This window comes from Bradyrhizobium betae, assembly GCF_004123905.1.
In the GTDB taxonomy this organism is placed as follows: domain Bacteria; phylum Pseudomonadota; class Alphaproteobacteria; order Rhizobiales; family Xanthobacteraceae; genus Bradyrhizobium; species Bradyrhizobium betae_A.
In genome coordinates this window covers 1-55,552 of the sequence record NZ_MZXW01000048.1, presented here as the reverse complement: position 1 = coordinate 55,552, position 55,552 = coordinate 1, and the positions used below count along the sequence as shown (strand labels likewise).

Annotated in this window: 54 protein-coding genes, 1 tRNA gene and 1 riboswitch; of the genes, 33 read left to right on the top strand and 22 right to left on the bottom strand. The window is 65.1% G+C overall.

The window, feature by feature from the left end:
• Positions 1-349: 349 nt before the first annotated feature.
• The gene (gene apaG / locus B5V03_RS32595; protein ID WP_164988451.1) at positions 350-742 is read right to left on the bottom strand and encodes a Co2+/Mg2+ efflux protein ApaG; all 393 of its coding nucleotides are present in this window, start codon (positions 740-742) and stop codon (positions 350-352) included.
• Between the two features lie 182 nt (positions 743-924).
• Between apaG and B5V03_RS32590 the strand changes: the two genes are divergently transcribed.
• Genes B5V03_RS32590 through B5V03_RS32580 form a run of 3 tightly spaced genes read left to right on the top strand, consistent with a single transcriptional unit; the run spans position 925 to position 3,983 of the window.
• Positions 925-2,196: an OpgC domain-containing protein gene (locus B5V03_RS32590; RefSeq protein ID WP_129274494.1), complete on the top strand. Its 1,272-nt coding sequence runs from the start codon at positions 925-927 to the stop codon at positions 2,194-2,196.
• Positions 2,196-2,975, top strand: a complete 780-nt coding sequence (locus B5V03_RS32585; RefSeq protein ID WP_129274493.1) for an SGNH/GDSL hydrolase family protein — start codon at positions 2,196-2,198, stop codon at positions 2,973-2,975. The genes B5V03_RS32590 and B5V03_RS32585 overlap by 1 nt, the downstream gene beginning before the upstream one ends.
• A 12-nt stretch (positions 2,976-2,987) precedes the next feature.
• The gene (locus B5V03_RS32580; protein ID WP_129274492.1) at positions 2,988-3,983 is read left to right on the top strand and encodes an SGNH/GDSL hydrolase family protein; all 996 of its coding nucleotides are present in this window, start codon (positions 2,988-2,990) and stop codon (positions 3,981-3,983) included.
• Between the two features lie 195 nt (positions 3,984-4,178).
• Here B5V03_RS32580 and B5V03_RS32570 read toward each other — a convergent pair whose 3' ends face one another.
• Positions 4,179-5,375 (bottom strand): O-succinylhomoserine sulfhydrylase, encoded by a 1,197-nt coding sequence (locus B5V03_RS32570; RefSeq protein WP_129274490.1) that lies wholly within the window; start codon positions 5,373-5,375, stop codon positions 4,179-4,181.
• A 68-nt stretch (positions 5,376-5,443) separates the two neighbouring features.
• Positions 5,444-5,523, bottom strand: a riboswitch (SAM riboswitch).
• Positions 5,524-5,603: 80 nt separating this feature from the next.
• On the opposite strand from B5V03_RS32570, the gene B5V03_RS32565 reads away from it, so the two are divergent.
• From B5V03_RS32565 to B5V03_RS32550, 4 genes are all read left to right on the top strand, one after another.
• The gene (locus B5V03_RS32565; protein WP_129274489.1) at positions 5,604-6,740 is read left to right on the top strand and encodes a 2'-deoxycytidine 5'-triphosphate deaminase; all 1,137 of its coding nucleotides are present in this window, start codon (positions 5,604-5,606) and stop codon (positions 6,738-6,740) included.
• 199 nt (positions 6,741-6,939) lie between these two features.
• Positions 6,940-7,992: a hypothetical protein gene (locus B5V03_RS32560; protein WP_129274488.1), complete on the top strand. Its 1,053-nt coding sequence runs from the start codon at positions 6,940-6,942 to the stop codon at positions 7,990-7,992.
• 167 nt (positions 7,993-8,159) lie between these two features.
• Positions 8,160-9,605 (top strand): MATE family efflux transporter, encoded by a 1,446-nt coding sequence (locus tag B5V03_RS32555; protein WP_129274487.1) that lies wholly within the window; start codon positions 8,160-8,162, stop codon positions 9,603-9,605.
• Positions 9,606-9,750: 145 nt separating this feature from the next.
• Positions 9,751-10,281 (top strand): hypothetical protein, encoded by a 531-nt coding sequence (locus tag B5V03_RS32550; protein WP_129274486.1) that lies wholly within the window; start codon positions 9,751-9,753, stop codon positions 10,279-10,281.
• 110 nt (positions 10,282-10,391) lie between these two features.
• Here B5V03_RS32550 and B5V03_RS32545 read toward each other — a convergent pair whose 3' ends face one another.
• The 5 genes from B5V03_RS32545 to B5V03_RS32525 all read right to left on the bottom strand — a co-directional run bounded on the left by B5V03_RS32545 (position 10,392) and on the right by B5V03_RS32525 (position 13,407).
• Positions 10,392-10,892 carry a hypothetical protein gene (locus B5V03_RS32545; RefSeq protein ID WP_164988448.1) on the bottom strand — a complete coding sequence of 167 codons (501 nt, stop codon included), beginning with the start codon at positions 10,890-10,892 and terminating at the stop codon, positions 10,392-10,394.
• A gap of 123 nt (positions 10,893-11,015) precedes the next feature.
• On the bottom strand, positions 11,016-11,417 hold the full coding sequence (locus B5V03_RS32540) for an SRPBCC family protein (RefSeq protein WP_129274484.1): 402 nt from the start codon (positions 11,415-11,417) through the stop codon (positions 11,016-11,018).
• 146 nt (positions 11,418-11,563) lie between these two features.
• Entirely contained in the window at positions 11,564-11,923 is a 360-nt protein-coding gene (locus B5V03_RS32535; RefSeq protein ID WP_164988447.1) for a VOC family protein, read from the bottom strand.
• Between the two features lie 56 nt (positions 11,924-11,979).
• On the bottom strand, positions 11,980-12,819 hold the full coding sequence (locus B5V03_RS32530) for a helix-turn-helix transcriptional regulator (protein ID WP_129274482.1): 840 nt from the start codon (positions 12,817-12,819) through the stop codon (positions 11,980-11,982).
• Positions 12,820-12,828: 9 nt separating this feature from the next.
• Positions 12,829-13,407, bottom strand: coding sequence for a methylated-DNA--[protein]-cysteine S-methyltransferase (locus B5V03_RS32525; RefSeq protein ID WP_129274481.1), 579 nt, complete (start codon positions 13,405-13,407; stop codon positions 12,829-12,831).
• Positions 13,408-13,582: 175 nt separating this feature from the next.
• On the opposite strand from B5V03_RS32525, the gene B5V03_RS32520 reads away from it, so the two are divergent.
• The 12 genes from B5V03_RS32520 to B5V03_RS32465 all read left to right on the top strand — a co-directional run bounded on the left by B5V03_RS32520 (position 13,583) and on the right by B5V03_RS32465 (position 24,204).
• Positions 13,583-13,656 (top strand) — tRNA-Gly (locus B5V03_RS32520).
• Between the two features lie 172 nt (positions 13,657-13,828).
• On the top strand, positions 13,829-14,410 hold the full coding sequence (locus B5V03_RS32515) for a helix-turn-helix domain-containing protein (protein WP_164988446.1): 582 nt from the start codon (positions 13,829-13,831) through the stop codon (positions 14,408-14,410).
• Positions 14,410-14,922, top strand: coding sequence for a GNAT family N-acetyltransferase (locus B5V03_RS32510; protein ID WP_164988445.1), 513 nt, complete (start codon positions 14,410-14,412; stop codon positions 14,920-14,922). Before B5V03_RS32515 ends, B5V03_RS32510 begins: the two co-directional genes overlap by 1 nt.
• A gap of 2 nt (positions 14,923-14,924) precedes the next feature.
• Positions 14,925-15,389, top strand: coding sequence for a GNAT family N-acetyltransferase (locus B5V03_RS32505; protein ID WP_164988444.1), 465 nt, complete (start codon positions 14,925-14,927; stop codon positions 15,387-15,389).
• Between the two features lie 91 nt (positions 15,390-15,480).
• A complete protein-coding gene (locus tag B5V03_RS32500; RefSeq protein ID WP_129274477.1) occupies positions 15,481-16,536 on the top strand; it encodes a LacI family DNA-binding transcriptional regulator in 1,056 nt (351 codons plus the stop codon).
• Positions 16,537-16,615: 79 nt separating this feature from the next.
• Positions 16,616-18,073 carry a xylulokinase gene (xylB, locus tag B5V03_RS32495; RefSeq protein ID WP_129274476.1) on the top strand — a complete coding sequence of 486 codons (1,458 nt, stop codon included), beginning with the start codon at positions 16,616-16,618 and terminating at the stop codon, positions 18,071-18,073.
• Positions 18,070-19,392 (top strand): xylose isomerase, encoded by a 1,323-nt coding sequence (xylA, locus tag B5V03_RS32490; RefSeq protein ID WP_129274475.1) that lies wholly within the window; start codon positions 18,070-18,072, stop codon positions 19,390-19,392. The genes xylB and xylA overlap by 4 nt, the downstream gene beginning before the upstream one ends.
• A gap of 12 nt (positions 19,393-19,404) precedes the next feature.
• Positions 19,405-20,163, top strand: a complete 759-nt coding sequence (locus B5V03_RS32485; RefSeq protein WP_129274474.1) for an ATP-binding cassette domain-containing protein — start codon at positions 19,405-19,407, stop codon at positions 20,161-20,163.
• Positions 20,163-21,245, top strand: a complete 1,083-nt coding sequence (locus B5V03_RS32480) for an ABC transporter permease (RefSeq protein ID WP_164988443.1) — start codon at positions 20,163-20,165, stop codon at positions 21,243-21,245. Before B5V03_RS32485 ends, B5V03_RS32480 begins: the two co-directional genes overlap by 1 nt.
• A 95-nt stretch (positions 21,246-21,340) precedes the next feature.
• The gene (locus tag B5V03_RS32475; protein ID WP_164988442.1) at positions 21,341-22,273 is read left to right on the top strand and encodes a sugar-binding protein; all 933 of its coding nucleotides are present in this window, start codon (positions 21,341-21,343) and stop codon (positions 22,271-22,273) included.
• 101 nt (positions 22,274-22,374) lie between these two features.
• Positions 22,375-23,352, top strand: a complete 978-nt coding sequence (locus B5V03_RS32470) for an aldo/keto reductase (RefSeq protein WP_129274472.1) — start codon at positions 22,375-22,377, stop codon at positions 23,350-23,352.
• 3 nt (positions 23,353-23,355) lie between these two features.
• Positions 23,356-24,204, top strand: coding sequence for an amidohydrolase family protein (locus B5V03_RS32465; protein ID WP_129274471.1), 849 nt, complete (start codon positions 23,356-23,358; stop codon positions 24,202-24,204).
• 180 nt (positions 24,205-24,384) lie between these two features.
• On the opposite strand, the gene B5V03_RS32460 is transcribed toward B5V03_RS32465, so the two are convergent.
• The 4 genes from B5V03_RS32460 to B5V03_RS32445 form a co-directional block, all read right to left on the bottom strand.
• Positions 24,385-24,750 carry a nuclear transport factor 2 family protein gene (locus B5V03_RS32460; RefSeq protein WP_129274470.1) on the bottom strand — a complete coding sequence of 122 codons (366 nt, stop codon included), beginning with the start codon at positions 24,748-24,750 and terminating at the stop codon, positions 24,385-24,387.
• A 159-nt stretch (positions 24,751-24,909) separates the two neighbouring features.
• Positions 24,910-25,260: a RidA family protein gene (locus B5V03_RS32455; protein ID WP_063686455.1), complete on the bottom strand. Its 351-nt coding sequence runs from the start codon at positions 25,258-25,260 to the stop codon at positions 24,910-24,912.
• Between the two features lie 96 nt (positions 25,261-25,356).
• The gene (locus B5V03_RS32450) at positions 25,357-26,274 is read right to left on the bottom strand and encodes an alpha/beta hydrolase family esterase (RefSeq protein ID WP_129274469.1); all 918 of its coding nucleotides are present in this window, start codon (positions 26,272-26,274) and stop codon (positions 25,357-25,359) included.
• A gap of 3 nt (positions 26,275-26,277) precedes the next feature.
• The gene (locus tag B5V03_RS32445) at positions 26,278-27,936 is read right to left on the bottom strand and encodes an FAD-binding dehydrogenase (RefSeq protein ID WP_129274468.1); all 1,659 of its coding nucleotides are present in this window, start codon (positions 27,934-27,936) and stop codon (positions 26,278-26,280) included.
• Positions 27,937-28,203: 267 nt separating this feature from the next.
• Here B5V03_RS32445 and B5V03_RS32440 point away from each other — a divergent pair, with 267 nt between their 5' ends.
• From B5V03_RS32440 to B5V03_RS32415, 5 genes are all read left to right on the top strand, one after another.
• The gene (locus B5V03_RS32440) at positions 28,204-28,725 is read left to right on the top strand and encodes a hypothetical protein (protein ID WP_164988441.1); all 522 of its coding nucleotides are present in this window, start codon (positions 28,204-28,206) and stop codon (positions 28,723-28,725) included.
• Between the two features lie 112 nt (positions 28,726-28,837).
• On the top strand, positions 28,838-29,032 hold the full coding sequence (locus B5V03_RS32435) for a hypothetical protein (RefSeq protein WP_129274466.1): 195 nt from the start codon (positions 28,838-28,840) through the stop codon (positions 29,030-29,032).
• 24 nt (positions 29,033-29,056) lie between these two features.
• Positions 29,057-29,647, top strand: a complete 591-nt coding sequence (locus B5V03_RS32430; RefSeq protein ID WP_129274465.1) for an SCO family protein — start codon at positions 29,057-29,059, stop codon at positions 29,645-29,647.
• A 253-nt stretch (positions 29,648-29,900) separates the two neighbouring features.
• The gene (locus tag B5V03_RS32425) at positions 29,901-30,836 is read left to right on the top strand and encodes a transporter substrate-binding domain-containing protein (RefSeq protein ID WP_129274498.1); all 936 of its coding nucleotides are present in this window, start codon (positions 29,901-29,903) and stop codon (positions 30,834-30,836) included.
• A 181-nt stretch (positions 30,837-31,017) separates the two neighbouring features.
• The gene (locus B5V03_RS32415) at positions 31,018-32,661 is read left to right on the top strand and encodes a lysine--tRNA ligase (protein ID WP_129274463.1); all 1,644 of its coding nucleotides are present in this window, start codon (positions 31,018-31,020) and stop codon (positions 32,659-32,661) included.
• Positions 32,662-32,800: 139 nt separating this feature from the next.
• On the opposite strand, the gene B5V03_RS32410 is transcribed toward B5V03_RS32415, so the two are convergent.
• The gene (locus B5V03_RS32410; RefSeq protein ID WP_129274462.1) at positions 32,801-33,454 is read right to left on the bottom strand and encodes a S24 family peptidase; all 654 of its coding nucleotides are present in this window, start codon (positions 33,452-33,454) and stop codon (positions 32,801-32,803) included.
• 190 nt (positions 33,455-33,644) lie between these two features.
• Here B5V03_RS32410 and B5V03_RS32405 point away from each other — a divergent pair, with 190 nt between their 5' ends.
• Positions 33,645-33,989, top strand: a complete 345-nt coding sequence (locus B5V03_RS32405) for a DUF952 domain-containing protein (protein ID WP_129274461.1) — start codon at positions 33,645-33,647, stop codon at positions 33,987-33,989.
• The gene (locus B5V03_RS32400) at positions 33,986-35,083 is read left to right on the top strand and encodes a quinone-dependent dihydroorotate dehydrogenase (RefSeq protein ID WP_129274460.1); all 1,098 of its coding nucleotides are present in this window, start codon (positions 33,986-33,988) and stop codon (positions 35,081-35,083) included. Before B5V03_RS32405 ends, B5V03_RS32400 begins: the two co-directional genes overlap by 4 nt.
• A 135-nt stretch (positions 35,084-35,218) precedes the next feature.
• On the opposite strand, the gene B5V03_RS32395 is transcribed toward B5V03_RS32400, so the two are convergent.
• The 5 genes from B5V03_RS32395 to B5V03_RS32375 form a co-directional block, all read right to left on the bottom strand.
• A complete protein-coding gene (locus B5V03_RS32395) occupies positions 35,219-36,544 on the bottom strand; it encodes an MATE family efflux transporter (protein ID WP_129274459.1) in 1,326 nt (441 codons plus the stop codon).
• Positions 36,544-37,278: an MBL fold metallo-hydrolase gene (locus B5V03_RS32390; RefSeq protein WP_129274458.1), complete on the bottom strand. Its 735-nt coding sequence runs from the start codon at positions 37,276-37,278 to the stop codon at positions 36,544-36,546. The genes B5V03_RS32395 and B5V03_RS32390 overlap by 1 nt, the downstream gene beginning before the upstream one ends.
• Positions 37,279-37,298: 20 nt before the next feature.
• Positions 37,299-37,604, bottom strand: coding sequence for a DUF6460 domain-containing protein (locus B5V03_RS32385; protein ID WP_129274457.1), 306 nt, complete (start codon positions 37,602-37,604; stop codon positions 37,299-37,301).
• Positions 37,605-37,744: 140 nt separating this feature from the next.
• Positions 37,745-39,403, bottom strand: coding sequence for a cisplatin damage response ATP-dependent DNA ligase (locus B5V03_RS32380; protein ID WP_129274456.1), 1,659 nt, complete (start codon positions 39,401-39,403; stop codon positions 37,745-37,747).
• Complete coding sequence (locus B5V03_RS32375; protein WP_129274497.1) at positions 39,400-40,437, bottom strand: ligase-associated DNA damage response exonuclease; 1,038 nt, start codon at positions 40,435-40,437, stop codon at positions 39,400-39,402. Before B5V03_RS32375 ends, B5V03_RS32380 begins: the two co-directional genes overlap by 4 nt.
• Before the next feature lie 65 nt (positions 40,438-40,502).
• Between B5V03_RS32375 and B5V03_RS32370 the strand changes: the two genes are divergently transcribed.
• The 5 genes from B5V03_RS32370 (at position 40,503) to B5V03_RS32350 (ending at position 46,885) form a co-directional block, all read left to right on the top strand.
• Entirely contained in the window at positions 40,503-41,429 is a 927-nt protein-coding gene (locus tag B5V03_RS32370; protein WP_129274455.1) for a methyltransferase domain-containing protein, read from the top strand.
• 116 nt (positions 41,430-41,545) lie between these two features.
• Positions 41,546-42,775, top strand: a complete 1,230-nt coding sequence (locus B5V03_RS32365; RefSeq protein WP_164988440.1) for an ABC transporter substrate-binding protein — start codon at positions 41,546-41,548, stop codon at positions 42,773-42,775.
• A gap of 175 nt (positions 42,776-42,950) precedes the next feature.
• Positions 42,951-45,515, top strand: coding sequence for a ligase-associated DNA damage response DEXH box helicase (locus B5V03_RS32360; RefSeq protein WP_129274453.1), 2,565 nt, complete (start codon positions 42,951-42,953; stop codon positions 45,513-45,515).
• Positions 45,516-45,637: 122 nt separating this feature from the next.
• Positions 45,638-46,336: a ligase-associated DNA damage response endonuclease PdeM gene (pdeM, locus tag B5V03_RS32355; RefSeq protein ID WP_129274452.1), complete on the top strand. Its 699-nt coding sequence runs from the start codon at positions 45,638-45,640 to the stop codon at positions 46,334-46,336.
• A gap of 117 nt (positions 46,337-46,453) precedes the next feature.
• A complete protein-coding gene (locus B5V03_RS32350; RefSeq protein ID WP_129274451.1) occupies positions 46,454-46,885 on the top strand; it encodes a hypothetical protein in 432 nt (143 codons plus the stop codon).
• Positions 46,886-47,016: 131 nt separating this feature from the next.
• On the opposite strand, the gene B5V03_RS32345 is transcribed toward B5V03_RS32350, so the two are convergent.
• Both B5V03_RS32345 and pyrE read right to left on the bottom strand, forming a co-directional pair.
• Complete coding sequence (locus B5V03_RS32345) at positions 47,017-47,799, bottom strand: DUF2865 domain-containing protein (protein ID WP_164988439.1); 783 nt, start codon at positions 47,797-47,799, stop codon at positions 47,017-47,019.
• 265 nt (positions 47,800-48,064) lie between these two features.
• Positions 48,065-48,628, bottom strand: a complete 564-nt coding sequence (pyrE, locus tag B5V03_RS32340; protein WP_129274450.1) for an orotate phosphoribosyltransferase — start codon at positions 48,626-48,628, stop codon at positions 48,065-48,067.
• A gap of 186 nt (positions 48,629-48,814) precedes the next feature.
• On the opposite strand from pyrE, the gene B5V03_RS32335 reads away from it, so the two are divergent.
• On the top strand, positions 48,815-49,441 hold the full coding sequence (locus B5V03_RS32335; protein WP_129274449.1) for a glutathione S-transferase family protein: 627 nt from the start codon (positions 48,815-48,817) through the stop codon (positions 49,439-49,441).
• A gap of 164 nt (positions 49,442-49,605) precedes the next feature.
• Here B5V03_RS32335 and B5V03_RS32330 read toward each other — a convergent pair whose 3' ends face one another.
• From B5V03_RS32330 to B5V03_RS32320, 3 genes are all read right to left on the bottom strand, one after another.
• Positions 49,606-50,241, bottom strand: a complete 636-nt coding sequence (locus tag B5V03_RS32330) for a LysE family translocator (RefSeq protein ID WP_129274448.1) — start codon at positions 50,239-50,241, stop codon at positions 49,606-49,608.
• Between the two features lie 223 nt (positions 50,242-50,464).
• Positions 50,465-53,515: a DNA polymerase I gene (gene polA, locus B5V03_RS32325; protein ID WP_129274447.1), complete on the bottom strand. Its 3,051-nt coding sequence runs from the start codon at positions 53,513-53,515 to the stop codon at positions 50,465-50,467.
• 79 nt (positions 53,516-53,594) lie between these two features.
• Positions 53,595-54,662 carry an acyltransferase family protein gene (locus B5V03_RS32320; protein ID WP_129274446.1) on the bottom strand — a complete coding sequence of 356 codons (1,068 nt, stop codon included), beginning with the start codon at positions 54,660-54,662 and terminating at the stop codon, positions 53,595-53,597.
• Positions 54,663-54,855: 193 nt separating this feature from the next.
• Between B5V03_RS32320 and B5V03_RS32315 the strand changes: the two genes are divergently transcribed.
• Positions 54,856-55,552 (top strand): UDP-glucose dehydrogenase family protein (locus B5V03_RS32315; RefSeq protein WP_164988438.1); only part of this gene is annotated, 697 nt, incomplete at its 3' end.

The following is a 55,552-nucleotide window of genomic DNA, read 5'->3' as shown; positions in this document are numbered from 1 at the left end:
AAGCCGCGGCGTACTGGATTCCCTGCCTTCGCAGGGAATGACAGTGGAATTTGGAGATGCACTATCGCTCACCTCATCCTCCGTCATTGCGAGCGCAGCGAAGCAATCCAGAATCCCTCCGCGGAACCCTCTGGATTGCTTCGCTGCGCTCGCAATGACGCGGAGGAGAGCGTGTTTGCCAAACTCCACTCTCGTGCCCCGGACGCGGCGCAGCGTCTCTTCGACTGTGCGCTGCAGAGCCGGAGCCCATGTCGCGGCATTTTGCCGTGTTGCCTTCTGGGTCCCGGCTCTGCGCAGCAACGCCAAGGAGGCGTCGCAGCGCGTCCGGGACACGAGAGCCCCACCTCGGCTAATTCAACACCCGCTTGTTATCCGGGCTGTCCAGCGAGAACGTCGGCACGTCGATCTCGAAGCGTTCGCCGGTTTCGCTGACCATCTGGTAGCGGCCGGTCATGAAGCCGGAGGCGGTCGAGAGCGGCACGCCGGAGGTGTATTCGAAGCGTTCGCCGGGGCCGAGCGTCGGCTGCTCGCCGACCACGCCCTCGCCCTTCACCTCCTGCTGGCGGCCGGTGGCGTCGGTGATGATCCAGTGCCGCGTCTTCAGCTGCACGGTCTCTTCGCCGGAATTGGTGATGACGATGGTGTAGGACCAGAAAAACCGGGAGCGGTCGGCCGACGACTGCTCCGGAATAAAGTTCGGCTCGACGGTCACTTCGATCTGGCGGGTCACGGCGCGGTACATGGCTGCCATCATAACGAAAACCCGGCCGGGAACCAAACGCTGCAGTCCGCTTTCGCGACATCCTCCCGCCAGAATTGGCGGAGAAGTACACTCCGATGTGATCCTGCCGCTTTGCGAGGCGGCGACTGGATCGGTACACTCCTTGCCAACGGCGCGATTTGCGGAAGGGTTTTTGGGCCCCGATGACCATTGCCGACCAAGTGACGGGAACGCCAATCGCGGGAACTGCGGGTGCCAAGCCTGTGGACGTCAAGCCTGCGGAGGCCAAGCCGCGCGTCGCCGCACCGGCGATCTCGCTGCCGGCGATCGGCGAGCGCGAGCTCCGGCTCGACCTGTTCCGTGGGCTGGCGCTGTGGCTGATCTTCATCGACCATCTGCCGCCGAGTCTGCTGACCTGGTTCACGATCCGCAATTACGGCTTCAGCGACGCCACCGAGATCTTCATCTTCATCTCCGGCTACACCGCCGCCTTCGTCTATGGCCGCGCGATGCTGGAGAGCGGCGTCGTCATCGCCACCGCGCGCATCCTGCGGCGGGTCTGGCAGATCTATGTCGCGCACGTCTTCCTGTTCACGATCTTCCTCGCCGAGATCTCCTATGTGGCGACCAGCTTCGAGAACCCGCTCTACACCGAAGAGATGGGCATCATGGATTTCCTCAAGCAGCCCGACGTCACCATCGTGCAGGCGCTGCTGCTGCGTTTCCGTCCCGTCAACATGGACGTGCTGCCGCTCTACATCGTGCTGATGCTGGCGCTGCCCGTGATCCTGTGGTCGATGAAGTGGAAGCCCGACCTCACGCTGGCTCTGTCCGCGGTGCTCTATGCGGTGACCTGGGAATACGACCTCTATTTCTCCGCCTATCCGAACGGCTTCTGGGCGTTCAATCCGCTGGCCTGGCAATTGCTTTTCGTCTTCGGTGCTTGGTGTGCGCTCGGAGGTGCGCGGCGCATGTCTCGTATTCTGGCCTCACCGGTGACGATGTGGATCGCGATCGCCTATATCGTGGCGGCGTTCTACGTCACGCTGACCTGGTATGTGCCGCAACTGTCCCATCTGATGCCGAAGCGGCTCGAGCAGTGGATGTATCCGATCGACAAGACCGACCTCGACGTGCTGCGCCTCACGCATTTCCTGGCGCTGGCCGCGCTCACCGTGCGCTTCCTGCCGCGCGACTGGCCGGGCCTGACATCGCCCTGGCTGCGGCCGCTGATCCTGTGCGGCTCGCATTCGCTCGAGATCTTCTGCCTCGGCGTCTTCCTCGCCTTCGCCGGCCATTTCATCCTGGCCGAAATCTCCGGCGGCGCAGCCATGCATGCGGTGATTAGTCTCTCCGGAATCCTGATCATGTGGGGCGTTGCATGGGTGATTTCGTGGTACAAGCGGGTGGCTGACAAGAGCGGTGCGAAAACCAAGAACGCCGTCGGCAATGCCGATATGGCGGGAGGGGGCTGATGAAGGCGAAGGTTCTCCTGAGCCTGGTCCTGCTATGCGGGTGCCTCGCCGCGCCCCAGGCGCGTGCGGGCGATGCTGCGCCTGCCGCTCCGGCTACGCCTCCAGCCTGCGAATTGCCGTCCTATCTGCTCAGCAGCGAAAGCCAGCTTCCCAAGGTCGCTGAAGCCATCAAATCGGGCAAACCGCTCGAAATCCTGGTCATCGGCAGCCGTTCGACCACGATTCCGGCCTCCGAGGACGCCTCCTATCCGGCGCGCATGCAGGCCATCCTGAGGGACAAGCTGCCGCCGCAGGAAACCGTGCACGTCTCCGTAGAAATACAGAGCAAGAAGACCGCAGAGGAGGCGGCCGCCACCTTCGTTAAGCTGATGGAAGCAAAAAGGCCTACTTTGGTCATCTGGCAGACCGGGACCGTGGATGCTATCCGTGCCATCGATCCCGACGATTTTCGCGGCGCAGTGACCGAAGGGGTTTCCGCGCTGCAAAATGCAGGGGCTGACGTCGTGTTGATGAATTTGCAGTACAGCCCGCGTACCGAAACCATGATCTCGGTGCCGCCTTACCTCGACAATATGAAGGTGGTGGCGCAGGAGCATGACGTCCCGCTGTTCGACCGTTTCGCGATCATGCGGCAGTGGAATGATCAGGGTCAGTTCGACCTGTTCAGCCCGTCCCGCGGGCCTGAGCTGGCGAAACAGGTCCATGATTGCCTTGGCCGGGCGTTGGCACAGTTCGTGATTGATGCCGCCCATCTGGGCCCGGCCCAGCAGCAAAATTGAGGTCTAGCGTTAATGAGTTCTTTCCGCCCTTTTTGCCTGACGGCATGGCTGGCTGCGCCCGCGCTGGCGGCGCTGCTGTCCCTGTCGCCGGTATCGCAGTCGCGCGCGCAGGCGCAGGCCGCGCAGGCGACGCCCGCGCCCACGCAATCCGCTAATCCCGCGCCCGCATCGCCGTCCCAGACCACCGTCGCCGCAACGTCGCCGGCCGAACAGCGCGGCATCACCGCGCGCGCCATCGACAAGGTGAAGCAGGTCGCCAAATCCGCCGGCGACATCTTCAGCCGCGTGCCATGTCTCGCACCGAAGGGCGGCTCCAAGACGATGGGCTCGCTGCCGCATGTCGCCGGCAAGCTCGTTGCCGGCAAGCCGGTCGTGATCGTCGCGTTCGGCTCGTCGTCGACGGCGGGCTATGGCGCAAGCTCGCCCGATTTCAACTATCCCAATCGACTCGCCGCACAGCTGCGCCGGCAATATCCGACCGCCAACATCACCGTCATCAACGCCGGTATCGGCGGCGAGGACGCGCCCGAGATGATGAAGCGCCTCCAGAAGGAGGTGATCGACGTGCATCCGGATCTGGTGATCTGGCAGGTCGGCACCAACGCCGTGCTGCGCAACCTCGATCCCGGCGACACCGCCAAGATGGTTGAGGACGGCATCTCGCGCATCCAGGCGGCCGACGAAGCCGACATCGTGCTGGTCGATCCGCAATATTCGCCGGCCGTCAACCAGCGCAAGGAGAGCGCCGGCAAGATGATAAAGCTGCTCGGCAAGGTCGCCGAGCTGCGTCACGTCGGCATCTTCCCGCGCTTCGAGGTGATGCGCGATTGGCACGAGAACCAGTCGATCCCGGTCGAGAGTTTCGTGATCGCCGACGGCCTGCACATGAACGATTGGGGTTACGCCTGCTTCGCCCAGCTGCTCGGCGACGACATCATCCGCTCCGTCGGCCAGATCAAGATCGGTGTGAACGTGCCCGCGGATGTGAGGACATATCGGCCGATGTAGCTTGCTCACCCTCCCTGGAGGGGGAGGGTCGATCGCGCGAAGCGCGAGCGGGGTGGGGTGATCTCTCCACTCGGGCAGCGTTCGACGTGGATGCACTGTCACCCCACCCCGCTTCGCATTTCGCTACGCTGCATGCGAAGCGACCCACGGGCGAGCTACGCTCGTCCCGGACCCCTCCAGGGGAGGGTAAGAAGATCACGCCTTCTCCAGCGCCGCCGTCAGATCCTCGATCAGATCGTCCGCATGCTCGAGCCCCGCGGAGAAGCGGATGAATCCCTCGCTGATGCCGAGCGCGGCGCGATCTTCCGGCTTCAGGCGCTGATGCGTCGTGGTCGCCGGATGCGTCACGAGGCTCTTGGCGTCGCCGAGATTGTTGGAGATCTTCGCAAGCTTCAGCTCATTGAGCACGCGGAACGCCGCCGCCTTGCCGCCCTTGACCTCGAAGCCGACCAGCGTCGAGCCGCCGCGCATCTGCTTCTTGACCAGCGCTGCCTGCGGATGGTCGGCACGGCCTGGAAACACCAGCCGCGAAATCTTGGGATGGCTCGCCAGCACATCGGCAATGCGTGCGGCCGTGTCGGTCTGCGCGCGCACGCGCACGCCCAGCGTCTCCAGGCCCTTGAGCAAAACCCAGGCGTTGAACGGCGAGATCGACGGGCCGGTCTGGCGCATGAAATTGTGGATGTGCTCGGCGATGAAGGCTTCCGATGACAGGATGATGCCGCCGAGGCACCGGCCCTGGCCGTCGATGTGCTTGGTCGCGGAATAGACCACGACGTCGGCGCCGAGCGCGAGCGGGCTCTGCCAGATCGGGGTTGCGAACACGTTGTCGACAACCAGCCGCGCGCCGCCGCTGTGCGCGATCTCGGCGATCCCGGGAATGTCGAGCACATCGAGCGTCGGGTTGGTCGGGCTCTCCAGGAAGAACGTCTTGGTGTTGGGCTTGAGCGCGCGCTGCCACTGGTCGAGGTCGGCGCCGTCGACCAGCGTGGTCTCGATGCCGTAGCGCGGCAGCAGGTCCTGAATGACGTAGAGGCACGATCCGAACAGGGCGCGAGAGGCCACCACATGATCGCCGGCTTTCAGCGGCGCCAGGATCGCGGTCGTCACCGCGGCCATGCCGGTCGCGGCCGAACGCGCGGCTTCCGCGCCTTCGAGCTCGATCATGCGGCGCTCGAACATCGCGATGGTCGGGTTGGAGTAGCGTGAATAGATGAAGCCGGGGTCTTCGCCCTTGAACCGCGCCTCGCACTCCTCGGCGCTGTTGTAGACGTAGCCCTGGGTCAGGAACAGCGCCTCCGACGTCTCGCCATATTGCGAGCGCAGGGTGCCGGAATGGACCAGGCGGGTTTCGGGACGATATTGCGCGGTGGGCGCCGGGGACTTCGACATAGGACCTCCTGCGTGACCACCGAAAATGGTCACAAAAAAACCGGCCTGGATAAAACCACGGGCCGGGATCACAGAGGTCCCCGGCCTGTTTAGCGACTTGTTTAACGTGGCTGCAAGCCGGCCGGCTCAAATCACCACGGGATAAGTCATGCTCATATTCCGCAATGCCCTTTCCGTCAAGACGTCCATCGGATAGCCGTAAAACGCTAGTATTTCCCGCATGTCGGGATGCACTCGACCCCAGATGAGGACCCCCGGTTGACGTTCACGGTCGCCGCCGACGCCAATGGTATCCTGCCCGACCGCATGATCGCGGCGATGGCGGAGGCAGGCCTCATCCTGCCTGCCTATGACTTCGTCGAAAGCCAGATCCAGCCGGCAAGCCTCGACTTGCGCCTCGGCGACATCGCCTATCGCGTTCGTGCCAGCTTCCTGCCGGGACCCGGTGCCACCGTCGCCGAGCGCATCGACGAGTTGAAGCTGCACGAATTCAGCCTCGCCGATGGCGCGGTGCTGGAGACCAACTGCGTCTACATCGTGCCGCTGCTGGAGAGCCTGGCGTTGCCGCCGGAGATCGTCGCGGCCGCGAACCCCAAAAGCTCGACCGGCCGGCTCGACGTCTTCACCCGCGTGATCGCCGACGGCACCCGCCGCTTCGACGTGATCGGCGCCGGCTATCACGGCCCGCTCTATGCCGAGATCAGCCCGAAGACGTTTCCGGTGCTGGTGCGCGAGGGCTCGCGCCTGTCGCAGGTGCGCTTCCGCACCGGTGACGCTATCCTCAACGCCGACGAGCTCGATGCGCTACATGCGTCCGAGCGCCTCGTCGACGTCGACGATGCTGACCTCTCGGGCGGCGTCGCTGTTTCCGTCGATCTCTCGGGCGAGAGGGCGAACGGCTTCGTCGGCTACCGCGCCAAGCGCCACACCGGTGTGGTCGATGTCGACCGCCGCTCCGGCTATGCGGTGGAAGAATTCTGGGAGCCGATCTCGGCCCGTCCCGACGGCAGCCTGATCCTCGATCCCGGCGAGTTCTATATCCTCGCCTCGAAAGAGGCGGTGCAGGTGCCGCCCGATTACGCCGCGGAAATGGTGCCGTTCGATCCGCTGGTCGGCGAATTCCGCGTGCACTATGCCGGATTCTTCGATCCCGGCTTCGGCTATGCCGGCGCCGGCGGGCTGGGATCGCGCGCAGTGCTCGAGGTGCGCTCGCGCGAGGTGCCGTTCATCCTCGAGCACGGCCAGATCGTCGGTCGCCTCGTCTACGAGAAGATGCTGTCGCGTCCCGACGCGATGTACGGCCAGCGCATCGGCTCGAACTACCAGGCGCAGGGCCTGAAGCTCAGCAAGCATTTCCGGGTGTAATTCCGTAGCCCCACCCTCCGCTGTCATTCCCCGCGAAGGCGGGGAATCCAGTACGCCGCGGCCTCTCGATTCAATCGCTGCTGTCTCTGGAATACTGGATCGCCTGGTCTTCGCCGGGCGATGACAGCGAGTGTGTGGTTGGTTGCTTCGCCCCACCCGCGATGACACACTCCCGCAAAACAACAAGCCGGGAGCGAACATGTCCGCAGCACCAGACTCCGCGCAGGAAGCCCAATGGAAGCGCTGGCGCGCGATCGCCGATCTCTATCACGCTTACTTCACCGGCCTCATTCTCACCGTCGTCACGCGGCGCGGCACGGCGGATGCCGCCGAGTTCGTCTTCCGCGTGTTCCGCCGCCAGCAGCAGGAACGCTTCCTGCCCGGGCTTGAAAAGCTCGGCCTCAGCCATCTGCCGCCGGCGGTGGCGGCTGCGCAATATCACTACCTCTCCAACTGGATCGGCGGCGTGCATGTCGAGTACATGTATGAGAGCGACACCAAAGCCTGGATCCGCTATCCGCCGCCGCGCTGGATCTGGAAGGGCACCGCGATCTGCGGCGTGCCGGGCGAGGTCTCGCGCGCGATGCTGCGCGGCTGGCACGCCAACAACGGCGTCGCGCTCGGCGATATCAGGCTCGGCTTCGTCTGCACCAAGCAGAGCGTCGACGGCCAGGATGGGCTTGAAGGCTATTATCACCAATACGACCATCCGCTCGAGCTCGATCAGCGCCTCGTCTTTGCGCGGCATCTGGAAGCCCCTACGTTCGACGCCAAGACCGCGCCGGCTCTGCCGGTCGCAAGCTGGCCGAAGCCGAGACTCGAAAAGGCCTATCGCAACTACGCGATGGAATATGTCCGCACCGCAGCGCCCGTGATGGTGCAGCTGTTCGGCCCGGAGGATGCCGGCTATCTCCTGCATCTGACCGGCAAGCTGATCGGCATGCAATACTTCGACGAGGTCTCAGCTGCACTCGCGATGAGCCGCGGTGGCGCCAGCGAATTTGCATCGTTCCTCAACGCGCTGTTCGCCGCGCAGGATGATGCTGTCGAGATCACGCAGTCCGAAGGCGCCTTCGAACTCCGCCAGCAGAGCTGGAAGTTGATGGATGATGTCACCGATTATCACCGCGCCTGCGCCAAGGTGCTGGAGGGATTGTTCGAGGGGCTCGCTGCGGGATGTGGCCGGCACATCGCCGTGCACCTGCGTCCGACGGCCGGTGGCCGCCCGCCGCTGGTCTGGAGCATCGGGTAATTCCACCTGTTGAAATGCGCTGTCGCAGGGCACGCCTGCACAAGGCGCAGGAGGAATCGGCAATTGCCGTGCTAACAAGCCTCTCGCCGCGCGCCTTGCGCGCACAAATGCATTGGCACACCAAGTGATTGCCGCGCCGCAAATGGCGCTTGTGCCCGGGAGAGGACATGTCCGACATCGCCGAAATCCCGGTCGATGAGCAAGAGCGCCCGCTGCCGCCGCCCCCGCGCCCGGTGAAAAGCGCGCTGACGGACGGCCCGATCCTGCGCACGCTGCTGGGGCTTGCCTGGCCGAACGTCATCGCGCTCTCGGCCGGCACCTGCGTGGTGATCGCGGAGACCTCCTATATCGGGCGGCTCGGCGTCGAAGCGCTGGCGGCGATGGCGCTGGTGTTTCCAACTGTGATCCTGACCATGACGATGTCGGGCGGCGCCATGGGCGGCGCGGTGGCCTCCGCCATCGCCCGCGCGCTCGGTGCCGGAGATCGCGAGCGTGCCGGTACGCTTGCCATGCATGCGCTCTTGATCGGCATCACCTTCGGCCTCGTCTTCATGCTGGGCATGCTGATCTTCGGACCAAAAGTGCTCGAGATGCTCGGCGGCCGCGGCGACGTGCTGACCCATGCGATCGCCTACACGCAGGTGTTTTTTGGCGGCGCCGTGCTGCCCTGGCTGCTCAACACCATGGCGGGCGTGCTGCGCGGCACCGGCAACATGAAGCTGCCGTCACTGCTGATCCTCAACTCCGCGGTCTGGCAGATCGTGCTCGGCGGCACGCTCGGCCTCGGGCTCGGCCCCGTGCCGCAACTCGGCATGCGCGGTGTCGCGGCTGGCGCGCTGACCGCCTATTTCATGAACATCTGCGTGATGGGCTGGTATTTGTTTTCCGGCCGCGCCCGTGTCGTGCCGAAGCTGCGCGGATTGCGCATCCAATGGGCGATGTTTTTCGACATCCTCAAGGTCGGCGCCATCGCCTGCTTCTCGCCGCTGCAATCGGTGCTGACGATCTCGATCTTCACCCACATGCTGGCGAAGTTCGGCACCGCGATTCTCGCCGGCTACGGCATCGGCGCGCGGCTCGAATTCCTGCTGACCTCGATCGCGTTCTCGTTCGGCATCGCCTCGGTGCCGATGGTCGGCATGGCGATCGGCGCCGGCTACATTGCGCGCGCCCGACGCATCGCCTGGACCGCAGGCGTCAGCGCCTTCGTAGCCGTCGGCGCGCCGGCGTGCCTCGTTGCGACCTTCCCCGACATTTGGGTCAACATCTTCACCGACAGCGCAACCGTGCGCGCCACCAGCCACCAATATCTGTCGACCGTGGCGCCGTTCTACGCCTTCATCGGCCTCGCCTCGGCGATGTATTTCTCCTCGCAAGGCGCGGCCAAGGTGATCGGCCCGGTGCTGGCGCAGACCGCACGGCTGATCTACATCGCGGCGGTCGGCTGGTGGCTGTCAACGCATGAAGCGACCGCGCAGAGCTTCTTCTGGCTCGCCGCGAGCTCGATGGTCGTGCTCGGCCTGCTCTCCAGCTCCAGCGTGGTGCTGACGCGCTGGGGACCGCGCGAGAGCAAGCCCGCGATCAGGCCGGCTCTGTCGGCCGCGGCCGACTAGCACTTGCTCGCCGGATTTTTGTTTCTGAATATTTCCATGCGTGGCTTGGCAATATCGAGCAACCGGGCCTGCCCTCTGCCGAAGGCTCCGCGCCAGCTCCTGGGAACAATTTCGCCGCGAGCCCATCAGAAGCACGGAAGGCCACATGACCTCGATTTCGTCGCTCTCCCCCCATCATCATCACGAATCACCTTTGCAAAAACTGCAAGACGAATTGCAGACAGAGGTCAGCTCCGGCGCGATCAGCTCGTCCGATCAGTCGGCGCTGTCGTCCGCGCTCAGCGATATCGATTCCGCCCTGCAATCAGGCAGCGCGAGCGATCAATCCAGCGGCAGCAAATTATCACCCCACGCGTTCAAGTCCAAGATTGACGATCTCATCCAGCAGGAAGTGTCGAACGGCAAGCTGACCGACCAGCAGGCCACCGAGCTGCAAGGCGTGTTCAAGGCGGCGTTCTCCCATGGTCCGGGTGGGCCCGGCGGAGCAGGTGGACCGCCGCCGTCTGGCGGGTCTTCGGTCGACGGCACCGATAGTTCGTCAAGCAGCACGTCGGCGACGGAGCTGCTGCAACAATTCCTTCAGTCGCTGAAGAACTCGCTCACGGATTCGACCTACAGCGCGACACCATCAAGCGACCCTTCGCTGTCCGGCGTCCTGCTCAACGACCGGGTCTGATACCGGCGGCGCCCCGTCCGCCGATCCGGCGCAACCATCCTTCGTCGCCCCGCGGAGGGTGGCTGCCTCGCTGCCGGAGTTGCCGCGCAGCGGCGATATGCCGACCCGACTTAACGATGCTTGTGGCGGCGATGGCCGCCACCGCCGCCGACATTGGCGAGCCGCATCAATTGCGGGATCATCGCCATCATGTCGCCGCCGCCGGCGCCGCCGAGCATGCCCATGATGTCGCCGCCACCGACACCGGCCGACACATAGCCGCCTCCGCCCATCGGCGTATAACCGCCGTAGTTCGGCGCACCGAAGCCGCCACCAAAATTGCCGCCGCCGAGGCCACCCAAACCTCCGCCGCCCATCATGCCACCAAGCCCGCCGCCGCCGTTCTCCATCATGCGGCTCATCATCGGACCCATAGTCTGCATCAGCATGGCGAAGCGGCGCTTGCCCATCTTCGCCTTCATCATCTCCAGCATCGGCGCCATCTGGGTCATCATGTCCTCGCCGCCGGCGCCGCCGCCGCCGAGGAATTGCGCCTTTGCCGGCGTGCTCGCGACCGAAAACAGCAGCAGCACGGCGGCTGCCTGGCAGATCACCTTGTCCGCACCTCTCATGGTATGCTCCTCGCGTGCGTGGCGCCGCCGGGAGAGCGGAGCCAACCGGACGCACGCGGGCATGGTTACGGCTGGTGGGGGGAGGGCTCTGTGAGAAAAATCACAGAGCCGCGTGAGCCCGCGCTATGCCGCGGCGGGCGGAAACGCTTTGTGCATGGCGGCCACCGCTTCCTTGGTCTGCTCCTGCACGTAAGCAGCAAGCTCGTTCGGCAGCATGTCGATGATCCAGACCAGGCGGCACCTCGCCTCGCCCTCGGCGATGACCTGTACCGACGCGCTGTAATGCTTCAGCCGCTCACTGTTGATGGCATAGACGAGCCGCTGCCGCGCGTCGTCGCAATCGACCAGCACCTCGCGCGCGACGGAGCCATTTGCAAAAGTGACGATGCGCGTATCGCCGTCGAGCGTGCAAGCGGTGACGAAGCCCGGCACCAGCCGCAGATGCAGCGCGCCGAAATCGCGCACCGCGTCCCAGACGTCGCGGGCGCGGACGGGGAGAGGAATGTCGTTGTGGATGGAGGCCATGAGGGGTGTCCTTGATGATGTTAGGTGTTCGCCAAGAACTCCGTCATTGCGAGCGCAGCGAAGCAATCCAGAAATGTCTCCGCAGATGCAGCCTGGATTGCTTCGTCGCAAGAGCTCCTCGCAATGACGGAGCTAGCGGTTAAGGCTCACACGCAAACCGCCTCGACATTGTTTCCATCGGGATCGATCAGGAACGCCGCGTAGTAGGTCGGGCTGTAATCCTTGCGCGGCCCCGCGCCGCCATTGTCGCGGCCGCCGCTTGTCAGGCCCTCGCTGTGAAACCCCTTGACCGCGTCATGATCTTTGGCCCGAAACGCGATATGCGCGCCGTCGGCCTTCCGCCCCTTGTTCAGATGCAGCCACAGCGCCGGTTCGCCCTTCGGCCCGAAGCCGGCATAGCCGTCGCCGCTGGAGCAGAGCACATAGCCCAGCGGCGCCAGCACCGCGGTGTAGAAGCGCGTGGCGGCGTCAAGGTCGGCAACGCGCAGTCCGATGTGGTCATACATGATCGTCTCCATGTCCAAAGCGCGCCGCGAATGGCGCGCGCCGGAGACGACCCTAGTCAGTTGAGGGCAGGCCGCTCTTGGAGAATCTTGCGCTCCCCTCGCGAAGCCTGCCGGAACTTTGTCGGCGAGACGCCGGCGGCGCGATGAAAAGTGCGGACGAAATTGGAGAGGTCGCCGAAGCCGACGTCATAGGCGATGTCGGTGACCGCGAGATGGTCATCCGCGAGGAGGCGCGCGGCGTGCCGCAGCCGCGAGCGCACCAGATATTGATGCGGGGTGACGCCGAGCACGGCCGAGAACAGCCGCAGGAAATGGAACGGGCTCAGTCCCGCCTGCCGCGCCGCCTGTTCGAGATCGACCTCGGCATGCGAGTTGTCGTCGATCCACAATGCGGCCTCCACCGCGCGGCGGCGGTCGCGTGCGGTTGGCGTGGCCGGTTTGCGCGCCTTGCCCGAAACCACATCGACGAAGCGGCCCGCAAGAATCTGGCCGACCTCGTCGAGACCGAGGTCGCTATTGCCATCTGCTGCCGTCTGGGCGAGCTCGCCCAGCACCATCAGTTCAGGCAGCGGCGGCGTTGCGCCGACCTGCCAGACCTCGCGCCGCCCGCCGAGGGCATCGACGAGGTCCCCGCTGAGAAAGAACGACAGGCAGACGTCGCCACTGACATGCTCATGCGTGCAGGTGTATTCGTCGCCGGGGGCGCCGACCAGCATCGCGCCGGCCACCAGCTCGAAGAAGCCGGCGCGGCAATGGCAGCCGAAACTGCCGGAGCGGACATAGGCGATGGAATGGCCGGTGCGGCATTCGGCGAACGGCTTGTCGTCCGGTCCCGCATCGCAGCGAAACTCGGAGACCGTCATCGCGCGTGTCGTCAACAGCGTGGTTGCGTCCATCCCGCCTATCTAGGTGGAGGGGCGCGGCGGAGCAACGGGCAGCAGCACCTCGAACAGCGTCTTGCTGGCGACCGGATGGGCGCCCTCCAGCGACAGCAATCGCCGCTTGGAGATCACCCCGCCATAGGGCGAGAGCCGATCGGCGTAATTGCCGGCCTCCAGCACCCGGTGGCACGGCACGATCAGCATGTAGGGATTCTTTGATATCGCCTGCGCCACCGAATGCGCCGCGCCGGAGGCGCCCAGCGCCTTGGCGATCTCGTGATAGGTGCGCGTCTCCCCGCGCGGGATGGTGCAGGCGTATTCGTAGACCCGCCGGCTGAAGGCCAGCACGCCGCCGGCATCCAGGCTGACGTCGGAGAAATCGGGATCGTTGCCCTGCAGAAGGCCTACGATGCCCTCGATCGCAAGCTCGGCATTGAGCGGAGGCTGCTGCTCGCGCGCCTCCGGATGGACCTGAAAGATCCGGCGGCGGGTGTCGATCTCCCGCGCCTCCGGCAATTGCACGGCCACCACGCCGGTGCTGCTCCAGATGATGCCGCAGCGCCCTATCGCCGTGTCAAATATCGCGTAGCCACGCCCCACCATGCACACGCCCCACTCAGTGCACGCTACTCCCCCGACACACGATCATAACACCGCCACAATCCGGCGCACCTGGAATCTTACCCAAACGTTAAGAACCGTCCGGCCGGGCGCGCCAAACCGCTTGGCGGGCGGCGCCGTCTCGGCTAATCAGATCGGGTGTGAAGAGCGCGCATCCGCGGGCGTAGTTCAATGGTAGAACGGCAGCTTCCCAAGCTGCATACGAGGGTTCGATTCCCTTCGCCCGCTCCAAGCCTTCCCGACTGCATCACTATTTGATCTGACCGTGCTGACGCGCTCGTACGCAGTCCGAAGATTCTAATATATTAGCTGCTCGCTCCCGGCACGCGTGGCTCGCCGGGCTTAAGCTCCTCATGCCTTGGCGGGTGCGGTCCGGGTCCGGGGCGATGTTCGGATGAAGACCATGGACCAGCAAAAACTCGATCGCGCGATCGGTCGTCGCTTGAAGACGTTGAGGACGCAGGCGGGCATGACGTTGAACGAACTGGCAGGCCGCTCCGGTGTCAGCCGGGCCATGATCGGGCGGGTGGAGCGGGCGCAGAGCAGTGCGACGGCGGCGCTGCTCAACAAGCTCTGCGCGGCGCTCGATGTCACGCTCAGCGACGTCGTCGCGCTGTCGGAGAAGCCGCCGGAGCGGTTGACGCGGCTGGCCGACCAGCCGCATTGGCGCGATCCCGACAGCGGCTACCGCCGGCGTCACGCCTCGCCGCCGGATGCAGCGAGCGGCATCGAGATCATCGTTGTCGATCTGCCGGCCGGCGCGCGCGTCTCCTACAGCCCCTGGGGCCGCAACGCCTTCACCCAGCAACTGCTGATGCTGGAGGGCGCGGTCTGCGTACATATCGATGCCAAGACGGTGCGCCTGCGTGACGGCGATTGTCTCGATTTCGACGTGATGCGCGCGGTGACCTTCGAGAACGAAACCAAACAGGACGCACGCTACGTCATCATCACGCGGCGCGGCACCTCATACGGGAAAATGTGATGTCGCTGATCGTGCGGGACGCCATGCTGGAAGATGCCGAAGATATTTTGGCCATCTACAACCATGCCGCGATCAATACGACGGCGGTCTGGACCGATGGCCCGGTTGATCTGAACTCACGCCGCGAGTGGATCCGTGCACGGCGAGAAGCCGGCTATCCCGTTCTGGTCGCCATGAAGGGCAGGGATGTGGTCGGCTTCGCATCGTTCGGCGATTTCCGTCCCTGGCCCGGCTATCGGCACACGGTCGAGAATTCTGTCTATGTCGACAAGCGGCATCATCGCGCGGGTATCGGTCGCGGCCTGATGATTGCGTTGATCGAGCGTGCCACAGCGCTCAGCAAGCACACGATGGTCGCCGCGATCGAGGCCTCGAATTCCGAATCGATCGCGCTGCACGCTTCGTTCGGCTTTACCGAGGTCGGCCGAATGCCTGAGGTCGGCTGCAAGTTCGGCCGCTGGCTCGATATGGTCCTCATGCAGAAGCGGCTTGCAAGTGGGGTGCGACCCTGACGATGCAGATCCGGACCGGCGACACCTTCGATCCGCGCGTCATCGCGCTGCTCGATCATCACGTCACGGCCGCGCGGGCGCAGACGGCGCCGGGCAGCGCGCATGCGCTCGATCTCGCCGGCCTTCGTGCGAGCGATGTCGCGTTCTGGACCGGCTGGGACGGCGAGACGCTGGTCGCAACCGGCGCGCTGAAGATGCTTTCGGCCACCCATGGCGAGGTGAAGTCGATGCACACGCGGCAAGCCACGCGGCGGCGTGGCTTTGGTGGCGAGATGCTCCGCCACATCATCACCGAGGCCCGCGCGCGCGGCCTGACGCGGCTCAGCCTCGAGACCGGCTCCTGGGACTATTTCAAGCCCGCGCATGCGCTCTACCAGGCCCATGGTTTTGTGCTTTGCGGCCCGTTCGAGGGCTATGGCGAGGATCCCAATAGCCTGTTCCTGACGCTTGATCTGAGCGGCGGCTGAGTCGCGGCCCGGCGCAACCGGGGCTCGAAAACAGAGCTCTGCCCCTCAAAATGAGTTGCGCACCTCAAAACACCTCTGCTAGCCTTCAGCTATGGCTCAAGAGACCCTTTCCGACGCTCCGACCGTCGCGGCGTTGACGCTGAAGGACATCGCGCGCCAGGCGGGTGTGAGCCTCGCGACCGTGGACCGCGTCCTGCACAACCGCCCGGGCGTGCGGCCGGATACAGTCCGGCGCGTCCAGGAGACGATCGCACGCAATGCCTTCCAGCCGCATGTGGCCGCCGCAGAGCTTGCCCGCGGCCGGGCCCGCCGCTTTGCCTTCGTGATGCCGTCCGGGCCGAATCCGTTCATGCAGCAGATCGAGGCCTATCTCGGCGAGATGTCGGCGTGGCTCTCGGCGCGCCGCCTCAATGTCGAGATGATTGCGACTGACGTGTTCGATCCGTCCGTGCTCGCGGCCTCGCTGGAGGCGCTGTCGGCCGAATACGACGGCGTCGCCGTGGTCGCGCTCGATCATCCGGGTGTCCGCGCCGCCATAAACGATCTCGTCGAGGCCGGCACCAAGGTCGTCACACTGGTCTCGGACGTGCCGTCCTCGCGCCGCCACCATTATGTCGGCATCGACAACATCGCGGCGGGGCGCACCGCTGGTGCGCTGGTGGGGCGGCTGGCCGGCGGGCGGTCCGGCAAGGTCGCCATCGTCGCGGGCTCGCAGGGTCTGCGCGATCATGCCGAGCGCATTTTTGGCTTCAACCAGGTGATGGCGTCGGAATTTCCGGAGCTGAGCGTGATGCCGGTGCTGGAAGGGCGCGACGAGGACGACCGTTCCGGGCAGCTGCTGGCGCGCCTGTTGGGCAGGCATGCTGACATTGTCGGTCTTTATAACGTCGGCGCCGGCACACAAGGTGTTGCCAAAGCGTTGAGCGATGCCGGTCGCGGCAAGGTTGTGTTCGTCGGGCATGACGTCACCGCGCTGACGCGCCGGCTGCTGCTCCAGGGCGTGATGGATGCCGCGATCTCGCAGAATCCGGGACATGAGGCGCGCGCCGCCGTGCGCGTGCTGCTCGCGCTCGCGCGCGGCGAGCCGATCCTGCGCGAACAGGAGAAGATCAGGATCGACATCGTGATGCGGGACAATCTGCCCTAGGGCAGCGGACTTTGAACAGCACGTTGCGGAAAAGACGACTTCAAGCTCGCCCATCGCAACAGGCAAAAGGGAGGACGATTTGTATCTCGGACTGGACATCGGCACGTCAGGTGTGAAAGCGGTGCTCGTGAGCGATGCCGGCGCGGTTGTCGCGACGGCTTCACGCGAGCTGACGCTGTCGCATCCCGCGCCGCTGTGGTCCGAGCAGGATCCCGACGCCTGGGTCGATGCGGCGATCGGCGCTGTCGATGATCTCGCGCGCCAACATCCGCGCGAGGTCGCGCAGGTGCGCGGCATCGGGCTGTCGGGCCAGATGCACGGCGCGACGCTGCTGGGCGAGAACAACCGCCCGCTGCGCCCCGCGATCCTCTGGAACGACGGCCGCTCGCAGGCCGAATGCATCGAGCTGGAGCGACGCTGTCCGTCATTGCACGCCATCGCCGGCAATCTGGCGATGCCCGGCTTCACCGCGCCCAAGCTGCTTTGGGTCGCCCGGCATGAACCGAAAATCTTCGCGCGCGTCGCAAAGGTGCTGCTGCCCAAGGCCTATGTGCGCTATCGCCTCACCGGCGAGATGATCGAGGACATGTCGGACGCGGCCGGCACGCTGTGGCTCGATGTCGGTCTGCGCCGCTGGTCGGCCCTGCTGCTGCACGCTACGGGACTCGATCTCCACCACATGCCGCGCCTCGTCGAAGGCCGCGAGGTCAGCGCGTTGCTCGCGCCCGACTACGCGCAACGCTGGGGCATGGCGAAGAATGTCGTTGTCGCCGGAGGGGCCGGCGACAACGCGGCGAGCGCGATCGGGTTAGGGGCGATCGCGCCGGGCGATGCCTTCCTGTCGCTCGGCACCTCTGGGGTGCTGTTCCGCGTCACCGACCGGTTCGCCCCGGCGCCGGCTTCGGCCGTGCATGCGTTCTGCCACGCGCTGCCCGGCCTCTGGCACCAGATGGGCGTGATGCTGTCGGCGGCGGCCTCGCTCGCCTGGCTCGCCGGCGTGATGGAGACGCCCGCGGCTGCGCTGCTGGCGCCGCTGGGCGAGCGCGTCGATGGGCCAAGCCCGGTCAAATTCCTGCCCTATCTCGACGGCGAACGCACGCCGCACAATGACGCCGCCGCGAGCGGCGCTTTCGTCGGCTTGCGCGGTGCGACCGGGCGCGGCCAGATCGTGCAGGCCGTGCTCGAAGGTGTTGCCTTCGCTGCGCGCGACAATCTGGCGGCGCTGAGCGCGGCGAGCGGGCCGATCACTGAAGTCGATCTCGTCGGCGGCGGCTCGCGCTCGCCGCTGTGGGCGCAGATCTGCGCCGATGTGCTCGGCATTCCCGTCCACCGCGTCGAGGAAGGCGAGGTGGGCGCCGCGCTTGGCGCCGCCCGGCTCGGGCGCCTTGCCGCCACCGGCGAAGATCCGGCCGAAGTCTGCACCCGCCCGCGCCGGCTCGCGAGTTTTGTGCCCCGCGCATCCGTCGCGCCCGCCTATGACGATGCCTATCGCCGCTGGCGCGAGCTTTATCCCGCGTTGAAGGAGAGCCTTAAGTGAACGCGTCCGCCAAATTCTTCGAGACAAGCGCGCCCGTTGCCTTTGCCGGCAAGGATGCGGCAGGCACGCCCGCCTTCCGCTGGTACGACAAGGACCGGCTCGTGCATGGCCGCAGGCTCGAGGATCACTTACGCTTTGCGGTCTGCTACTGGCATTCGCTCTGCTGGCCGGGCGGCGATCCCTTCGGCGGCGAGACCTTTTTACGGCCCTGGCATCACGGCACCGACGCGATGGCGATGGCGCGCGCCAAAGCCGATGTCGCCTTCGAACTGTTCCGCCTGCTCGACGTGCCCTTCTTCACCTTCCACGACGTGGATGCCGCGCCGGAAGGGGCTTCGCTCGCCGAGTCCGTCGCCAATCTCAACGCGATCGCGGATCTGTTCGAAGCGAAGATGGCTTCCGCCAAGGTCCGTCTGCTCTGGGGCACCGCGAACCTGTTCACGCATCGCCGCTACATGGCGGGCGCTGCGACCAATCCGGACCCCGAGATCTTCACCTATGCCGCTGGCCAGGTCCGCGCCGCGCTGGAAGTGACGCACCGGCTCGGCGGCCAGAACTATGTGATGTGGGGCGGCCGCGAGGGCTACGAGACGCTGCTCAACACCGATCTCAAGCGCGAGCTCGACCAGCTCGGCCGCTTCGTCTCGCTCGTCGTCGAGCATAAGCACAAGATCGGCTTCAAGGGCCCGATCCTGATCGAGCCGAAGCCGAAGGAGCCGACCAAGCATCAATACGATTTCGACGTTGCGACCTGCTACGGCTTCCTCGAACGCTACGATCTCCTCAAGGACGTCAAGCTCAACATCGAGCAGAACCACGCCATCCTCGCCGGCCACTCCTTCCATCACGAGGTCGCGCTCGCCGAAGCGCTCGGCGTGTTCGGCTCGCTCGACGTCAATCGCGGCGACGATCTGCTCGGCTGGGACACCGACCAGTTCGCGATGAACGTGCCGGAGCTCGCTCTTGTGTTCCACGAGATCCTGAACCGCGGCGGCTTCACCACGGGCGGGCTGAATTTCGACGCCAAGGTCCGCCGGCAGTCGATCGATCCCGACGATCTCATCCATGCCCATGTCGGCTCGATGGACGCCTGCGCGCGGGCGTTCCTGGCTGCCGCCGACATGATCGATGCCGGCGCCCTCACGACGCCACTCGCCACGCGCTACGAGGGATGGGCCGGTCCCGAGGGCCGCGCCATTCTCGGCGGCCAACGGTCGCTTGCCGATCTCGCCGATCGCGCGATGAGCCCCGGCTTCGACCCGCAGCCGCGCTCGGGGCGGCAGGAATATCTGGAATCCCTGGTCAACCGTCATGTCTGAGCGAGGCTGCTGATGGCAAGTGCTGAAGCAAGACCGGTCCTGGAGCTCTCCGGCATCGGCAAGGAGTTCGGCGCGATCCGCGCGCTGCATGACGTCGACATGCATGTGTTGCCGGGCGAAGTGGTCGGCCTGATGGGCGACAACGGCGCCGGCAAGTCGACGCTGGTCAAGATCATCGCCGGCAATTTCCGCCCGAGCCATGGCGAGATCCGCTTTGCCGGCAGCGCGGTCCATTTCAACCGGCCCATTGATGCCCGAGCGGTTGGGATCGAGGTCGTCTATCAGGACCTCGCGCTCGCCGACAATCTGACGGCGGCGGCCAACGTGTTTCTCGGCCGCGAGCTGAAGCGCAAATTCGGACCGCTCGCGCTTCTTGACCACAAGGCGATGGCGGCGCGCGCGCTGGAGCTGTTTGGCGAGCTGCGTTCGGAGACGCGGCCCGATGACCTCGTCAAGCAGATGTCGGGCGGCCAGCGCCAGGCGGTCGCGATCGCGCGGACGCGCCTGTCCAACGCAAGGCTCGTGATGATGGACGAGCCGACCGCGGCGATCTCGGTGCGTCAGGTCGAGCAGGTGCTGGGCCTGATTCACCGGCTGAAGGAGCAGGGCGTCGCCGTGATGCTGATCTCGCACCGCATGCCCGACGTGTTTGCGGTGTGCGACCGCGTCATTGTCATGCGCCGCGGCGAGAAGCGCGCCGACAAGCCGATCCACGAGACCTCGCCTGAGGAAGTCACCGCCCTCATCACCGGCGCGAAGGAGGCGGCGTGATGGCCATGCCCATGGAATCCCCGATCAGCTTCACCAATATCGGCAAGATCAGATGGTGGCAGCGTGGCATCTTCGCCTCCCAGACCGGCTATGTGCTGCTCGCGCTGGCGGTGCTGCTTGTGATCATGCACTTCGCCAGCCCGTATTTCTTCACCGAAGGCAATATGCAGAACGTGGCGAAGAACTTTTCCTTCATCGCGATCGCCACCCTCGGCGTCACCTTCGTGATCATCACGGGCGGCATCGATCTGTCGGTGGGCTCGATGATGTGCTTCTCGGCCATGATCACCTCGATGGTGATGACCGAGCTGTCGACGCCCGGCGGGCTCGGCGCCTCGCTGTTCGTGCATATGGCGGCCGACGGCAAGACGGTGCTGGCCAATGTGCCCGGCCTGATCCTGCTGGTCTCGATCCTCGCCGGCCTCGGCGTCGCGCTGATCGGGGGCCTCGTCAACGGCTTCTGTATCGCGGTGCTCGGCCTGTCGCCCTTCGTCACCACGCTCGGCATGCTCTCGATCGTGCGCGGTCTCGGTTATGTCGTCTCCAACGGACGCGGCAGCTTTCCGGGCGGACCGGACGCCGATTATTTCTATGCGCTCACCTCGGGCGATGTGCTCGGCGTACCCGCGCCCTTCATCTATCTGGTGATCCTCGCGCTGGCGATGGCCGTGGTGCTGCACCACAGCGCGTTCGGCCGCCATGTCTTTGCGCTCGGCGGCAACGAGAAGGCGGCCGAGCTCACCGGCATCCCTGTGGTGCGGGTGAAGATCGAGGTCTACGTGATCTGCGCGCTCGCGGCCGGCCTCCAGGGCATCATCATCTCCGGCTGGCTTGGATCGGCGCCGGCCAACATGGCGACGTCCTACGAGCTCAACGTGATCGCGGCGGCCGTGATCGGCGGTGCCAACCTTGCCGGCGGCATCGGCGGCCCGCTGGGGGCGATTGTCGGCTGCGTGCTGCTCGAAGTGATCCGCAACGGTCTCGTGCTGGCGCAGGTGAGCTCCTACTGGCAGCAGACGCTGGTGGGCGTGATCATCATCCTGGCCGTGCTGGTCGACCGCATCCGCTCGCGGATGATTTGACGTGACGAACGTTCCGGGAAGGCAACGAAAATGCCGCCTGTCCGCTTCCCGGACGTTATCGAGAGGATAGGCGCCAAATGAGGGTGGAGGAGACAATGAGGAAACTTCTTCTTGCAGGCATTGCCGTCGCACTGATGGCGACGCCGGCGCTTGCGGCGAACTACCGCTTCGTGATCGTGCCCAAGGCGATGAACAATCCGTTCTTCGACTTCGCGCGCGACGGCTGCCTGAAGCGCGCCAAGGAGCTCGGCAATATCGAGTGCATCTACAAGGGCCCGGTCGAGCACGAGCCGGCGACGCAGGCTCAGATCATCCAGGACTTCGTCACGCAGAAGGTCGATGGTCTCGCCATCTCGGTCGCCGACGTCGCGGCCATGACCAAGTCGATCGAGGCGGCGACCGCGGCCGGCATTCCCGTCATCACGTTTGACGCTGATGCGCCGGGGTCCAAGCGCATCGCTTATATCGGCACCAACAACAAGGAGTTCGGCGTCGCACTTGGCAAGCAACTCGCGAAGATGCGGCCCGACGGCGGCAAATACGCGATGGTCTCGGGCGGTCCCGGCGCCAAGAACCTCGCCGAACGCGTCGACGGCGTCCGCGAGGCGCTGAAGGGTTCGAAATGGACTGAGGTCGCGGGCTCGCCGACATTCTGCAACGACGATCCCGCGCTCGCGGTCCAGCAGATGACGGACATGCGCACCGCAACGCCCGACCTTGCCGCGATCGTTCCCATCGGCGGGTGGCCGATGTTTGCCCCCGAAGGCTTCAAGGCCTTTGCGGCCAGGAGCAAGAAGGACCTCGACAGCGGCAAGTTCACGCTCGTCGTCGCCGATACGCTGAAGATGCAGCTTGAACTTTTGCGCGACGGCTACGCCAGTGCGCTGGTCGGCCAGCGTCCCTTCGAGATGGGTGAGAAGGCGATGGACACGCTGCTCGCCATCAAGAAGGGCGAGAAGGTGCCGGAGATCGTCTATACCGGCCTCGATCTCGTCACCAAGGACAACGTCGCGCAGATGTTGAAGTAACGGAGTCAAAATAGGAGTGTCGCCAGCCCCACACTCCTATGCTCTCTCCCGCTTGCGGTCGCCGCAGGCGGGAGAGATACTTGCTTCTGGAAGGAATTGGAATGCAGCGTTCGCGACTAGGCTCACTCGACGTCACCTCGATCGGCCTCGGCACCGCGCCGCTCGGCGGATTGTTCGCTCCGGTCAGCGATGCCGATGCGGAAGCGGCGCTCGCAGCCGGCTGGTCGGCCGGCATCCGATTCTACGATACCGCGCCGCTCTATGGCTTTGGCCTCGCGGAACGGCGGCTCGGCGCATTCCTGCGGCAGCAGCCGCGCGAGTCCTACGCCATCTCGACCAAGGTCGGTCGCCTGCTGCGCGCGCCTGATGGCGCTGCCGCCGAGGACGAGCATTACAAGGGCGCGCCGCGCGAGCGGCCGGTGTTCGATTTCACTTATGACGGCGTGATGCGCTCGGTCGAGGAGAGCCTTGTCCGCCTCGGGCTCGACCGCGTCGATGTCCTGCTGGTGCACGATCCCGACGATCACTACGACGAGGCCGTGGCCGGTGCCTTCCGCGCGCTCCAGCGCCTGCGCAGCGATGGCACCGTCAAGGCGATCGGCGCCGGCATGAACCAGTCGGAAATGCTGGTTCGTTTCGCTGAAGCCGCGCCGGTCGACTGCTTCCTGCTCGCCGGCCGCTACACGCTGCTCGACCAGGGCGCGCTGGATGCGCTGTTTCCGGTCTGCGCGGCCAAAAACATCGGCATCCTGCTCGGCGGCATCTACAACAGCGGCATTTTGGCGAACCCGCGCGCAGGTGCCAAATTCAATTATCAGGACGCCGGTGCGGCGCTGATCGCGCGTGCGCTCGCGTTCGACGAACTCTGCCGCAAGCACGGCACCGCGTTGAAGGCGGCCGCACTCCAGTTCTGCATGGCGCATCCGGCGGTGACGGTCGCGGTGCTCGGCGCACGCAACGCTGCGGAAGTCGCAGACAACATCGCGATGTCGCAGGCGCCGGCGCCACCTACCTTCTGGCAGGAGCTGCGCGCGCGAAACCTCGTGGACGCACGCGCGCCGCTGCCGGGCGGAGCGTGAGCCATGATCATCGACGGCCATCAGCACTTCTGGGATCCCGCGCGCGCCGACTATCCCTGGATGGACGCGCCCGAGCTCGCGCCGATCCGCCGCGCCTTTGGTCCCGCCGATCTCGCGCCATTGCTGAAAGCCAACGGCATCGATGCGAGCATCGTGGTGCAGTGCCGCTCGGCGCTGGAGGAGACCGAGGAGTTTATACGGATCGCGCATGCGACGCCCTCGGTGATCGGTGTGGTCGGCTGGGCCGATTTGACGGACGGCACGCTCGGCGCCACTCTCGACCGGTTGCGCGCTTCACCCGGAGGCGAAAAGCTCGTCGGCATCCGCCACCAGGTCCATGACGAGCCAGATCCCGATTGGCTGTTGCGCGAGGACGTCCAGCGCGGCCTCGGCGCAGTGTTCGCTCGCGATCTCACCTACGATTTCCTCGTCCGCACCCGCGAGCTGCCCGCGGCGATCGCAACCGCAAAGGCGTTTCCGCAGGCGCGCTTCGTGCTTGACCATGCTGCAAAGCCTCCGATCGCCGACAGTGGCAGCGCCGAATGGACCGACCGCATCAAGGCGTTAGCTGCTTGCGGCAATGTCTGGTGCAAGATCTCGGGGCTTGCGACGGAAGCGAAGTGGAACGACTGGGACGCGGAGCGGCTGGTTCCGTTCGTCGCGCATGCGGCAGAATGTTTTGGCGAGGATCGCCTGATCTTCGGCTCGGACTGGCCGGTGTGTTTGCTGGCTGGGAGCTATGGCGAGATCAAGGGCGCGCTGGAGGCCTGTCTGGCGAAGCTCGGGCCGAGTGTGCGGGAGAAGGCGTTCGGGGCGAACGCCAAGGTTGCGTATCGGTTGCCCATTGCATAGCCCAGCTGCGCACCAAGCCAAAGCTGTCGTCCCTGCGAACGCAGGGACCCATAGCCACAGGGCGTAGTTTGGCGAACGTCAGGAGTTCGGTACTCCTGCCGTTCGCACGCGAGAGATCACGCGGTATGGGTCCCCGCGTTCGCGGGGACGACACCAATGATGTGGTGGCACCCAGCCGCCTCACGCGCCCGCAGGCACCTGATCCAGAAATCCCGTGATACTTCGGATCCGCCCGTCCCTCAGCACGGCAAAATCCGTGCCCTTGATCGGGCTGTCGACGCCGTCGGGGCCGAGGCCCCAGCTGAAACGGACATGGTCGCCGTAGCCGTTGGGCTCGCCGATCAGCTTGAACTTGAAGTCGGGAAAACGCTGCTGCACGCCTGATATCAGCGCGTCGATGCCGTCCTGGCCGTCGCCCTTCATCAGGGGGTCGACATAGCTCGCATCCGCCGTCCAGTTCTCGCTGAGGAGCTCGCGCCTGCGGCTTGTCATGCGCTCGTTCCAGAGATCGATGTAGCGGCGGGCGATGGTGATGGGGTCGGTCATGGGGCTCTCCTTCGATGGCGCCGGGTTCGGCTGACCGTCACTATCGAAGGTTCGCGTGCGCTGATCGATTACCTCGGAGGTCATCGGCACGCGAAGAAAATGAAGCGCGATGATGGTCTCATCGCGCTTCAGACGTTCGCAACAATTTCAGCGCGAAGCTTACTTCGCAGCCGTCACCATGATCTCGACGGTGTATTGCGCCGCCGCGAGCTTGGCTTCGACGGTAGCACGCGCGGGGGTGTTGCCGGGCGACACCCAGGCGTCCCATACCGCGTTCATCTCGCCAAAAGTCTTCATGTCGGTGATGTAGATCGTGGCCGAGAGCAGCTTCGACTTGTCAGTGCCGGCCTTGGCAAGGTGGCCGTCGATGGTCTTCAGGATGTCCTGGGTCTGCTTGGTCACGCTTTCGCCGGCGGCGTTGTTGGCGACGACACCGGCGAGATAGACGGTGTTGCCGTGCACGACGGCCTGGCTCATGCGCGGGCCGGTTTCAAAACGCTGAATGCTCATTGGGGATCTCCTGCTGGAATGGCGGCCCTGTCTAGCCCAGCGACCCGCGCTCTGCCACCCCAGGCACGCATGCGTAATCGGTGATGCATGCACTTCTTACGGAAACTGGCCGAAAAATGTCCAGATCGCCTCCGCGCCGTCGATATCGTTGTTCTGCGGCCCCAGCAGGCTGGTTGCGATCTTCGGGAAGCGCGCATCCGGAGCAAATCCTGGCATGCGGTGGCCGCCATGATTGATGCGATAGAGTACGACGTCGTGTCCTTTGGGACAGCGTGAGGAGATCCGTGTGACCGTGGACTGGTCGGCGGGCGCCCGCTCAGTCATGTCAGTCACGCTTGCGTCCTCGGTCTCGCAACCGTTGAGCTTGCGCCAGAACGCCAGCGTCTCCTCGGTCGACCAGAACCCGTCTGCGGCATAATAGCTCGATCCGCGGCCGCCCTCGTACGGGACCAATGGGTCGGCCGTGCCGTTCATCAGCAGCATCGGCAGCGGCCGCGACGGATGGCACGTGACGGCGGCCTCGTCGGTGAGATTCATGATCACGCTCGCACCGGCGGCAAACAGATCGGCCCGGGCGCAGACGAGCGTCATCGCCATGGCGCCTCCATTGGAGATGCCGGTGATATAGACGCGGCGAGGGTCGGCGGTGCCGTTCGCCACCAGCTTCTCGACGAGCTTTGCGATGAAGGCGATGTCGTCGGTGCCGGGAGGTGGGCCACGGAGCGCGGGTCCCGCCTTGGTCCTCGCATCGGCCCAGGCATGGTTCAACCCATCAGGAAAGACCACGGCAAAACCTTCGCGCTTTGCGACCTGCGGCCACGCCGTCCGCGCGACCATGTCGGCACCGCGCTGGGTCTTCCCGTGCAGCACGACCACGAGCGGCGCCGGCTTCTTCACCGGCAATTGTGCGGTGTAGGACCGCTTCACGCCGTCGATGTCGATCGTATCGGCGGATGCAGCCGAGGTGGCGGCCAAGGCCCCAACAAGCGCCGCGATGTGCATCCACCGCCGCATGATCTAGCCCACCGCTTTCGCCGCGGCGCGGCCGGCATTGCGGCCCGAGAACAGGCAGCCGCCGAGGAACGTGCCTTCCAGCGAGCGATAGCCGTGCACGCCGCCGCCGCCGAAGCCGGCGGCCTCGCCGACTGCATAGAGGCCGGGAATGACGCTGCCCTCGCTGCCGAACACGCGGGAGTCGAGATCGGTCTCGAAGCCGCCGAGCGTCTTGCGTGTCAGGATGTTGAGCTTGACCGCGATCAACGGCCCCTGCGCGGGATCGAGAATCCGGTGCGGCGACGCGGTCCGGATCAGTCTGTCGCCGATGTAGCGCCGCGCGTTGTGGATGTTCATCACCTGCGCATCCTTGACGTAAGGGTTGGCGATCTCGCGGTCGCGCGCCTCGATCTGCATCCTGATGTGCTCGAGCTTGAGGAGATCGCTGCCGGTGAGCTGGTTCATGGCCGCGACGAGATCCTCGATCTTGTCGCGCACGATGAAGTCGACACCATGGCTTTTGAACGCCTCCACCGGCGCCGGCGCGCCCTTGTTGGTGGCGCGCTTGATCGTCATGCGCCAGCTCTTGCCGGTGAGGTCAGGGTTCTGCTCCGAGCCCGACAGCGCAAACTCCTTCTTGATGATGCTCTGCGTCAGGATGAACCAGGAATAATCATAGCCGGTGGACATGATGTATTGGAGCTGGCCCAGCGTATCAGAGCCGGGGAAGAGCGGCGCCGGCAATCGCGTGCCCGTGGCGTCGAACCACATCGAAGAGGGGCCCGGCAGAATACGGATGCCATGGCGCGGCCAGATCGGTGACCAGTTCTGGATGCCTTCGACATAATGCCACATGCGGTCGCGGTTGATCAGCCGCGCGCCTGATTTCTCGGTGATGCCGATCATACGGCCGTCGACATGCTCGGGCACGCCCGAGATCATGAACTTTGGCGGCTCGCCGAGCCGCTTCGGCCAGTTCGCGCGCACCAGATCATGGTTGCCGCCGATGCCGCCGGACGCCACGATCACGGCCTGCGCCTTCAGCGAGAATTCGCCGACGACGTTGCGCGACGAGCTCTTGCCGCGCTCGATCGTGTCAGGCGCGAGCACCGCGCCGCTGATGCCGTCCACGGTGCCGTTGGTGATGGAGAGCGCATCGACACGATGGCGGAACTTGAAGGTCAGCCGGCCGCTCTTCATGGCCTCACGCGCGCGGCGCTCGAACGGTTCGACGATGCCCGGGCCGGTGCCCCAGGTGACGTGAAAGCGCGGCACCGAATTGCCGTGGCCCATCGCGTCATAGCCGCCGCGTTCGGCCCAGCCGACCACGGGAAAGATGCGATGGCCCATCGCGCGCAGCCAGCCGCGCTTCTCGCCGGCCGCGAACGCCACATAGGCTTCAGCCCATTGCCGCGGCCAAAAATCGTCGTCGCGGTCGAAGCCGGCGGTGCCGAGCCAGTCCTGCATCGCGAGGTCGAAGGAATCCTTGATGCCGAGCCGGCGCTGCTCCGGCGAATCGACCAGAAACAATCCGCCGAACGACCAGAACGCCTGGCCGCCGAGCGACTGCTCGCCTTCCTGGTCGACGACGATCACCCGCTTGCCTGCGTCGGCGATCTCGGTTGCGGCAACAAGGCCCGATAGTCCTGCACCGACGACGATGACGTCTGTCTCTTCAGCCATGTGTTTCCCCCTCCATCGGTTCCCCCCTGTAGTTACCCGGGATTGAAGCCAGCGGTTGCAACTGAGATCAAGGGTCTGGCGCGTAACGGCTCGTTAACTTGTTCCAGTTTGGGATTGAAACGGGCCTGAGTGCAGCGCGGGCGCAACACTGGATTTGAATTTGTTTTGAGCGAGCCGGCCTGCCTAGACAAAACCTTGGTTACGACAGACGCTAGCCGTGCATCACCACCTGACACGCAGATTCGAATTCGACTGGGGCGGGGGACAATGAAGTTTCTGACGGGGTTGCTGGCGGCGGTCCTCCTGGTCGGTTGCATGGGGGCTTCTCACGCGGTTGTTCGCATCGCGGATGACCGTGGTGGACGGATCGGAACTTACGTCGACAAATACCAGGACCTGCGCCAGTCCGGTGACACCGTCATCATTGACGGCCTCTGCGCCTCGGCCTGCACCATCGTCCTCGGCGCTATCCCGCGCGACCGCATCTGTGTGACCTCGCACGCGACGCTCGGTTTCCACGCCGCCTGGGATTTCGGCACCAACGGCCGCGCCGTGACCAATTCCGAAGCGACCCAGATGCTCTATGCGATGTATCCCTCGCAGGTGAAACGCTGGATCAGCCAGCGCGGCGGCCTCACCCCGCACATGCTGTTCCTGAAGGGCAGGCAGCTCCAAGCCATGTACAAGCCCTGCTACCTCGACGCGCAGGCCTCGACCAGCAAGCCGTCGCGCGCGCCTCTCCCGCAAGCGGACCAGCTCGAATCCGCCCGGGGCCAGCTCCTGCACTGACATTCCCTGCCTGACGGGCGGGATCGTTTGCCAGCCAGCGGCGCCTTGCCCGCAGGCGGGCCGAAGCTTATCTGAGAGCTTGGGAACCCCGGCCTTCGGCCCGATCGTTGTCATGGCTCAACCACTGCACCCGGCCCATCCTGTATCGGACAATTCGCCCACTGCCGGCCGGCTGCCGTCCGTGCTGCTGTTGGCAGGCGCCGGCATCGGCGGGTTGGTCGTGGTCGGCGCGCTCGCGCTGTGGTTCCACTACGGCTCCCAGGTGTTCTTCGAAATGGTCAGGACCGGCTTCGCTGCCTGCTTTTGACCCCCGACAGGAAGTTTTTCGCTCATGAGTTCCGCCGCCCGTCCGCTGGTGATCGCGACCGCCTTCGCCGCAAGCCTCGTTCTCGGGCTGCTGATCGTGTTCTGGGCCATGGGCGGGGTCAGCAAGGTGGCGCAGCCGGCCGCGATCGGCGGCCCGTTCCAGCTCACCGATCAGACCGGCAAGGCATTCACCGACAAGAATCTCAAGGGCAAGCCAACCCTGATCTTCTTCGGCTACACCCATTGCCCCGATGTCTGCCCGACCTCGCTGTTCGAAATCTCGGAGGTGCTGCGCGCGATGGGTAAAGACGCTGACAAGGTCAACGCCGTCTTCATCTCGGTCGATCCCGAGCGCGACACGCCCGCCACGATGAAGGACTATCTCTCCAGCTTCGATCCGCATCTGGAAGGCCTCAGCGGCGACCCCGCCGAGACCGCCAAGGTGATCACCTCCTATCGGGTCTACGCCAAGAAGGTCCCGACCAAGGACGGCGACTACACCATGGACCACACCGCGCTGATCTATTTGATGGACCGCGACGGCCGCTTCGTCTCGCCGTTCAACCTGAAGCGGACCCCGGAGGAGGCCGCGGCGGATCTGAAGCGGTATCTGTAGGTATTTGGCGGAATCATCGCGCGGCGTTCTCGGTGTAACCTCTCCCGCTTGCGGGAGAGGTCGGCGCGGAGCGCCGGGTGAGGGCTCTCTCCTCTGGGGGATTGTCCCTCCGTGGAGACACCCTCTCCCCGACCCTCCCCCGCTAGCGGGGGAGGGAGCGCACCTCCATCTTGGCCGCATTCCCCGCTCGCGTTCCCGGCCGGATGGTCTATAACGCCCTCCGATCCCAATGAAATTCGTTCATTTCCGGCCGATGGCTCCATCGCAACAGGCGAAATCGTCCAAATCTGCCCGTGGGCTTCTGACCGGGCTGGTCGCAGGCGTCTGCCTGCTGGCCGGCCTGACCGCCGCCACGGCCCAGGCCCCTGCCAAGCAGCCTCCCGCGACGCCTCAGGCCACGCCGCAGGTCGCACCCCAAGCCGCCCCCCAGGCCGTCCCCGGCTTCTGGGATCCGCGCCGGCGGCCGGAGCGGCCGGACCTGTCGCGCCTGACCGTGATCCGCTTCCTGACCGAAACCGACTATCCGCCGTTCAACTACACCGGCGCCGACGGCAACCCGGCGGGCTTCAATGTCGATCTTGCCCGCGCGCTGTGCGAGGAGATCAAGGTCACCTGCACGGTGCAGATGCGCCGCTTCGAGACGCTGGTCGACGCGCTCGCCTCCAACCGGGGCGACGCCATCATCGCCTCGATGGCGGTGAGCCCGCAGCTGCGCGCCCGCGTCGACTTCACCGATCCCTATTACCGGGTGCCCGCGCGTTTCGTCTCGCGCAAGGATGCGGTGATGCCGGAGATCCGCCCTGAATATCTCGAGGGCAAGAAGGTCGGCGTGATCGGTGGCTCCGTGCACGAGGCGTATCTCAAGGCGATGTTCACCGACGCCGAGCTGCACGGCTATCCCAATGACGACGCGCTCCGGAGCGCGTTACGCAAGGGCGAGGTCGATTTCATCTTCGGCGACGCCATCTCACTGGCGTTCTGGATCAACGGCACGGATTCCGGCGATTGCTGTGCCTTCTCCGGCGGTCCCTTCGTCGAAAGCCGCTTCTTCGGCGAGGGCATCGGCATCGCCGTACGCAAGGGCAACGACGTGCTGCGCCAGGCCCTGAACTGGGCCATGTTCCGCGTCTGGGAAAAAGGCCGCTTCACCGATCTGTGGCTGCGGTATTTCTCGGTGAGCCCGTTTTAGTCTCTTCGCTGCTCCCTCCGCCTCATTGCGAGGAGCCCTTGCGACGAAGCAATCCAGACTGTTTCGGCGGAGAAAGTCTGGATTGCTTCGCTTCGCTCGCAATGACGGTGGATGCGGCCACGCCGCCCCACAAATTGCATTCTGCCCGGAAATCGCTATTTTCCGCGGCCCGGAGGCCCTGATGTCCGTTATCGATCTTGCCGCGAATCCGAGCGACCTGCGTGCGCTCGCCGAACAATCCAACGCCTGGCCGTTTGAGCAGGCGAAGGCCATTGTCGCGCGGCTGAAGAAAAGCCCGAAGGATGAGGTGCTGTTCGAGACCGGCTACGGGCCATCGGGCCTGCCGCATATCGGTACGTTCGGCGAGGTCGCGCGCACCTCGATGGTGCGCCACGCCTTCCGCGTGTTGACTGAGGACAAGATCAAGACGCGCCTGCTCGCCTTCTCCGACGACATGGACGGCTTCCGCAAGGTGCCGGACAATGTGCCGAACAAGGATCTGATGGCGCAATATCTCGGACGTCCGCTGACGGCCGTGCCCGATCCCTTCTCGAACGAATACCCCTCGTTCGGCGCCGCGAATAACGCGCGGCTGCGCGCCTTCCTCGATCATTTCGGCTTCGACTACGAGTTCGCGAGCTCGACCGACTATTACAAGTCCGGCCGCTTCGACGCGACGCTGCTGAAGATGCTCGCGGCCTACGACAAAGTGATGGACATCATCCTGCCGACGCTCGGGCCAGATCGCCGCGCGACCTATTCGCCGTTCCTCCCCATCAGCAAGACCACCGGAATCGTGCTTCAGGTGCCGATGATCCGCCGCGACATCGCGGCCGGCACGGTGACCTATGTCGATCCCGACAGCGGCGAAGAGGTCGAGACACCCGTCACCGGCGGAAATGTAAAATGCCAGTGGAAGGCTGACTGGGCGATGCGCTGGGTCGCGCTCGGCGTCGACTACGAGATGGCCGGCAAGGACCTGATTGATTCCGTGAAGCTGTCAGGCGCGATCGCCAAGGCGCTCGGCGCCACGCCGCCGGAAGGCTTCAATTACGAGCTCTTCCTCGATGAGAAGGGCCAGAAGATCTCGAAGTCGAAGGGCAACGGCCTGACCATCGACGAATGGCTGCGTTACGCCTCGCCGGAATCGCTGTCGCTGTTCATGTATCGCGAGCCGAAGGCGGCGAAGCGGCTGTTCTTCGACGTCATCCCGCGCCAGGTCGACGACTATCAGCAATTCATTGATGGCTTTCCCAAGCAGGATGGCAAGCAGCAGCTCGGCAATCCGGTCTGGCACATCCACCATGGCCATCCGCCGAAGGTCGAGATGCCCGTCACGTTCCAGCTGCTGCTGACGCTGGTGTCGTCGTCGAATGCGGAGAATGCCGAGACGCTGTGGGGTTTTATCGGCCGCTATCGTCCCGGTGTGAGCCCGCAGACGCATCCGAAGCTCGATGCGATGGTCGGCTACGCCATCAACTATTATCGCGACTTCGTCGCGCCGATGAAGACGTTTCGCCAGCCGACCGAAATCGAGCGCGCCGCGTTGCAGGATTTGCGCGAAGCTCTCTCGCAGCTGCCGCAGGACGCTTCCGCCGAGGACATCCAGAATGTCGTCTACGAGATCGGCCGCCGCGAGCCGTTCCTCGACCAGGTCAAGAAGGGCAAGGACGGCCGTCCGGGCGTCACGCTGGACTGGTTCAACATGCTCTACCAGGTGCTGCTCGGACAGGAGAAGGGTCCGCGCTTCGGCTCTTTCGTCGCGGTCTACGGCGTGCAGAACGCGGTCAACATGATCGACGGCGCGCTGGCACGGAGCGCGTAGCCGCATTCTCGCTGTCATCACCCCCCCTTGTGCGCAATTGCGCACTGGGGCGGGTGATCCAGTATTCCAGAGGCGGCTGTGATCGAGTCGAGAGGCCGGCGTACTGGATTCCCCGCTTTTCGCGGGAAATGGAGCAAGCTCACTGGCTCGTCCACACGATCCGCGCGATCCATGCGACCTCACCTGCCGCCATCGTCCGCTCCGCCTGAGCGGCATCGAGCGGTCGCAATTCCAGCGCCTTGGCCGTGCGGCGCTTCAGTGTCGCGACCGTCACTTCCCCCGCTTTGGTCTTCACCACCACGCGATCGCCCTTGCGGACCGGCGCACCGGGCGAGACCAAAATGATGTCGCCGTCGCGATAGACTGGCGCAAGCGCATCGCCTGATATCTCCAGCGCAAAAATGTGGCTGTCCTCGGTGGCGGGTAGCGCGAATTCAGTCCAGCCCTTGCCGGACGGCAGACCGGATTCGTCGAAAGCACCACTCGCGCCGGCCTGCGCGAAGCCGAGCAACGGTACGGTGCGGCCTTCGCCCGCCTCGTCGTCGATCAGCGTCGCAAAAATGTCCATCGAGCAGCCGGCCGCCCCCAGCGCTTTTGCGATCGATTCGGTGGACGGCCAGCGCTCGCGGCCGTCGGCGGTGACGCGCTTGGACCTGTTGAAGGTGGTGGGATCGAGCCCGGCGCGCTTGGCAAGGCCCGACGGGGACAGCCCGGCACGCTCCGCCAGCCGATCCAGTGCGATCCAGATCTGGTCGTGAGTCAGTATCCTCTGCGCTTTGGCCTGTCTGACCATGGAAGGTCCAGCCCGTCGCAACTCAGGAAAACTGTCCTCAAATCAACCGGTTTTCTGTTTTTCGCGCAAGGGGTGGCGGCTAACTCTTGAGTTCGGGAGGACCCGCCTTTACGGTCGCGCCGGGTTTCAAAGAGCCCTACCAGACGAAAAAACCCAAGAGACTCAACGAGCAAACAGGGCTGCGCAAGCGGTGGTCAAGATCTACAAAATCTGTCCGGCCTCGGCCTGGCGCGAGGCGGAACGCCAGGGTGTCTACCGCGGCAGCGCGGACGATTCGCGCGACGGTTTCATCCATTTCTCGACTGCCCCCCAGGTTCCCGAGACCCTGCGGAAACATTATTTCGGGCAGCGCGCGCTGTTCCTGGTCGAGGTCGACGGCGATGCGCTCGGGAGTGAATTGCGCTGGGAGCGCTCGCGCAACGAGGAGCTGTTTCCGCACCTCTACGGCGAGCTCGATCTCGGCGCGGTGATCTCGGTGATCAACCTCAACATGCGCTCCGACGGCGGCCACGACGTTCCGGAGCTTGCCCCGTGATCCGCGCCTTCGATGCTCTTTCGCTGCCCCTGCTGCGCTGGCTTGATGCAGAAGACGCGCATCGCCTCGCGATCCAGGGCCTGCGCTTCCTGCCGCCGGTCAAGCCGCGCCCTGACGATGCGAAGCTCGCGGTGCGCGCCTTCGGGCTCAACTTCCCCAACCCGATCGGCATGGCCGCTGGCTTCGACAAGAGCGCCGAAGTCCCGGATGCGCTGCTGCGACTCGGCTTTGGCTTTGTCGAGATCGGCTCGGTGACGCCGAAGCCGCAAAGCGGCAATCCGCGGCCGCGGCTGTTCCGGCTCGAGCGCGACGAGGCCGTGATCAACCGCATGGGCTTCAACAATGACGGCGCGGAAGTCGCGCTACGCCGGCTTGCGGCGCGCGCGCAGCACGGCGGCATCGTCGGCGTCAATGTCGGTGCCAACAAGGATTCAGCCGATCGTGTCAATGATTACGTCAAGCTGATCGAGACCTTTGCGCCGGTTGCGAGCTATTTCACCGTCAATGTCTCCTCGCCGAACACGCCCGGCCTGCGTAATTTGCAGGAAGGCGCGCTGCTTGACGAGCTCCTCGCGCGCGTGATCGATGCGCGCGAGCGTGTCAGGCAGAAGGCCGGCGACACGCCGGTGCTGCTCAAGATCGCGCCGGATTTGAGTCTCGCCCAGCTCGACGATGTCGTGCAGGTCGCGCGCTCGCGCAAGGTCGACGGCATGATCGTGTCGAACACGACGATTGCGCGGCCGAGCACGCTGCGCGAGCAGATGCGCGCCAAGGAGCAGGGTGGCCTGTCCGGCCGGCCGCTGTTCCGCCTGTCGACGCGCATGGTCGCGGAGACCTATGTGCGCGTTGAGGGCGCATTCCCGCTGATCGGTGTTGGCGGTGTCGATTCCGGCGGCGCTGCGCTGACAAAAATCCGCGCCGGTGCGAGCCTGATCCAGCTCTATTCGTCGCTGGTCTACAAGGGCCTCGGCCTCGTCGACGAGATCAAGCGCGATCTCACCTCGACGCTGCTGCGGACGGGGCGGGATTCTCTGTCCGAGATCGTCGGCGCCGATGCCGCAACGCTGACCGCGGAAGACTGGCCGGGATTGTAGAGCAGTTTCCTGCCCCGGACGCAGCGCAGCGCTTCTTCAGCGGTGCGCTGCAGAGCCGGGGCCCATGCGGCCGCGCTCTGGGTCTCGGCTCTGCGCAGCAGCGTTTCACGCTGCAGCGCGTCGGGGACACGATCGTCAGACTTTCGGAAACGTCGCCCTGAACTGCGCCGGATATCGCGCGGCCTGCAACCCGCCGCGCGAGACGTAGGAAGCGAGCAGCGCGCCCCACAGTCCGGCATTGCCGAACGGTTGCAGCGCCCACCAGGCGGCAAGGAAGATCGCGAGCGAGGCCAGCATCAGGTTGCGCATCTCGCGCGCCCATGTTGCGCCGATATAGATGCCGTCGAAGCCGAAGGCGAACACGCCGGGTATTGGCGCGAGCACGACGAACGGCAGGAATTCGCGCGCGCTGTGGCGGACGGCTTCGCTCGCCGTCATGAAATCAATCAAGGCCGGCCCGAACAGCGCAAATAGCGCGGCGACGACGATGGCGAAGCCGAGTCCCCACAGCAGCACCAGCCGGGTCGAATCCGCAAAACCTTTTGCATCGCGGGCGCCAAAGCTGCGGCCGCAGAGCTGCTGGGCTGCGTTGGCAAGGCCGTCGAGGAAGAAAGCGCTGACCAGGAGGAAATTGTTGAGCACGGAGTTCGCCGCCAGCGTGACGTCGCCGGCGCGCGCGCCCTTGGCGGTGAAGAACAAAAACACGACGATCAGCGCCGCGGTTCGGATCATGATGTCGGAGTTCACCGCCAGCAGCCGCATCAGTTTGGCCCGGTCGAACAGCGTGGCGCGGGGCACCTTGAAGCCACCATCCGCATAGCGCCGGCACACGATCCAGCCGAGCATGAAGCCGATCGTCTCCGACAGCAGCGCCGCGATCGCCGCGCCCGCGATGCCGGTGTCGTAGACCAGCACCAGCAAAATCGTCGCCACCATGTTGATGAGGTTGATGACGACCTGCAGCAGCAGCGCCGGATTGGCGCGGGCCTGTCCCACCAGCCAGCCGAGGATGACGTAGTTGGCGAAGGCGAACGGCGACGACCAGATCCGGATCATGAAATAGGTCTTTGCCGCGCGCGTCACGCCTTCGCTGCCGCCCATCAAATCGAACAGCCCGGCGGCGAGCGGCAATTGCAGCGCGATCAGTGCCGCACCGATCAGGCCCGCGACGATGAAGCCGCGCACCAGGATCACGGTCTGCTCGCGCGCCTCGCCCGCGCCCATCGCCTGCGCGGTGAAGGCGAGCGTGCTCATGCGCAGGAAGCCGAACAGCCAGAACAGGCAGTCGAAGATCACGGAGGCCATAGCGACGCCGCCGAGCAGAGCGGCATCGTCGAGCCGGCCGATCGCGGTGGTCGAGACCACACCGATCAGCGGCGTCGTGAGGTTCGCGACCATCGCGGGACCCGCAATGGCGAACACCTGGCGTGAGCCGACCTTGGGATGAACGGGCGCGTGCATCAGAACACGAGCACCATGCCGTCTTCGGCGGCGAGGTGAGGCACGTCCTCCAGGCGCGACAGCATGTCGTCGCTCATATGGGTGAGGACAAGTCGTTTGGCGCCGATCGCGGGCAAATGCTGTTCCAAGGTCTTCAGGCTGAGATGATTCTTGACCACCTTCTCGTACATATAGGCTTCAGCGATGAAAAGGTCTGCGCCATGCGCCAGCGGAATGAGCGTCTCCGTCCATTCGGTGTCGGCGCTGTAGGCCAGCGTGCGGCCCTCGGTCTCGACACGGTAGGCCAGGAATGGCCCACCGGATTCGCCGTGCACGACGGGGTAGGGCGTCACATTCACCGTGCGGAAGCTTTGGCTTTGCCCGGGCGCGAGCTCGACGACGTTGAGCTCGAAGCGCGGCTTGGTCTTCGAAGCGTGCTCGAATAAGGCTTCCATCACTTGCGTCAGCCGCGCCTCAATGCCTTGCGGGCCGGCGATGGTCAGTGGCCGCGTCCGCCGCGAGAACTGCGCGTCAAGCAGGACAAACGGCAGGCCGGCAAAATGGTCGCCGTGGAAATGCGTGATCAGGATGAGGTCAATGTCGTTAAGGTCGATCTCGAGCTGCTTCAGCGCCGGCAAAGCCGACGCGCCGCAATCGATCAGGAAATTCGCCTCGCGCCCTGACACATGGAAGCAGGTGTTGAGCCTGCCGCCGGAGCCGAAGGCATCGCCGCAGCCGACGAAACGCAGTCGCATCGGCTGCGGGCTCCCAAATCCTACCTGCCGCGCGGCGCGCCGAACACGCGCATCAGCAGCCAGATCGGGATCACGATGACGGCGCCGAGCAGGAAGTAACGCCACAGCCAGTTCACGGCATCGAAGCCGAGATCCCAGAGACGCTGGAACAGCAGGCGAATGCTGATGAGGATGTTCCAGGGATCGAAGCCGATCGCGGCCAGCACGACGCCGACCAGAATCGAGAGCAGGACCAGGCGAAACGCGACCGCCAGCGGCGAGCCGCCGAGAAAGCGGTTCAGCCCATCGCTGCGGCCGGCCGGCAAATCTCTGACGTCTTGGACCATCTCAAACTCCTCAGGGGGATTCGACCCCATTATAGGGCACGGCGAGGCACATGGGGAACCCGGAACAGGGCGTCAATCGGCTTACGGGATTTTAATTCGGGCGGGGCGTGCAGCGGGCTAGCTTCGTGGCGGCTATCGGCTCACGCCTCAACCTCCGCCTCCGCCTTCAGCATCTTTTCCAGCGTTTCCAGTCGGTCGGCCTCGCGCGGCGGCTTGTCCCAGCGCAGCCGGCTGATGCGGGGAAAGCGCATGGCGACGCCAGATTTGTGCCGCGGCGAGCGCTGCAACCCTTCGAACGCGACCTCCAGCACCAGCCCCTTGTCGCCCTCGTGCACGACATGGCGGACGGGGCCGAACTTTTCCGTGGTGTTGCGGCGGACGAAGCGGTCGATCTGCAGCAGCTCCTCGTCGGTGAAGCCGAAATAGGCCTTTCCGACCGGCACCAGTTCGTCGCCGCCATCGCCCTCGGTCCAGACGCCAAAGGTGTAGTCGGAGTAATAGGACGAGCGCTTGCCGTGGCCGCGCTGCGCGTACATGAGCACGGCGTCGATGATGTGCGGATCGCGCTTCCACTTCCACCACTGGCCCTTCGGGCGGCCCGGCAGATAAGGCGCATCGCGCCGCTTCAGCATCACGCCCTCGACGGCGTCCGCGTCGTCGCCCGCACCCGCACTCGCGGGATCGGCGCGTGCAGCGGTCAGCGCGTCCCAGCTCGCGAAGGGGACTGTGGGCGACAGGTCGATGCGGGGATCGTCAAGCTTGCCGATGAATGTCTCCAGCCGTTCGCGCCGTTCCGCGAACGGCAGCTCGCGCAGATCGTTCTCGTCGTCGCCGAGCAGATCGTAGGCGCGCAAATGGATCGGAAATTCCTTGATCAGCTTTGGCGAGACGATTTTGCGGTTGAGGCGCTGTTGCAGGACGTTAAAACTCTGCACGCGGCCTTCGCGCAGGATCAACAGCTCGCCATCGATCGCGCCTGCCAGCCGCAGCGATGGCACGAGATCGGGAAAGCTCCCCGTGATGTCCTCGCCGGTGCGCGAATAAAGCCGCGCCGTGATCTGCCCCCTGTCATCGCGGCCTGCCACCGCCTGCACGCGGATGCCGTCCCATTTCCATTCGGCGATGTAGTCGGCGGGATCGAGCGTGGCGAAATCGGTGTCCTCGATCGCGTGTGCCAGCATCACGGGCCGGAACGGCGCGGGATCGCGATTGACCGGCTTCTCGCCGCGGCCTTCCAGCCATGCGAACAGGTCGAGATAAGGCGGCGAGAGGCCGGGCCAGATCAGCTCGACCTCATGCGGGTCCTTGTCGCCGAGCGCTGCGGCTGCGGTCTTCGCAAGGCGCGCGGAGATGCCGATGCGCAACGCGCCGGTGACGAGTTTCAGCAGCGCCCAGCGGCCGGTCTCATCCAACTCATCGAGCCAGCGTTCGAGCTGCTTTGGCAGCTCGGTCTTGCCGAGCGTGCGCAGCGTGGCGACGACTTCGGTGAGGGTGGGGGGAGGTGGGTTGTTGTGGGCGGCCAACGCGGTCTTCGGCCACATCAGCGCCACCGTCTCCGAGAGATCGCCGACGTAATCGTAACTGAGCCCGAACAGCACCTCATCCGTGCGCGAAGCGATCAAATCGCGGATCAGCGCCGGCTTGGCGTGCTTGAAGCTGAGCGCGCCGGTGAGCGCAGCCAGCGCGTAGCCGCGGTCGGGATCGCCGACCTCGCGAAAATAGCCGGTGATCAGCCGCAGCTTGTTGTTGCGGCCGGGCTCGTAGGCGAGGCGGTCCAGCAGTTCGGCGAAGCGGTTCATGCTTCCGCCTCGTCCTGAAGCGGCGTCTCGCTCTCCTCCTCGTCGCCATAGCCGACCAGGTCGAGCGGCTGCGCCCGCAGACCCTGGGACTTGCACCAATGCACCAGCGCATCTTCCTGGCCGTGGGTGACCCAGATTTCGCCGGCGCCGGTTGCGGCAATAGTTGCGGTGAGGCCGTCCCAATCGGCATGGTCGGAGACCACCAGAGGCAGTTCGATGCCGCGCTGCCGTGCGCGGGCGCGCACGCGCATCCAGCCTGACGCAAACGCAGTGACGGGGTCGGGAAAGCGCCGCGTCCAGACGTCGGACGTGGCCGACGGGGGCGCCAGCGTGATGGTGCCGGCGAGCGCCGCCTTCTTCATGCCCAGCACCGGCCTGAGCTCGCCGAGGTCGATGCCGCGGCTCTGGTAGTATTCGGTGATCTTCTCCATCGCGCCATGCAGGTAGATCGGCGCGTCGTAGCCGGCGTTGCGTAGCAGCTTGATCACGCGCTGCGCCTTGCCGAGCGAATAGGCGCCGACGAGATGCGCGCGCTCCGGAAACAGCGCGACGGACGCCAGCAACTTCTTCACCTCGTCGGAGGCATCGCCGTGCCGGAACACCGGCAGCCCGAACGTGGCCTCCGTGATGAAGACGTCGCAGGGCACCAGCTCGAACGAGGTACAGGTCGGGTCGAATGCATCCTTGTAGTCGCCGGAGGCGACGATGCAGGTGTCTTTGCACGTCACAGCGATCTGCGCCGAGCCGAGCACGTGGCCGGCCGGATGAAACTTGACGGTGACATCGCCGAGCCGGATCTCCTCGCCATAGCTGATCGCTTGCGTCGATCCGGCAAAATTCTCGCCATAGCGCAGCCGCATCATGTCCAGCGTTTCCTGCGTCGCCAGCACTGCGCCATGGCCGGCGCGGGCGTGGTCGGAATGGCCGTGGGTGATCACGGCCCGCTCCACCGGACGGACAGGGTCGATATGGAAGCCGCCGGGCTTGCAGCACAGGCCGGCAGCAGCTGGCAACAGGATGTCTTGCGGACGCATGCCTGTTATATAGGTTGCGCCACCGCATCTTCGAGTCATCACCCGCTCTCCTCCCCTGGTTCCCAATGCCCCTGCGCCTGTTCCTGACTTCCGGCGATCTCATGGCCGACCGCCGCTTCGAGTTCGCGCGCGACCTCCAGCTCAAGGGTGACCTCCCCGCCGCTGCCGACCTCATCGAGCAGGCGCTCGAGCTCGCGCCCAACTTCACCTCGGCCTGGTTCACGCTCGGCGAAATCCGCGCACAGCTCGGTGAGCGCGACAAGGCGATCGCGGCGTTCCGGGAAGCGCGGCGATCCGATCCCGACGACCAGCACGGCGCTGGGCTGCATCTGATGCGGTTCGGCGATGCGCATTTGTCGGAAATGCCAAAAGCCTATGTGCAGGCTCTGTTCGATCAATATGCGCCGCGCTTCGAGCATACGCTGGTCAACGATCTCGACTATCGCGCGCCGTCGCTGATCTTCAAGGCCGTGGTGGCCGCACGCGTCGCCACGAAGAAGCCCGCTCTGTTCAAGCGTGCCGTCGATCTCGGCTGCGGCACCGGGCTTGCGGCCGCGGCCTTCGCGAGACAAGTCGATCATTTCATCGGCATCGATCTGTCGCCCGGCATGATCAAGGAGGCGCGTGCGACAAACCTCTATGCCGAGCTCGAGGTGGCCGACATGATCGAGGGCCTGCGCAGCAAGGGTGATGCGAGCGCGAACCTCGTCGTCGCGGCAGACGCGTTCGTCTATCTCTCCGATCTCGCGCCGGTGCTTGGCCAGGCCAGGCGCGTGCTCGCATCCGGCGGTGTGCTCGCCTTCACGCTGGAGACGCATGACGGCGACGGCATCGTTCTCGGCGAAGGCCTGCGCTATGCCCATTCGGCGGAATATGTCCGTGGTGCGATTGCGAAGGCAGGCCTCAAGCTGCTGACACTGGAGCCGGCCTCTCCGCGCATCGAGAACAACGAGCCGGTGCGCGGCCTCGTCGTCGTCGCCGAGAAAACTTGAGTCTAGGCGCTAATCGCCCTGCGATTTAAGCGTCATTGCGTCGCAAAGCGGCGACTTCTGACTTGCGAGCCGTGCTGCGATGCCAGCACAATGCGCGCATTAGGGAGAAAACAACAATGACCAAGAATCCATCGCGGCGCGATTTCAGCGCCGGCGCGCTCGCCACCGTCGCTGCATCAACCTTGCCTGCGCCTTATGTCTGGGCCGCGGAAAAGAAATACGATGCGGGCGCCAGCGACACCGAGATCAAGATCGGACAGACCGTGCCGCATTCCGGCCCAGGCTCGCTCTATGGCGTGCTCGGCCGCATCGGTGAAGCCTATTTCCAGATGCTGAACGAGAAGGGCGGCATCAACGGGCGCAAGATCAAGTTCCTCACCATGGACGACGCCTACAGCGCGCCGAAATGCGTCGAGGCGACGCGGCGTCTCGTGGAGCAGGAGGAGGTGCTGGCGCTCTACGGCTCGCTTGGCACCGCGCCGCAGACCTCCGTGCATAAATACCTGAACTCCAAGGGCGTGCCGCAGCTGCTGCTCAACACCGGCGCGTCGAAGTGGAACAACCCAAAAGAGTTCAAGTGGACGATGGCGGGCCTGCCGCTGTATCCGACCGAAGCACGCATCCTGGCGCGGCACGTCGTCAACGTGAAGCCCAACGCCAAAATCGGCATCCTTTACCAGAACGACGATTTTGGCCGCGACTTCCTCGGTCCGTTCAAGAAGGTGCTGGCGGATGCCGGCGGCACCGCGCAGGTGATCATGGAGCAGACCTACGATCTCACCGATCCGACGGTCGATTCCCAGCTCATCAATCTCTCGAAGTCGGGTGCGGATGTTTTTTACAACATCACCACCGGCAAGGCGACGTCGCAGTCGATCCGGAAAGTGGCTGAGCTCGGCTGGAAGCCGCTGCAACTTCTTTCGGCGGGCTCGACCGGCCGCTCGATCCTCAACGCCGCGGGCCTGGAGAACGCCACCGGCATCGTCGCGATCCGCTACAACAAGGAGGTCGGCCTGCCCAAATGGGAGAAGGACCCGGATGTGATGGCGTTCGAGGAGCTGCGCAAGAAGTACACGCCGGCCATCGACCAGGACAACACCATCGCGTTCGCCGGCTACGGCCAAGCGGTCACCATGGGCGAGATCTTGCGCCGCTGCGGCGACGACCTTACCCGCGCCAACGTGCTGAAGCAGGCCTCCAAGCTCGCGGGCTTCCACTCGCCCTATTTCCTCGACGGCGTCACCTACGACTACACGCCCGAGGATTATACGCCGATGAAGACGCTCTTCATCTCGATCTTCAGCGGCAAGGACTGGGACATCTCCGACAAGCCGATGTCGGAGTAGGGGTCTCTCGGCGATCGAGGCGCCGTAGGGTGGGTAAAGGCACAAAGCGCCGTGCCCACCATCTGTCTCTTATCACAACCGAATGGTGGGCACGCTTCGCTTTGCCCACCCTACGGAAGCTCGTCGTGATGTCTGCCCCTCGACGAACGCACCGCCACGGCTTACCTGTGATGCCGTGCCGCCCCGCATCCTCAAAATCCCGGCCGAGCCGGCTACGCTGCTGCCCGACCGCTTCCAAAAGTGGTTCGCGGCCCGCGGCTGGTCGCCGCGTGAGCATCAGCTCGCGCTGCTGGAGAAGGCCCGCGAGGATCGGTCGGCACTGCTGATCGCACCCACCGGCGCCGGCAAGACGCTGGCGGGATTTCTGCCGACGCTGGTGGAGCTGAGCTCTGCACCGGCGGCTCCTGCGAAATCCGTGGTCTCCACCGGCCGCGCCGTTCAGCGTACTGGCGGCCTCCACACGCTCTACATCTCGCCGCTGAAAGCGCTTGCCGTCGATATCGCGCGCAACCTCGAGCGTCCCATCGCCGAGATGGCGCTGCCAATCAAGGTCGAGACCCGCACCGGCGACACCCCGGTGTCGCGGCGGCAGCGGCAGCGGCGCTATCCGCCGGACATTCTGCTGACGACGCCGGAGCAGCTCGCGCTGCTGCTCTCCTCCGATGACGCGCCGTTCCTGTTCTCCTCCCTGAAACGCATCGTGCTCGATGAGCTGCACGCGCTGGTGACGTCCAAGCGCGGCGATCTCTTGTCGCTGGGGCTGGCGCGCCTCTGGCGGCTGGCACCCGAGATGCGCGCGATCGGCCTGTCGGCGACGGTGGCCGAGCCGGAATCGCTGGCGCGCTTCTTGGTGCCGCAACCGAGAGATAAGGTGGAATCGGCCGACATCGTCATCGCCGGCGGCGCCGCGCCGCCGCTGGTCGAGATGCTGGATACCCGTGAGCGGCTGCCTTGGGCCGGTCACAGCGCGCGCCATGCGCTTCCCGAGATCTACGAGCTGATCAAGGCGAACAAGACCACGCTGGTCTTCGTCAATACCCGCAGCCAAGCCGAGATGCTGTTCCAGAATCTCTGGAGCATGAACGACGACAACCTTGCGATCGCGCTGCATCACGGCTCGCTCGACGTCGCCCAGCGCCGCAAGGTCGAGGACGCCATGTCGGCCGGCAAGCTGCGCGGCGTGGTCTGCACCTCCTCGCTCGACCTCGGCGTCGACTGGGGTGACGTCGATCTCGTCGTCAATATCGGCGCGCCCAAGGGCTCGTCACGCCTGATGCAGCGGATCGGTCGCGCCAATCACCGCCTCGACGAAGCCTCGCGCGCGGTGCTGGTGCCGGCCAACCGCTTCGAGGTGCTGGAGTGCCGTGTTGCGATCGATGCGATCGCGGAGAATGCGCAGGACACGCCGCCCTTGCGCATCGGCGCGCTCGACGTGCTGGCGCAGCACGTGCTCGGCTGCGCCTGTGGCGAGCCGTTTCTCTCCGACGAGCTTTACGACGAAGTGCGCACCGCCGCGCCCTATGCTGATCTGACGCGGCAGGATTTCGACGACGTCGTCGATTTCGTCGCCTCCGGCGGCTACGCGCTGAAGACCTATGAGCGCTTCGCCCGCATCAAGCAGGACAAGGAAGGGCGCTGGCGCGTCGCCAATCCAAAGGTGCGGCAGAGCTACCGGATGAATGTCGGCACCATCGTCGAGGACGACATGCTGAAGGTGCGGCTGGTGCGCTCGCGCGGCGGCGGATCTGGTTCGACCGGCGTGATCGCGCGCGGTGGCCGGTTGCTGGGCGAGATCGAGGAAGCCTTCATCGAGGGCTTGAGCCCCGGCGACACCTTCGTGTTCTCAGGCGAGGTGGTGCGCTACGAGACCCTGGTCGAGGATCAGGTCTACGTCTCGCGCGCGCATGACAAGGACCCGAAAGTGCCGTCCTATATGGGCGGCAAATTTCCGCTGTCCACCTATCTCGCCGAACGCGTGCGCCGTCTGCTCGATGACGGCCGCGCGTGGGGCGGCTTGCCGGAGCAGGTGCGCGACTGGCTGTCGCAGCAAAAGGACGTCTCGCGCGTGCCGGCAGTGCGCGAGTTGCTGGTGGAGAGCTTTCCGCGCGCCAACAAGCATTACATCGTCTTCTACCCCTTCGAGGGGCGCCTCGCGCACCAGACGCTGGGCATGCTGCTGACACGACGGCTGGAGCGCGCCCGCGCCCGGCCGCTCGGCTTCGTCGCCAACGAATATGCGGTGGCGATCTGGGCGCTCGGCGACCTCTCCTTCATGATCCGGGACGGCCGGATCGACCTCGACGCGCTCTTCGACCCCGACATGCTCGGCGACGACTTAGAGGCCTGGCTCGCCGAGTCGGCGCTGATGAAGCGCACATTCCGCAATTGCGCGATCATCTCCGGCCTGATCGCGCGCCGTCACACCGGTGAAGAGAAGAGCCGCCGGCAGGTGCTGTTCTCGACCGATCTCGTCTACGACGTCTTGCGCAAACATCAGGCCGACCACGTCCTGTTGCGCGCCGCCCGTGCCGATGCCGCCACCGGCCTGCTCGATCTGCGCCGTCTCAGCGACATGCTCACCCGCATCCAGGGCCACATCACGCACCGGGAACTTGACCACGTCTCCCCGCTCGCCGTCCCCGTGATGCTGGAAATCGGCCGCGAGTCAGTTTATGGCGAAGCTGGCGACGAGCTGTTGGCGGAAGCCGCCGACGAGCTGGTCAAAGAGGCGATGTCGTAAGCTGCTGCAGCAATGATTTTTCGAGGCGCAACTCTCTCCACGTCGTCATCCCCGGGCTTGACCCGGGCATCCACGTCTTTCTTGCCGCGGCAAGAACGTGGATGGCCGGGACAAGCCCGGCCATGACGGAGCATGCTGCGCTGTCGATTACTTCAACGCTCGCGCTGGATGTCGCAGGCGCTTCGTTTCACGCCGATCTCTCCGGCGCGTTGTTCTGGGAAGAGCAGCGCCTGCTCGTCGTCTCCGACCTGCATCTGGAAAAAGGCTCCAGCTTCGCCAAGCGCGGCGTGCTGCTGCCGCCTTACGACACGCTGGCAACGCTGAGCCGTCTCGCTGCTGTCATCTCCCGCCATAACCCGAAAATCGTCATCGCGCTCGGCGACAGTTTTCATGATAGGACCGCGCATGAGCGCCTGTCCGCCGACGACCGCGACGCCGTCGCGGCGCTCCAGACCGGCCGCGACTGGATCTGGATATCAGGCAATCACGATCCCATGCTGCCGCGCGATCTCGGCGGCACCATCGCCGACGAAGTCGCGATCGGCCCGATCACGTTCCGTCATGAGCCGACCGGCGCGCACGGCGAGATCGCCGGCCATCTCCATCCCAAGGCCCGTGTCTCCGCGCGCGGCCGCTCGATGGAGCGCCGCTGTTTCGCCTCCGATGGCCAGCGCGCCGTGATGCCGGCCTTCGGCGCCTATGCCGGCGGCCTCAGCATCCGCGACGCGGCGTTTGCAAAGATCTTTCCGAAGAACGGCTTTGTTGCCCATCTGCTCGGCGACCGGCGGGTCCACGCCATTGCGGCCTCGCGTTGTTGTTAGGCATTCGACTTGCCTCGGAACAAATTAAGAACACTTTAGCAAGTCTTTGATATATCATTGTGATTCGGCGCGTTGCCGACACAATATCTAGCGTCTGTCAGATTTTGCGAGGACTACATGTCCACCATTGCCTTCGATCAATTTGCCCTCACCCGGATCGCCGATTTCGCGCGCTCGCTGTCGCGGCTGCACCAGGCGGCGCGGCGCCAGAGGGTTGATGACGACCAGTTCGACCGCGAGTTCAACGCGGTGTGCCAGTCGATCTGGGGCTACACCATCGACGACATCAGCGACGATCTGTTCTCGGTCGAGGACCATCTATTCCTGGACACGCTGGACGAAGCGCATGCGCGCATCTTCGCGGCCGAGCAGGGCTACGACCTCATCGGCGAAGCCGGCATGCTGACCGACTGGTGGGGTTTTTGCTGGATGATCCTGGCCGAAAAGCGCGGATTGCTGACTCAGGAAAACCGCGCCGCCGCCCGCGCGGCGATTGAGGAGAAATATCTGGCCGCGCCGAATGTGATCGGGGTGATTATCGGGAGGTGATCTCGTGCCCCGGGCGCAGCGCAGCACGTCAGTGATACGCTGCTGAACCGGGGCCCATATTGCCGCATTCTGGGTCCCGGCTCTGCGGCGCACCGCTACGCGCTGCACCGCGTCCGGGACACAAGACCGAACTAATCCAACCCCGCCCGCTTCGCCGGCTTCTGCGCCTGCGTCTTCGGCACTGTCACATCCGGCAGCGCCTGCCGCACGATCTCGGTCGATGCCGGCGCATCTGCCGCAACCGTCTCCGCCCGCACCGGCGCCACCTTCATCTCGCCAAGGCGCGCACGGACCTGCGCGGTGAGGCCAGGATAGGAGGCGACCGGCGTGAACTCTGCGGTCTGGTCGTTGCCAAGGCGGACCCCGGTATAGGCAACGAGGCCGTCGCTGGTCGCGATCACGTCACCGGCCTTCAGCGAGGAGTCGAGCCCGAGATCGACCGGGGCAAGCCCGACCGGCTCGCGGCCGTTGCAGGTGCAGTCCGAACGCAGCGCCTTGCGATAGGCGAACGCGTTCTCGCTGTCGGCATAGCGCTCGCCGGTCTGCGCATAGGCGCCGTCAATCGAGGAGCCGAAATAGACCTTTGTCGCGCTGGCAGGACAGAACGCCTGACACATCTGCGCCGGCGAGGCGAGGCCGCGCATCAGCGGAAAATATTTGCCGTCGCAGCTGCGCACGCAGAATGCCGGGCCGGAGCCGCCGGCCGCGGCCGAACGCGTCGGCGGCACATATTGCGGGGTTGCGGCATTCTGCTGGCCGGTGAAGGGGTCGGCGTAGGAGCTCGCCTGCTGCGGCACCTCACGCTGCGGCCGCTGCTGCTGCGCTCCACCGAAGAAGAAGTCGAACAGGCCTTCGGCCGAAACCGGGGCTGGAGCTGCCAGCAGCGGTGCTGCCAGGGTGGCGGCCACAAGCATCGCGCGACGCCGCCGGCGCGCATGAGAGATGACTGTACGCAACGCTTACTCCACCCGACGCTACTGAACCGGGCCGGGACCAACGAGGTCTCAGCGAATGATTCACCATAGAGCGGGATGGTAAAGGAGGGTTGAACGCGGGCGGCAGCTGAATCACGATGCTCGTCATGGCCGGGCTTGTCCCGGCCATCCACGATCTTCGTGCGGCTAAAACGTGGATGCCCGGGTCCGGCCCGGGCATGACGGCGGAGAAAGCTGCGCCGCGTTACGCCTTCAAGAATTCCGACGCCTTGTACAGCGAGCGGAACGGCAGGCCGGCCGCACCGAAGGTGTCGGTGGCGCCTTCCTCGCGGTCGACCATGGTCAGCACCAGCACGACTTCGGCGCCGGTCTCGCGCACGGATTCCACCGCCTTCATCGCCGAGCCGCCCGTGGTGGTGACGTCCTCGACGATCACGACGCGCTTGCCCTCGAGCGTCTCGCCCTTGGGCAGTCCTTCGATCGCGAGTTTCGCGCCGTGCTCCTTCGGCTTCTTGCGCACGAAGAACGCCGCGATCGGATGGCCCTTGATCCAGGAGATCTGCGCCAGCGCGCCGGCCAGCGGCACCGCGCCCATTTCGAGCCCGCCGATGAAATCGAGATTGTCGTCCTTCAGCGTCTCATAGGTGAGTTCGGCGAGCAGCGTCGCGCCCTCGGGGTCGAGCATGGTCGGCTTGAGGTTGAAATAGAAATCGCTCTTGCGGCCCGACGCGAGCGTGACATCGCCGCGGCCGAAAGAGCGCCGGCGGATGATTTCGAACAGGCGGGCGCGGGAGGCTGATTTCGACACGGCGGTCCCTCGGGAGCGTTTTTGGAAGTGGCGGAATTTATCCGCGACGGGCCCGACATTCCAGAGGGGGTGTCTCCCGTCAACAGGGATCGGCCATCCCGGTCCGCCGGTTGTAGGGGTGCAACCTTCTGGGGTAGGTGGATGCCGGATATTTCGGGCAAAGAAACTGGGCAAGGACACGCGTAAATGACCATCGAGCTGCACACCTGGAACACGCCGAACGGCCGCAAGATCTCGGTCGCGCTGGAGGAAATGGGGCTGCCCTACAAGGTGGTCCCGGTGAACATCACCAAGGGCGAGCAGATGGCACCGGGGTTCCTCAAGCTCAGCCCCAACAACAAGATCCCGGCGATCCTCGACCCCGAGGGTCCCGACGGCAAGCCGGTCGGCATCTTCGAATCCGGCGCGATCCTGCTCTATCTCGGCGAAAAGACCGGCAAATTCCTGCCGAAATCGCTTGGCGCTCGTGTCCCCGTCTATGAATGGCTGATGTGGCAGATGGGCGGGTTCGGCCCGATGCCCGGCCAGGTGCATCATTTCATCGCACTCGAGAACGAGCAGGACCGCGCCTACGGCCTGAAACGTTACATGGCCGAGACCCGCCGTCTCTACGGCGTGCTCGATCGCCGGCTGGCGGACCACGACTTCGTCGCCGGCGACCTCTCGGTTGCCGATTTTGCCATCCTGGGCTGGGCCTGGCGCCACCCTCGCCACAAGGTTGATCTGGCCGATTTCCCCAACGTCAAGCGCTGGTACGACGCCCTCATGGCCCGCCCGGCCGTGAAGCGGGGCATGGAGGCGAAGCTGGATTAGCCTGCCGACGAACTCTCACGCCTCGTGCCCCGGACGCAGCGCAGCGCGCAAGCGGTGTGCTGCAGAGCCGGGGCCCATGCCTCTCCGATCTCGGTCTTAGCTTTCTGGGTCCCGGCTCTGCGCAGCAGCGCGTCCGGGACACGGAGCGTGCTTCGCGGCGTCCGCTACACCTTCTTCGCTTCCACCGCCATCCGCACCGCGAGCCCGGCCAGCACCGTGCCCATCAGCCAGCGTTGCACCAGCATCCAACTCGGCCGGCTCGCGAGGAACAGTGCGATCGATCCCGCCGCGAGCGCTATGATCGCATTGACGCTGACGCTGATCGCGATCTGGATCGCGCCGAGCACGAGCGACTGTGCCAGCACGCTGCCCGCGCTGGGCTCGATGAATTGCGGCAACAGCGCGAGATAGAGCATCGCGATCTTCGGATTGAGCAGATTGGTGACGAAGCCCATCGTGAACAGTTTTCGCGGGCTGTCGATGGCGAGTTGCTTCACCTGAAACGGCGAGCGCCCGCCCGGCTTCACCGCCTGCCAGGCGAGCCAGAGCATGTAGCCGGCGCCGGCGAAGCGCAGCGCGTCATAGGCGAAGGGAACAGCGAGCAGCAGCGCCGTGATGCCGAACGCCGCGCACAGCATGTAGAACACGAACCCCAGAGCCACACCGCCGAGCGAGACGATGCCCGCGGCCGGCCCCTGCGTGATCGAGCGCGAGATCAGATAGATCATGTTCGGCCCCGGCGTGAGCACGAGACCGAGGCAGACGAGGGCAAAGCCGAGAAGAGCGGAGGTGTGGGGCATGAGCGAACCGGCGCGGGAGATGCGGTGGTTCTAATATGCGAGGCGCGGTGGTGCCATGACGCAATTGCTCGGAGGACAATTCAACTCCCGTGTCCCGGACGCGGCGCAGCGTGAAACGGTGCGACGCAGAGCCGGGACCCAGCTGGCGCGATGTGGGCCCCGGATCAGCAGCGCACCACGCCGCGAAGGGCGGCGCGCTGCGCAGCATCCGGGGAAAGCAGCCTCAGTGCGCCTCGTCCCAATTATTCGCCGCGCGCGCGTCGACATGCAGCGGCACCGACAGCAGCACGGCCGGGAACGGTGCGTCCTGCATCACGTGCTGCACGACGGGCAGCGTCGCCGCGACCTCGGCGTCCGGCACCTCGAAGATCAGTTCGTCATGCACCTGCAATAGCATCTGCGCCGAGAGTTTCTTCTCGGCGAGCGCATCCTCCACCCGCGTCATGGCGCGGCGGATGATGTCGGCGGCGGTGCCCTGAAGCCGCGCGTTGATCGCGGCGCGCTCGTTGAAGGCGCGCACCGAGGCGTTCGAGGCCTTGATGTCGGGATAGTGCATCTTGCGGCCGAACAGCGTGGTGACGTAGCCGTGGCTCCGGCAGAAGTCCCGCGTCTCGTCCATATAGGCGCGGATGCCGGGGAAACGCTCGAAATACTTCTTGATGTAGGCGGAGGCCTCCTCGCGCGCGATGCCGAGCTGGTTGGCGAGGCCGAACGCGGAGATGCCGTAGATGATGCCGAAATTGATCGCTTTGGCGCGGCGGCGGATCTCGCTCGGCATGCCCTCGATCGGCACGCCGAACATTTCGGACGCGGTCATCGCGTGAATGTCGAGCCCGTCCTTAAACGCCTGCTTCAGCACGGGAATGTCGGCGATCTCGGCGAGCAGCCGCAGCTCGATCTGCGAATAGTCGGCCGAGACGAGCTTGTGCCCCGGCGTTGCAATGAAGGCGCGCCTGATCTTGCGGCCGTCTTCGGTGCGCACCGGGATGTTCTGCAGATTCGGCTCGTTCGACGACAGCCGGCCGGTCGTGGTCGCAGCCAGCGCGTAGGTCGTGTGCACGCGATGGGTCTGCGGGTTGACATAGGTCGGCAGCGCATCGGTGTAGGTCGATTTCAGCTTCGAGACCTGGCGCCACTCCAGAATCTTCTTCGGAAGGTCGTGGCCCTGCTCGGCGAGATCGTCGAGCACCTGCGCGGTGGTCGACCACGCGCCCGTTTTCGTCTTGGTGCCGCCTGATAGTCCCATCTTGCCGAACAGGATGTCGCCAATCTGCTTGGGGCTGCCGACATTGACCGGCTCGCCCGCGATCTCCTGGATCTTGGCCTCGACGCGGGCCGCGGTCTGGGCAAAGTCGCCGGAAAGACGTGACAGCACCTGGCGGTCGATCGAGATGCCGCGACGCTCCATGCGCGCGAGCACCGGCACCAGCGGCCGCTCCAGCGTTTCATAGACAGTCGTCATGTGCTCGGCGACGAGGCGCGGCTTCAGCACGTGCCAGACGCGCAGCGCGATGTCGGCGCCTTCGGCCGACAGCGGTGCGGCCTTGTCGATCGGCACCTGGTCAAAGGTGATCTTGCCCTTGCCGCTGCCGAGCAGCTCGTTCTCCTTCAGCATGGCGTGGCCGAACCAGCGCTCGGACAGCTGCTCCAGCGCATGCGAGCCGCGGCCGGCGTCGAGCACGTAGGAGATCAGTTGGGCATCGTCGATGTTGCACAGCGTGATGCCGTGCTGCGCCAGCATGACGGCGGTAAATTTGACGTCGAAGCCGATCTTGAGGATGCCGGCCGATTCCAGAACGGGCCGCAACGCTTCGATCGCCTCAGCGTGTTTGACCTGATCCGGCGCAAGGCCGGCGTCGAACAACCCGGCACCGCCGCCGGACTGCTTGTGCGCTAGCGGCACGTAGCAGGCCTCGTTCGGCGCCAGGGCCAATGCGATACCGCACAGATCGCCCTGCATCGGGTCGATGGAATTCGCCCTGATCTCGATCGCGACATAGCCCGCATCATGGATACGCGCGATGAAGGCGTCGAGCTCCTTGAGCGTCTTGATGGCCTGGTACTTGCTGCGATCGACTGGAAGCTTGCGCAAAGCCTCTTCGCGCGCTGCTGCGAGAGAAATCGGCGCGCCCTTCGGGCTCGCGGCCTTGTCCTCCTTGCTCGCCGACGCGTTGCGCTCGCCCAGCCTTCCCTGCGCCGGCGTCGCGGCTCCTGGTGCCGGCACGACGTCCGAAGGCGGCAGCGGCGAGAAGACACTGGCGCCGCTTGCATAGCCGGGATCCGCGTCGACATTGGCCGGATCGATCTGCGAATAATCGGCGACGCGGCGGGTGAGCGTGGAGAATTCCATCGCCTTCAGGAAGGCGATCAGCTTTCGCGCATCGGGCTCGTGGACGGCGAGATCGTCTAGCGGCACCTCCAGCTCGACCTTGTCGTCGAGCAGCACCAGCTGGCGCGAGATCCGCGCCTTCTCGGCATTCTCGATCAGGGCCTCGCGCCGCTTCGGCTGCTTGATCTCGGTGGCACGGAACAAAAGCTGCTCGAGGTCGCCATATTCGACGATCAGCTGCGCCGCGGTCTTGATGCCGATGCCGGGCACGCCGGGCACGTTGTCGGTGGAATCGCCGGCCAGTGCCTGCACTTCCACGACCTTTTCCGGCGGCACGCCGAATTTCTCGATCACCTCGGGGACGCCGATGCGGCGATCCTTCATGGTGTCGTACATCATGATCTTGTCGTTCACGAGCTGCATCAGGTCCTTGTCGGAGGACACGATGGTTGTCGTGGCGCCGCGCTCGCTCGCCTGCCGCGCATAGGTCGCGATGAGATCGTCGGCCTCGAACCCCACTTGTTCCAGGCAGGGTAGGTCGAAGGCGCGCACGGCTTCGCGGATCAGGGCGAATTGCGGAATGAGATCGTCAGGCGCCGGCGGCCGGTGCGCCTTGTATTCGGGGTAGATCTTGTTGCGAAAGGTGATTTCCGACTTGTCGAAGATGATCGCCAGATGTGTCGGCCGGTTGTCCTCGGGCATGTCGCGCAACAGCTTCCATAGCATGTTGCAGAAGCCGAGCACGGCGTTGACCTGAAGGCCGTCTGATTTGCGGTTCAGCGGCGGCAGCGCGTGATAGGCGCGGAAGATGTAACCGGAACCGTCGACCAAAAAGACGTGGTCGCCCTTGCCAGCCGCCTTGGCGGCGACCGGTTTGGCAGCAGCTTTGTCAGCAGCGGGCTTGGTGTCAGCTTGGGCGGTGGTCTTCGGGGAGGTTTTGGGCATGGCCGCAATGTATGAATTTTTGCGGCATTTGACAGCCTGGGGAGGTCGATTTTTGGGCGGCGGACGCAGCTATCCCCCGCTACTCCGCCGCCTGCAACCGCGCCGCCGCCTGCTTCGGCGCGATCCAGAATGCCTCCGGCCGCTCGAAAAGGAAATTGCCACCAAGGCGCAGTGCAGCCCGCCAGATCGCGAACGCGCCGATCACGCCAACGACGGTCACGATCAACGACACCGCGCCGATGTCGGCAATGATGCCGGTGTGCAGCAGCAGCGTTCGCGTCGCCGCCATCGGCAGGAAGAAGGCGAGATAGATCACGATCGAATGTTCGCCGCAGAAGCGGAGGAAGTTCAGCCACTGCGCGCGCGCGAGCAGCGTGGCCATCGTGATAATGGCACAGGCGCCCGCAAAGCCGAGCACGAGCGAGACAATCTTCCATTCGCTCGCGCCGAGCACGACGAGGCCGGCATTGACCAGCGCCCAGGTCGCAAGCGCCACAAGCGCCAGCGCGGGATGGCTGCGGGCGCGATCCGACAGTGCGAACACGTAAGGCGCGAACAGATAGCCCGAATAGAAATAGACGAAGCGCGCGCAGAACTCGTCGATCGCGGTCCAGCCGGTCGTGATGCGCGCGGTCTCGAGCGCGACGGCAATGAGCCAGATCGCCAGCGGCGGCATTTTGCGTGTCAGTTTTGTGACGACGAAGAACACGGGCAGCAGATAGATGAACCAGAGCGTACCGAACGGCTCGATGAAGGATTCGAGATACAAGAGGCTGACGTCGCGCCAGCCGGTTTCCGCCGCGAAGGCGGGCGCCTTGAAGCCGAACTGGATTGTCACCCAGACGACATAGAAATAGGCGAAATGCACCACCTTGCGGTCGAGATAGGTTCGCCAGTCGCGGTCGATCACCAGTGGCAGGAACAGGCCCGAAATCAGGAAGAAATCCGGCATCCGGAACGGCTTTGCGAACGCCACCAGGGTATGCATGAAACCGGTCTCGCCGGCGGCGAGCTCGACCCCCAGGACCGAATGCATCATCACGACCATGACGATGCAGATGCCCTTGGCGTAGTCGACCCAGTCGACACGCGCGGCAGGAGGGGCCTTGGAAAGCCCGTTCGCCGCTGATGTGCCTGATGGTGCCATGGTGTCCCGTTTCGAGGCGTGGTCCGCCCGGCGCTGTGCGGGCGTGATGCAGTGTGGGGCCCAGCGGTTTACGATTTCTTTGCCGGTACAATTCGTGTGCCGGTTTTTGCGTGCTGACGGTTTCCTTCCGTCGGGAAAGTGCTAAACCGCCCCGAATTGGGGTTTCGTTAACCAAGCCAAAACAGGGTTTTTCATGCGAATCGCGATGATAGGAACGGGCTATGTGGGACTGGTGTCCGGAGCCTGCTTTGCGGATTTCGGTCACGACGTCGTTTGCGTCGACAAGGACGAGAAGAAGATCGCGGCACTTCATCGCGGCGAGATTCCGATCTACGAGCCCGGCCTCGACGAGCTGGTTGCGGCCAACGTGAAAGCCAAGCGGCTGGAGTTCACCACCGATTTGTCGAAGCCGGTTGCGGATGCCGATGCGGTCTTCATCGCGGTCGGCACGCCGTCGCGCCGCGGTGACGGTCACGCCGATCTGTCCTACGTCTATGCCGCCGCGAAAGAGATCGCGCAGTCGCTCTCCGGCTTCACCGTGGTCGTGACCAAATCGACCGTCCCGGTCGGCACCGGCGATGAGGTCGAGCGCATCATCCGCGAGACCAATCCCAAGGCCGACGTCGTCGTCGCCTCCAATCCCGAATTCCTGCGCGAGGGCGCGGCGATCCGCGACTTCAAGTTTCCCGATCGCGTCGTCGTCGGCACCTCCGACGAGCGCGGCCGCAAGGTGATGGGCGACATCTACCGCCCGCTGTCGCTCAACCAGGCGCCGCTGATGTTCACGGCGCGCCGCACCGCCGAGATGATCAAATACGCCGCCAACGCGTTCCTCGCGACCAAGATCACCTTCATCAACGAGATCGCGGACCTTTCCGAGAAGGTCGGCG

Excerpts from the sequence above, each read along its gene's own strand:
- apaG (WP_164988451.1), bottom strand. The coding sequence starts at position 742 with ATGTACCGCGCCGTGACCCGCCAGATCGAAGTGACCGTCGAGCCGAAC.
- B5V03_RS32590 (WP_129274494.1), top strand. The coding sequence starts at position 925 with ATGACCATTGCCGACCAAGTGACGGGAACGCCAATCGCGGGAACTGCG.
- B5V03_RS32585 (WP_129274493.1), top strand. The coding sequence starts at position 2,196 with ATGAAGGCGAAGGTTCTCCTGAGCCTGGTCCTGCTATGCGGGTGCCTC.
- B5V03_RS32580 (WP_129274492.1), top strand. The coding sequence starts at position 2,988 with ATGAGTTCTTTCCGCCCTTTTTGCCTGACGGCATGGCTGGCTGCGCCC.
- B5V03_RS32570 (WP_129274490.1), bottom strand. The coding sequence starts at position 5,375 with ATGTCGAAGTCCCCGGCGCCCACCGCGCAATATCGTCCCGAAACCCGC.
- B5V03_RS32565 (WP_129274489.1), top strand. The coding sequence starts at position 5,604 with ATGCACTCGACCCCAGATGAGGACCCCCGGTTGACGTTCACGGTCGCC.
- B5V03_RS32560 (WP_129274488.1), top strand. The coding sequence starts at position 6,940 with ATGTCCGCAGCACCAGACTCCGCGCAGGAAGCCCAATGGAAGCGCTGG.
- B5V03_RS32555 (WP_129274487.1), top strand. The coding sequence starts at position 8,160 with ATGTCCGACATCGCCGAAATCCCGGTCGATGAGCAAGAGCGCCCGCTG.
- B5V03_RS32550 (WP_129274486.1), top strand. The coding sequence starts at position 9,751 with ATGACCTCGATTTCGTCGCTCTCCCCCCATCATCATCACGAATCACCT.
- B5V03_RS32545 (WP_164988448.1), bottom strand. The coding sequence starts at position 10,892 with ATGAGAGGTGCGGACAAGGTGATCTGCCAGGCAGCCGCCGTGCTGCTG.
- B5V03_RS32540 (WP_129274484.1), bottom strand. The coding sequence starts at position 11,417 with ATGGCCTCCATCCACAACGACATTCCTCTCCCCGTCCGCGCCCGCGAC.
- B5V03_RS32535 (WP_164988447.1), bottom strand. The coding sequence starts at position 11,923 with ATGTATGACCACATCGGACTGCGCGTTGCCGACCTTGACGCCGCCACG.
- B5V03_RS32530 (WP_129274482.1), bottom strand. The coding sequence starts at position 12,819 with ATGGACGCAACCACGCTGTTGACGACACGCGCGATGACGGTCTCCGAG.
- B5V03_RS32525 (WP_129274481.1), bottom strand. The coding sequence starts at position 13,407 with ATGGTGGGGCGTGGCTACGCGATATTTGACACGGCGATAGGGCGCTGC.
- B5V03_RS32515 (WP_164988446.1), top strand. The coding sequence starts at position 13,829 with ATGGACCAGCAAAAACTCGATCGCGCGATCGGTCGTCGCTTGAAGACG.
- B5V03_RS32510 (WP_164988445.1), top strand. The coding sequence starts at position 14,410 with ATGTCGCTGATCGTGCGGGACGCCATGCTGGAAGATGCCGAAGATATT.
- B5V03_RS32505 (WP_164988444.1), top strand. The coding sequence starts at position 14,925 with ATGCAGATCCGGACCGGCGACACCTTCGATCCGCGCGTCATCGCGCTG.
- B5V03_RS32500 (WP_129274477.1), top strand. The coding sequence starts at position 15,481 with ATGGCTCAAGAGACCCTTTCCGACGCTCCGACCGTCGCGGCGTTGACG.
- B5V03_RS32485 (WP_129274474.1), top strand. The coding sequence starts at position 19,405 with ATGGCAAGTGCTGAAGCAAGACCGGTCCTGGAGCTCTCCGGCATCGGC.
- B5V03_RS32480 (WP_164988443.1), top strand. The coding sequence starts at position 20,163 with ATGGCCATGCCCATGGAATCCCCGATCAGCTTCACCAATATCGGCAAG.
- B5V03_RS32475 (WP_164988442.1), top strand. The coding sequence starts at position 21,341 with ATGAGGAAACTTCTTCTTGCAGGCATTGCCGTCGCACTGATGGCGACG.
- B5V03_RS32470 (WP_129274472.1), top strand. The coding sequence starts at position 22,375 with ATGCAGCGTTCGCGACTAGGCTCACTCGACGTCACCTCGATCGGCCTC.
- B5V03_RS32465 (WP_129274471.1), top strand. The coding sequence starts at position 23,356 with ATGATCATCGACGGCCATCAGCACTTCTGGGATCCCGCGCGCGCCGAC.
- B5V03_RS32460 (WP_129274470.1), bottom strand. The coding sequence starts at position 24,750 with ATGACCGACCCCATCACCATCGCCCGCCGCTACATCGATCTCTGGAAC.
- B5V03_RS32455 (WP_063686455.1), bottom strand. The coding sequence starts at position 25,260 with ATGAGCATTCAGCGTTTTGAAACCGGCCCGCGCATGAGCCAGGCCGTC.
- B5V03_RS32450 (WP_129274469.1), bottom strand. The coding sequence starts at position 26,274 with ATGCGGCGGTGGATGCACATCGCGGCGCTTGTTGGGGCCTTGGCCGCC.
- B5V03_RS32445 (WP_129274468.1), bottom strand. The coding sequence starts at position 27,936 with ATGGCTGAAGAGACAGACGTCATCGTCGTCGGTGCAGGACTATCGGGC.
- B5V03_RS32440 (WP_164988441.1), top strand. The coding sequence starts at position 28,204 with ATGAAGTTTCTGACGGGGTTGCTGGCGGCGGTCCTCCTGGTCGGTTGC.
- B5V03_RS32435 (WP_129274466.1), top strand. The coding sequence starts at position 28,838 with ATGGCTCAACCACTGCACCCGGCCCATCCTGTATCGGACAATTCGCCC.
- B5V03_RS32430 (WP_129274465.1), top strand. The coding sequence starts at position 29,057 with ATGAGTTCCGCCGCCCGTCCGCTGGTGATCGCGACCGCCTTCGCCGCA.
- B5V03_RS32425 (WP_129274498.1), top strand. The coding sequence starts at position 29,901 with ATGGCTCCATCGCAACAGGCGAAATCGTCCAAATCTGCCCGTGGGCTT.
- B5V03_RS32415 (WP_129274463.1), top strand. The coding sequence starts at position 31,018 with ATGTCCGTTATCGATCTTGCCGCGAATCCGAGCGACCTGCGTGCGCTC.
- B5V03_RS32410 (WP_129274462.1), bottom strand. The coding sequence starts at position 33,454 with ATGGTCAGACAGGCCAAAGCGCAGAGGATACTGACTCACGACCAGATC.
- B5V03_RS32395 (WP_129274459.1), bottom strand. The coding sequence starts at position 36,544 with ATGCACGCGCCCGTTCATCCCAAGGTCGGCTCACGCCAGGTGTTCGCC.
- B5V03_RS32390 (WP_129274458.1), bottom strand. The coding sequence starts at position 37,278 with ATGCGACTGCGTTTCGTCGGCTGCGGCGATGCCTTCGGCTCCGGCGGC.
- B5V03_RS32385 (WP_129274457.1), bottom strand. The coding sequence starts at position 37,604 with ATGGTCCAAGACGTCAGAGATTTGCCGGCCGGCCGCAGCGATGGGCTG.
- B5V03_RS32380 (WP_129274456.1), bottom strand. The coding sequence starts at position 39,403 with ATGAACCGCTTCGCCGAACTGCTGGACCGCCTCGCCTACGAGCCCGGC.
- B5V03_RS32375 (WP_129274497.1), bottom strand. The coding sequence starts at position 40,437 with ATGCGTCCGCAAGACATCCTGTTGCCAGCTGCTGCCGGCCTGTGCTGC.
- B5V03_RS32370 (WP_129274455.1), top strand. The coding sequence starts at position 40,503 with ATGCCCCTGCGCCTGTTCCTGACTTCCGGCGATCTCATGGCCGACCGC.
- B5V03_RS32365 (WP_164988440.1), top strand. The coding sequence starts at position 41,546 with ATGACCAAGAATCCATCGCGGCGCGATTTCAGCGCCGGCGCGCTCGCC.
- pdeM (WP_129274452.1), top strand. The coding sequence starts at position 45,638 with ATGACGGAGCATGCTGCGCTGTCGATTACTTCAACGCTCGCGCTGGAT.
- B5V03_RS32350 (WP_129274451.1), top strand. The coding sequence starts at position 46,454 with ATGTCCACCATTGCCTTCGATCAATTTGCCCTCACCCGGATCGCCGAT.
- B5V03_RS32345 (WP_164988439.1), bottom strand. The coding sequence starts at position 47,799 with ATGCTTGTGGCCGCCACCCTGGCAGCACCGCTGCTGGCAGCTCCAGCC.
- B5V03_RS32335 (WP_129274449.1), top strand. The coding sequence starts at position 48,815 with ATGACCATCGAGCTGCACACCTGGAACACGCCGAACGGCCGCAAGATC.
- B5V03_RS32330 (WP_129274448.1), bottom strand. The coding sequence starts at position 50,241 with ATGCCCCACACCTCCGCTCTTCTCGGCTTTGCCCTCGTCTGCCTCGGT.
- polA (WP_129274447.1), bottom strand. The coding sequence starts at position 53,515 with ATGCCCAAAACCTCCCCGAAGACCACCGCCCAAGCTGACACCAAGCCC.
- B5V03_RS32320 (WP_129274446.1), bottom strand. The coding sequence starts at position 54,662 with ATGGCACCATCAGGCACATCAGCGGCGAACGGGCTTTCCAAGGCCCCT.